The sequence below is a fragment of the Pseudomonas sp. PICF141 genome, assembly GCF_002286815.1.
Taxonomy (GTDB): domain Bacteria; phylum Pseudomonadota; class Gammaproteobacteria; order Pseudomonadales; family Pseudomonadaceae; genus Aquipseudomonas.
Window position 1 is genome coordinate 57,672 of the sequence record NZ_MUNM01000025.1, and the last position, 57,671, is coordinate 115,342.

Below are 57,671 nucleotides of genomic sequence, written 5' to 3' on the forward strand. Positions count from 1 at the left end.
TCTACGAGAGTACGGTCGATGAGCTGTGCACGTGGCAGTTGGATGGTGAGGCGATCCGGCCGAAGGTGATCGCCTCTACCGCTACCGTGCGCAAGGCGCAGCAGCAGGTCAACAACGTATTCATGCGCCAGGTCTCGGTGTTCCCGCCCCATGGCTTGGACGTCGAGGACAACTTCTTCTCGGTGCAGCGGCCCATCGGGCAGAAACCAGGGCGGCGTTATCTGGGTATCTGCTCTCCGGGCAGCTCACGGCCGGCGATGTTGATCCGTGTCTACACGGCAGCGCTGACCGCGGCTCAAGCGCTGTTCGATCGATTCGGCAAAGCCGCCGACCCTTACATGACCATGGTGGGCTACTTCAACTCGTTGCGAGAGCTGGGTGGCATGAAGCGTCTGGCCGAGGACGACGTGCAGACTCGTGCGTACCGTGTGCAAATGAGCATGGTGCAACGGCCTGGTCTGGCTCAGCGCAGCGTCATGAATATCCGCGAACTGACTTCTCGTGTTTCGAACCAGGACATCCCCAAGTATCTCGATCAGCTCGAAGTGATGTTCAAGTCCGAATGGGATCCCGAGAAAGGTAGGTACGTGACCAAGTGGGAGGAGGGCGATGCGCGTGCCATCGACATCGTGTTGGCGACCAACATGCTGTCGGTCGGTGTCGACGTCAACCGGCTGGGCATCATGGCTGTCAATGGTCAGCCGAAAGGGACAGCGGAATACATCCAGGCGACCAGCCGTGTAGGGCGTCAATTTCCTGGGCTGGTCTGTACCGTCCTGACATGGGCTCGCCCACGCGATCTATCTCATTACGAGACCTTCGAGCATTACCACGCGACTTTCTACAAGCACGTCGAGGCGCAGTCAGTCACACCGTTCTCGCCGCGCGCGATGGATCGTGGTCTGACCGGGGCGATGCTGTCGCTGATTCGTGCCAAGAGCGATGATTTCGCGCCGAACGAGGGGGCGCAGAGCCTTAAACAGCCGAATCAGGCGGAAATACTGGATGCCATGAAGGTGCTCGAAACGCGCGCCGACAACATTGCGGAAGCTCCTGCGAAGAAGCTCGCGGGCGACATGCTCAAGCAGCGTGCGGATCAGTGGGTGAATGAGGTAATGCAGGGGAACCGCATTCTGGCATATGAGAAGCGGGGGCCAGACAAGGACAGAACTGTTGCCTTGATCAAAGCGCCAGGGGCGCAGACTTGGGATAACTGGACGGTACCAATGTCGATGCGTGAGGTTGAGCCTGGGGTTCGATTGGTCATGAACTCGGCGAAGATCAAAGACGATATTCAATGGAGGCCTCGCCCTGCGGCGGCCGATAAGGACGAATGAGTATGGCAAACGAAAAGACCCCAGTTGGCTCGGTGCGGCCGAGTCAGCTGCTTTGGACCTATGGCCCAGGTGCCCTGATCGATTTGCCTAACGTGTCGGTCATAACCTCTGGAATCGACGTTTGGGACAAGGACCGCTGTCAGCCGTTGATCGAAAATCGTCTGCTCGCAGCTGTGCAGAAGGTGCTTGGCCCTCAGGTCGAATCGCTACGTATGCCGCCCTTCAATAAGGGCGATTCAGTCGAGCCTTTTTCGGCAGAAGCCAATGTTGGGGTGCCGGTTCGTCCTTTTCCCCGCTGGCTGCGTTGTGTGAAGTGTGGGCTGCTGTCTCCCTATGACAGTGGTCTGTTCGAGCTCAAGGAAAGTCGGTACCGCCCAGAGGCGACACGTTTCGTTCACCAGGGTTGTCGAGGATCTAAGGGGGATCAACCTGCGAAGGATGCCGATGCCGTTCCGGCACGTTTCCTTTTGGCTTGCAAGAATGGGCACCTGGATGACTTCCCTTGGCAGTGGTTCGTCCACAGTGGCCCCAGCGATTGCATAGGGACATTGCGCTTCTACGAAAGCGGCGCGTCTCTTCAGACAGAGAATCTTTGGGTGAAATGCGATACCTGCGGTGCCGCGCGTAACATGGCCCAAGCGTTCGGGCGGATCGGTAAGGAGAATTTGCCAGGTTGCCGGGGTCGACATCCTCATCTTGATCAGTTCGAACTGGATTGCGATGCGGAACCTCGAGCTGTGCTGTTGGGGGCTACCAACAGCTGGTTTCCGATTTCCTTGTCTGCGTTGGCGATACCTCAGGCGAAGGATGGGTTGGCGCAGTTGGTAGAAGATGGTTGGAGTTTCTTCGGCGACCTGGATGAGCCGGAAGAGGTGCCCCTGACCATCAAGCTGTTGAAGAAGACTGGTTCGTTGCCCGGAATCGATCAGTATTCCGCAGAGGCTATCTGGGCTGCCATTGAGGCGTACCGGTCCGGTGACGACGAAGGCGTCACCGAGGCTGATATCAAAGGGCCTGAATGGCGAGTGCTGATTGATCCGTCACCGGTGAATGATTATCCGCACTTCATGTCCGAAGCGGTAGGCGTTCCTAATGGTTTCCAAGGCAAGATCTCCAGGGTGTTGCTGCTGAAGCGCCTGCGCGAGGTCAACGCTTTGCTCGGCTTTACGCGAGTCGAGGCACCTGGCGACTCTGGCGGTAGCGGATCTGGACCGATCCAGGCACCGCTGTCACGCATGAAACCCGATTGGGTGCCCGCGAATCAGGTACACGGCGAAGGTATCTTCATTCAGTTCGACGAGCAGTCGATCGCCGAGTGGGAGCAGGGTGCCGAGGTTCAGGCTGCTGATGTGAGTCTGCGAGGCGGACATAAAGGTTGGCGGAACTCCCGACACCTACGTCCGCCAGAAGACGGTTACCCAGGTGCCCGCTACGTGATGCTGCATACCTTGGCGCATCTGCTGATCCGAGAGCTGGCGTTGGAGTGCGGATACAACGCAGCCAGCATTAGAGAGCGGATCTATGCTGAAGTGAGTGAAGAGGGTAATCAGTGCGGTTTCATCATCTACACGGCAGCCGCGGACTCCGATGGGACTTTGGGCGGCTTGGTCGAGCTAGGTAAGCCAGAAAACTTGGAGCGTCTACTAATCCAAGCTTTGCGGCGTGCGCGCATTTGCTCCTCCGATCCGCTGTGTGCTGAGCATGATCCGCAGAAAGACCGGAGTCTGCATGCAGCAGCTTGCCATGCATGTTCCTTCGTCGCGGAGACCTCGTGCGAGCGTGGCAACCGTTATCTGGACCGGGCGATGGTCGTACCTACTTTCGAGAATGCCACAGCGGCATTCTTTGAGGGTGCTTGAGGTGCGCGATCTACTTATCGCGATATCCGAGTTGGTTTCCATCGTCTCCTTTGACCGTATCGCCGCTTTGACGACCAAGGTCAGGGGAATTGACGCAGCCAAAGCTGGGGATCTTGGAGCTGGAGTGTTGTCTGCAAAGGCGAGCAATGCGCTCAAGGTGATGATCAATGCTTGGAAGGCGTCACCCTCCAGTGGAGAGACCCTGGCTGCAATGCTTTTGGCCGCTGCTCATGCATTTCGCCATGCGGAGAATCGGCAGAGGATTGAGCTCGTATGGACTGGGCCGACCACCGGGCTCGTTCCTGCTCGGCGAACCGAGCAGGCATTGATCCAGGTGATTGATGCTGCTCAGCAACGATTGTTCGTCACGAGTTATGTTGCTTACGACATTGAGTCGATCGCCAAGGCTCTGAAATCAGCGGCAGAGCGAGGTGTAAAGATCGAGTTCTTGATGGAGCTCTCGAGTGCGCAAGGTGGCAAGGTTAGCATCGACCCTATCGGTAATCTGCAGAAGATAGTTCCGGATGCAGTGTTCTATGTCTGGAAAGACAAAGGTGCAGCGTTCGTTAATGGCAGTGTGCACGCGAAAGTCGCAGTGGCAGATGGGGCATATTGCTTCATCACCAGTGCCAATTTGACCGGATACGCAATGGATCAGAACATGGAGGCTGGGGTCTTGGTCTCTGGCGATCTATTGCCTGAGCAGCTCCATCGACATTTGGAAGCCTTGGCGATAACGGGGGTGATTGTTCCTATTGGTGGGTGATGGACTTATTCAACTTGCGAGGCTACATCTAGTCGATACGAGGCAGGGTACATGTGAGTTCAGGTACGTCGCGAAGCGACATCATGCGGGCCGTCAAGCGTGCCCATACAAGACCGGAGATTGTCGTTCGCCAAGCACTACATGCTTTAGGGCTCAGGTTTCGTCTGCATCGCCGAGATCTCCCCGGTTCGCCGGACATAGTCCTGCCGAAATTCCGGACGGTGGTCTTCGTGCACGGGTGTTTCTGGCACCGACATCCTGACTGCCGCTACGCGACTACCCCTAAGAGTAGACAGGAGTATTGGCTACCCAAGTTCGACGCGAATGTAGAGCGTGATGCGCGGAAGGAAGCTCAGTTGCGAGAACTGGGCTGGCGTGTACTGGTGATGTGGGAGTGTGAAACGAAGAGCCTTGAGGCGCTGGAGGCCCACCTCAGGCTTGAATTCGATCTTCCGCTTGGCGAACCGCTTCATAGGCCCTGATGTGTTGCATCAGGCTTTCTCCAATCACTTCTCCCAATCGCACCGGAACTGCGTTGCCGATCATGCGGCCGACGGCTTTGAAGGTGATCCGCTCTGGCTCCATGAACACGTAGTTTCTAGGAAAGGACTGTAGGATCGCTGCTTCACGCAGTGATAGAGCGCGGGCCTGATCAGGGTGACCGAAACGTCCGTTCCCAAAACCGTAGCAGAGGGTGGTCATCGTCGGGCTGGGGCAATCTGCGCGCATACGCCCGTATACGCTCGGATACGTTTTGCCGCTCGCTTTGCGATGGCATTCGGCGACTAGCTCCGGCGGCCAATCTTTCCAGGTTCCGCCCGGCCTGGAGTGAATGATGCGTCGCATGTTGATCGGAGTGAGTGTTGCTGCCCGGTGAAGTGGATCGTTCGGGTCACATTCTCCGGCCGCTAGGCGAGGCAGTGCGCCGATGACGTCCTCGACATTGACTGGGGCGTCCAGATGCGTGGGAGGGATGATGCTTATGGGCATTCCCAGTTTGGAGGCGAGCAGAACATGGCGACGTCGCTGCTGTGGCAAACCGTATTCGACGCAAGCCACTCGCCCGTCCCAGATCTCGTAACCTTGGTCCCTTAGGCTTTGTACGAAGTCGTGGTAGACCTCGTGCTTGGTGACGTCAGGAACATTTTCCATGGTTACCAGGTGAGGCTCAGTTTCTTCGATGAGGCGGCTGAAGTGATAGAGCAGCGGCCACTTACGATCGTTGCGGGTGTCTTTGCCTTGGTTGTAGGTCGAGAACGGTTGGCAAGGCGCACAACCGGCAAGTAGTCTGTATCGGTCAGGACGATACCAGGCCAGCAACTCTTCGGCTGTCACTTCCTGTACGTCTTTTTTGACAAAAGCAGCCTGGTTGTTCTCCTGATAGGCGTATGCACATTGGCCTTCGATGTCGTACCCGGCATGCACTGTAATGCCGGTGTTGCGCATGCCAGCGGTGAGGCCACCAGCGCCACAGAAAAGGTCAACAGCATCAATCATTGGGATAGGTCCTCTTAGCAGGAGGTATTCTAGCTGGAACCTTTGTAAAGATCGAGCACGATATTTGGCACCGCTATCATATCGTGAGCTGTGTTTCGCGGACTTATGCCTTTGTTCTGATCGCCCGAACCTGTTCCATGCTCAGAAATTTGGTAAGTGGAGGGTATCGGGCTGAACATCCCGAATCCGACCACTGTGAAACGGTGGCGGCAAAAATCCGGTCCGTTCAACCTATGGTGTCCCGGCTCATGCCGATAGTCTAGGTACGCTCGCTGGACAAGCTTTAGCTGAGATACAGGCACTTCAAGCATCTGCTGCTTGCTCACCGTATCCGAGGCAAAATCAGAAGCTGTCAGAACTTGCTTCCATGAACTGTAATCCAGCAGATTGATCGCTCGCTGAACGAGCACAAGTGACTTTATTGGATTCACCTGATCAAACTCCTCGTGCTCAGTGAGACCTTTTCGGTTGAGGTATATAAATCTCGCCGCCGAAGCCAGCGACTCAAACTCTCCCAAATACCATCCGCATTGAAATGTCTCAGTTTGAAAGGGACAGTCGTGGTCAACTGACCGACCGAAAGCGCTGCTACCTACGCGGCCTTTCTTCGCGACCTGTTGTGATGATTTGGTAAATTCTTACTTGCATAAGTCACAAAAAAAGACTGAAGAGCCAACCCTGTAAATGGGCTGGTTCTTCAGTCTTTTTTTGTAGGTGATGGATCTTCTGGGTGCATGTGGGGGAGTGACGGACTTACCGTTGTTTGGCGCTGCTTGAAATGCGGGTGTCTGCTTTTCTCAGGTGGCAAGCGAAAAGACCGCATCCCAGCATGACGGCAATCAACAGAGGCGGAAAGCGCAGCATCAAGCAGATCGCCAGCGCGAAGACACTGCTGCCGGCGAGTACGCAAATGAAAATGAACAAAGTGAGAAAAAATCGAGGCACTGTCATGGACGTCTTTCCTGTAATGGGATGCTTAAAGGGCGAGTGATGGTGTGTCTTGCTGGATTGGATACTTATAGATAGCCGCGTTCAGCCAATGACACGCAGCCTTCCAAACCGACAACGATATGGTCCAGTGTCCGGGTGCCTACCAGGTTGAGTGCATCTTTCAGCGCATACGTCGGCTTGCGGTCTGCCTGGCTGGGTTCCGGGTCGCCAGAAGGATGGTTATGCACCAGGATTACCGCCGCCGCGTTGTGCGCGAGTACCAGCTTCACCACCTCCCGTGGATGGACGCTGGCTTCTTCCAGAGTGCCGCGAAACAACTGATGAAAGCCGAGCACGCGGTGTTTGCTATCGAGTAGCAGCACTGCAAAAACTTCGTGCTCATAGTTTTGCAGTAGCATTTGCAGGTGGCTGAATACCTGATCGGGAGAGGTCAGCAACCGACCTTTGGCGAGACGCTGACGGGCCAACTGATGCGCCATGCGCAGAATGTCGATTTCGGTGACGGGGGAGTCGATGAGGTAGTGGCCAGCGGTATCGCTGGCTTTGAGCTTGTGCAGTTTCATGAGTGGTTGTCCTTTGGCTCACGCCACGAGTTGCAGGGCTGCATCCAGCGCTTTCTGTTTGATCACTGCACCTTGGCCAAACCAGGCGGAATCCATTCGGTACTCCGAGCTTCTGGCACGTCGTTCGTGATCTACGTATTCCGTCATAGCGTTCAGCAAGCCCCAGGCTGTGCCGCGAGCGGAGGCCAGATCAGCGCCTCGGCCTTTTCCTTCGTACAGGCTTTGTACCTTCTCCATCGCCCGCTTGTTGGGCAGCACCTCGGGAATGGGGGCATGGGCGTTGGTGTCGCACAGCACGTTCATAAAAAAGCCAAGGGCCTCTTTCGACTGAACCTTGCGTTCGGCGAGGATGCGCATTCGATACATGAATTCGTCCCATTGCGAGACGGCAATGCCCAGTTGCTTCTTGACAGTTTGCGGGTCGAAGCGGGTGTTGTGTGGCACCTTGATTGCCCGACTGATGCCATCCAAGGCGATGGTTAGGGTGTTGTTGCAGACCACGCGCACGATGGTCGGCGTTGCCGTGGTGGCCAGGGTGCCGTCGCAGGAGGTGGCCAGCACCAGGTAGCCGTTGATCTGGTCATTATCCTTCAGCGCAGCATCTTGACCGGTCCGCGCCAGCGCCCAGAACTTGCGCCCCGCCCTTGAGCACGCCGGCCGTTTCCAGCTCATAGCCGGAGACCTCGGTGAGATCCCGGTAGAACTCCAGCACCTCGCGAGGCTGCACGGTGTGGTATCGCTGGGAAACCACCGACAGCGGAGCCTTGGTATCCGAACGGAAGAGCACCTTCTGTTCCGGAAAGGAATGGATAGCGCCCAGGTGGCCGACGGCATCCGACTTGAAGTGAACGAGGCTTTCTTGAATCTGCCAGTCCATGCCGGCTTCGCGTTGCCAGACTTCGATGGGTTGTTTCTGTGTGAGGTGATTGCCCAGGCCATGCCACGGAGTAGCGCCAGCGTAGGCCATTGTTTCGACGAGATGAGCCATGGTTGAGATTCCTTGGGGTGCATACCGGCATAAGCGCTGCGCGAGGCGCAGCACTGACTGGACGATTGAAATGAAGGGGAGTGATGCCGGAATCAGGCCGGCAGGTTGAAGTGGTGACCGCAGAGCAGGCAGAGGTTGTGGGCCAGGACGTGGCGGTCGAGCGACTCACCGAGCTGAGCGCCGAGTGCGCAGCCGCCCACTCCACCGGCCAGGCCGCCGAAGATGGCGCCCGACACGGATCCGAGGGTGATGCCGACAGGTCCGGCGAATGCGCCAATCAGCGCACCAGCCTGGCCGCCAGCCAGCGCAGCGCTGACGCCGCGCGCAGCACCGCCCACGGTGCCGATGGCCGCGCCGATCTTCATTGCGTGATGGAAAGAAGCGACTTTGGAGGAGTGACAGCGAGGGCATTGCAATGACATGGGGCGAATCTCCTTGGTGGTGATGTCATTGCTGTTATGTAGGGCTGAGATTTTTTCGAATCGAATCAACCCAATGTCGGGCGAGTGATTCAGTTTCTACAGCAGAATGCGACCCGAAACAGCCTCTCGCTCTGGCCGTACCCCTGATGGAGTAGCTTCGTGCTGCTCGCGTTGATGCCTGTCATTCATTACATTGGAGGGCTTGTAGACTGACTTTCGCTTTCGGTCGCGACGCCCGTACAAGCGTAAAGACGAGAACCGCATGAGAGAGGGAATTACATGCGCCTAGCAAATTTGAGCATTCGCAACTTCCGCAATTTTGCGGCGATCGATATTCCGCTTGCCGGCAACGTGGTGCTGCTTGGTGAGAACCGCGTTGGCAAGAGCAATCTGCTTTTCGCCATTCGGTTAGTGTTCGATCCGACTCTTCCTGATTCAGTACGGCAGTTGAAGCTTTCAGATTTCTGGGATGGCTGCGACATGACGGCGAACCCGCAGATTGAAGTGCATCTCGATTTTGCCGATTTCGATGGCGACGATGCACTGATTGCTTTGCTAACCGACTTTCGCACCGCCTGCGATCCCAAAGTCGCGCGACTGAGCTATGTCTTTCGTAAGAAGCCCGAGGTCAGCGGTGCGCCGCAGTCGGGCGAGGATTGCGAGTTCATCGTCTATGGAGGTGGTGATGAATTTCGCGCCATACCAAGTCGGGTACGTCGCAGGATCGCTCTCGACATGCTTGATGCCTTGCGCGATGCCGAAGGACAGCTCGCGTCATGGCGCTATTCTCCACTTCGGCCGTTGCTTGAAGATGCGGTTGCTTCAGTCAGCCGAGGCGACTTGGAAGGCGTCGCCGCCGATTTGGAAGCGGCAACCAAGAAGATGGAAAACTTCTCGTCGGTGAAAGAACTCGAGGACTCACTGCGCTCGGGCATTCTCAATCTGGCCGGCAGTGCGCATGACATCGGCGCACGGTTACGCTTCGCGCCGACCGATCCGCTGCGACTGTTTCGCTCAATTGCGATGTTCATAGACGAAGGAAAGCGTGGTATCGCCGAAGCTAGCCTGGGCTCCGCGAACGTCGCGCTGATTGCATTAAAGCTGGCCGAGTTTGCTTGGCGGCGCGCGAAAAACGAGCGTAACTATTCACTGCTTTGCATTGAGGAGCCAGAGGCTCATCTTCACCCCCAGCTCCAACGAGCCGTCTTCGACAAGATCTTTCAAGATGCCGATCCAGCTCAAGCACTAATCGTCACCAGCCATTCCCCGACACTCGCTGCGGTTGCACCGCTGCGATCAATCGTAACCTTGCGGTCAGTGAGGGGCACGTCCAGCGCCTATTCGCTTGCCACGCTGCCAGTGACGCCCGATGAACTCGACGATATCGAACGATATCTGACCGCTACGCGATCCGAGTTGCTTTTTGCGCGAGGTGTCATCTTTGTCGAGGGCGACGCTGAGGAAGCGCTGCTCCCTGGGTTCGCAGATGCACTGGGCAATAACCTGGACCGACTCGGCATCACCATCTGCAATGTCGCTGGCACCAATTTCACGCCCTATGTGAAACTCGCTGCCGGCCTCGGTCTGCCGTTTGCGGTCGTTACCGATTGGGACCCACTCGACGGCACCAAACCGCCGCTCGGCAAGGCGCGGACGCTGGGGATATATGACGGCTGGAGCGAGGTTACTGGTAAGCCTCCGTTGACGCCCGCGGACCGCGCCTATTGGGAAGCGGCAGATTTCCCAACCTTCAGCAAGGGTTGGGAACCACAAGGCATCTTCCTGAATGACCAGACCTTCGAGGTAGCTGTGGCGAACACGCCCAATCTGCTTGGGGCACTGCTCGACATTCTCGTCGAGCAAGGATTTGGTTCCATACGCACGGCGCGCATCGCCGCTTGGCGCTCAGGCAAGGATGTCAATCCCGACCAGTTACTTGCCATGGTTTCCGACATCGGAAAAGGCCGCATGAGCGGAAAGCTCGCGAAGAAGCTGCCCGGGCTAACACCGCCTGCCTATATCGCTTCCGCCATCCAGTTCGTGGCATCCCGTGTCTAATCGTCTCGCGCTCACACGAGCGCTTGCGGAGCTCGAACGCAACCCGGAGCAATACGATGCAGCACGCGAGCGCAGGCACTGCATCGTCCTGGCTGGTCCCGGCAGCGGTAAAACCAAGACTTTGACCACCGCCATGGCGCGCACGCTAATGGAGGACGTGGTCGAGCCGCGCGGGGTCGCCTGCATCACCTATAACAACGAGTGCGCGATCGAACTTGAAACGCGTCTCGCCAAGTTCGGCATCATGACCAGCGATCGCAGTTTCATTGGTACCGTCCACAGTTTTGCGCTCACTCAAGTCATTGCGCCCTATGCACGCTGCATTGCGGGACTTCTCCCTAACGACTTTCGCGTGGCTACACGGAGTGAGATCAGCTCCGCGGTCGAGGCAGCCTATGAGGCAGTGTTCGGCGATGCAGGCAACCCACAAGACCGCTGGCGCTTCGCCGAGGAAAAACGCCGCCGCGATGTCGATCGCAGCCTGCCCTCCTGGAGAGGGCAAAACTACGAACTTGCCGATTTCATTGAGGCCTATGAGGCCGAGTTACGACGCAATGGCTTGATCGACTTCGACGACATGCCGCTTATCGCTTTTCGCATGATCAAGGATCATCACTGGATCCGTGGCGCACTACGAGCTCGCTTCCCAGTCCTGTTCGTTGACGAATATCAGGATTTGGGCCACGCGCTCCACGAGTTGGTGTTGCTGCTCTGCTTCGAAAGCGGCATTCGTCTGTTCGCGGTAGGGGATGCCGATCAGTCCATTTACGGTTTCACGGGTGCCAATCCAGAACTGCTTCAAAGCCTAACCGAACGGGGTGATGTCAGTACGATCCGTCTGCGCTTTAACTATCGCTCAGGTGCGAAGATCATCCGCGCCTCCTTGGGGGCACTCGGCGAAGAGCGCGATTATCGCGGTGTTGAAGGCGCTCCCGATGGCGAGCTGACCTTCTGGCCTGTAAACGGGGACCACAATATACAGGCGCAACATATCGCCGAGACCATCCTGCCAATGCTGCTCGGCCGCGGCTTTCAATCCGAACAGATTGCCATCCTCTATCGCGCCGCATGGCTCGGCGACAAGGTCGCCGAAACACTTGAACGCTCTAATACGGCCTTTATACGCACCGACAGTAATGCGCTGGTTAAGCGCAGCTCCCGCCTTGCTCGCTTCATCGAAGCCTGTGCCGGTTGGATAACGGGAGGATGGCGTGTAGCAGAGCCACCCTATGACCGATTGCTCGGCCAAGCTCTTGGTCTCGTCTATGGCGGGGGAGCGAGCGAGATCGAGGAACAGGCGCTTTCACGCCAATTGATAGCGTTCCTGCGCAGCTGTATTGATGCGGGTGAGACTACACACGCTTGGTTGCGCCGCTTTTACCAAGAGCTGATCGCACCATGGCAGGCCATAACACGAAACGCCCATCAGGAATGGGAGGTTTGCTCGGAAATGATGGAGCGGACCAATCCGGAGCGGGGCCGTGACATGCCGCTCATTGCTTTCTCTGGCCGGATTGAAGGATCCGGCCGCATCACCTTGAGTACGTTACACAGCGCCAAGGGGCGCGAATTTGATGCCGTCATTCTATTCGGCATCAACAATGGCGATTTCCCCAGCAAGCGTGACAAGCAGAGTGACCGGGCGCTTCGTGAGGCGCGCCGGCTGTTCTATGTAGGTGTGACACGCCCTCGAAAAGAACTGGTGCTTGTCTATCAGAAGAATTTTCACTCGCCCTGGGTCGCTGAACTCTATCAGCGCAGTCAGCAGGGGTGAGATCTGCTTGGTTCGTTTGCGTTACTGCTGACGCCATTATCGTCTCTGAATCACTTTTGAGTTTCCGTACTTTATGGATGGAACTCCCTCTCGCATCTCCGAACTCTCAGCGTATTGAGACGACTTTTCTGTTCTGATTTTCCTTGATAGCTGACATTGAGAGGTTGCCGGTCGATGCTTCGTGGATGTGTTCGCTCCACCAGGACATCATCGGTCGTCTGCGTTCGATGTAGTCCGCCCGGTTATAAGTACTGCGAACCTCATCCTTGTCCACGTGGGCAAGCGCCACCTCGATCAGTTCAGGATCCCAACCGTGCTCGTTGAGGATGGTACTAGCCATTGAACGCATGCCATGGCTTACCAGGCGACCTTCGAAGCCCATGCGCTTTAGCGCCATGTTGGCTGTCTGGCTGTTGCAGTGGGTGCGAGGATTACGGTCTGCAGGGAACACGTACTCTCGGTGCCCGCTGTAGGGCTTGATTGCTTCCAAGAGTGCCATGGCTTGCTCCGTGAGCGGGATAATGTGCGTGCGGCGTTTCTTCATGCGTTCCGCTGGAATCGTCCAGATCCGCTTGTCGAAGTCGATATCTGCCCAGTGGGTGGTTGCTGCCTCGGCTGGCCGGGTCATGGTGTGGAGCTGCCATTCGATCAGGCAGCGTGTCGTCCTTTTTATGCTGGCGTTGGCGATTGCCACCATGAGCTCATTCAGCTCGTCGGGAGGGAGTGCCGCCATATTCTTCTTTTTCGGTTTCTTGAAGACTGAGCGGATCCCGCTAAGAGGGTTCGCGTGAATTAGTCCCGAATTGACCCCGTAAGTCATGATCTCGTTGAGTCGCTGTGTCAGGCGTTTAACGGTTTCGAGGCTGCCCTTGGTTTCAAGAGGTCTGAGCAAATTAATGACCTTAGGGGCACTGATGTCTGAGATCGGTGTGGTGCCCAGGTCCGGGAAGATGTGCAGCGTGAGAGAGCGCCAAATGTCTTCGGCATAGGCTGGGGTGACTGAATCCTTTTTGAGCTCAAACCACGCCGTCGTCACGTTTTCGAAAGTATGCTCTGTGGCCGCTTTTTTCGCTTGTCGATCCGCGTCGCGCCTCTCTTTCGGGTCCAGCCCCTGAGCAACGAGCTCCCTGGCCTCCACGGTTCGCTTGCGTGCTTGAGCCAGGCTCACCTCCGGGAAGGTGCCTAGTCCCATGTTGATCCGTTTTTTGGTTACGGGATGGATATAGTTGAAATTCCACAGCCTTGAGCCATTGATTCTCACCCGCATTTGAAGGCCGTTGCCATCAGTCAGCGTGTAGTCCTTTTCCTTAGGTTTGGCGGCTTTGACTTTGAGGTCTGAAAGGCGCGTGGCTTGGGCACCCATGGTGTACTCCAGTGCTGTTTGTGTATTCCAAAAATTACCAGCTGAGAGCTTGGAATACCACTTGGAATACACAATCCCATAGACGTTCGTGGACGTTCAGGGATCTTGTTAGCGCTGTAGGCCCCGTATTTACTGGATTTCAGGCACAAAAAAAGACGTCCATGGACGTCTTTAGATGATGAAGTGGTGGAGCCGGGGGGATTTGAACCCCCGTCCGCCAGTACTCCGCTGTCGGTACTACATGCGTAGCCGTGTCTATTAAGTTAACCCTCAGCGACCCGACGGGCAGGGTGCTTTGGGCGAGTTGTGTAAGTTTTAGCCGCTTCGTCCACAACGTACTGCACGGCGATTCTGTTCTATATGACAATCACTTTGGGTTTACAGACATCCCCTGATGATTGCTGGACCCGAAGGTACCAGAAGGGAAGAGCTAAGGCTGCTTACGCAGCGAGAGCGTATTCCCCGTAGGTTTCGTCATTGGCAACTATAGAAAGTTGCAACAGTGGATTTACGAGTTCTGTTACCAACTCGGCATGCACCTAAAGTTTCGCAACCGGCGTCGAATCCTGAACGGCCCCGAACTCATTGCTCTATACATCTGAGTGAGCAACAAGCCTGCACAGTGTACGCCATGTGGCTCAGAAGGCCAACCCGAAGGTTGGCCTGAGTACTTTTAGCCCTTACTGTCCTTGTTCGCTTTCTGGATTTCTTGAATGGTTTGAGTGGTTTCGGCGATGCATTTCTCGGTGCCTTCCTTGGTATTCATCGCCTGATAGGCCTTGGCTTGCTGGACGCTGGCCTCTACCCGGGATTGCATTTCCGGTGTCAGGATCTGTGCCTTGGCATTCGCGATGGTTTGCAGGTTGACCTGGCAGAGGTCTTCTGTGTTGCCGGCAAACGAAGGAGACGCCAGCATTGAGGCAGTAACGAACAGACCTAACAGTACAGAACGTTTCATGTGTATCTCCTTGAACTGAGGGGCCAGGCATCGCTGGCCATCAGGACGGGCTGCCAATTTTGGGGAAGGTCCCGCGCTGCGGGACTTGATCAGTGGACTGCGACGGTGCGTCAGGGTTCTATTTTTCTTCAGTTCGCCCTGGCCTGCGTTACTCGATCCACCAGATAAACCAGCCCGTGGTAGTCAATTCCGCCATGTTCTGTCAGACCGATCTCACAGGTGCGGCTGGTAGAAATCCCCTCACTGCATTGCTGTACCGCGTTCTTGAGCGTGCGTAACGAATGGGCATTCAGTTCCGGGGTGGTGAAGCCCTTGTCGCCGGCAAAACCGCAGCAGTGAATGCCTTCCGGGATGACCACATTTTTACTGCACTTGCGCGCCAGATCGATCAACGCCTGGCTCTCACCGAGATGCTGAGTGCTGCACGTGACATGCACCGCAATCGGCGCTTCCTGGGGGGTGAAATCGAGACGATCCATCAAGTGAGTGCGGATGAAGCGCACGGGGTCGTAGAGGTCCAGTCGCACGTCGCCCAGGTCCTGAACCAGCCGCAAGGTGCAGGGGCTGGTGTCGCAGTAGATCGGGTCGAGCCCGCCGCGGCTGGCGTGCAGCAGTGCGCCGATCAGTTCCTGGCGTTTGTGTTCGGCCTGTTCGGCGTAGCCCTTGGAAGCAAACGGCTGACCGCAGCAGAGGTTGTCCTGATTGTCTGGAAAGACTACCTGATAACCGGCCTTTTCCAGCAAACCGCGGGTTTTTTCATACAACGACATTTGCTCTTTATCACTCGCCGCCGGGCCCATGACCCGCGATACGCAGGCTGCCAGGTACACCACCCGAGGCCGTTCGTCCGACACCGTCGGGCTGAAGCGAATGACCCTTTCCGGCTGTGGCATGGCATTAGTCCATTGCGGGATTTGCCCCTTGGACAACCGCGTCAGCGATGCCGACAGTTTTGCCAGGCGTGGTGCTCCCAGCAGCATCCGTGCACCGTTGGCCACGTGCAGGGTGAAACGCGCGCCTTGCAACACGGTGGCGAAATTTCCTTCAATCCAGTTAGCGGTTTTCGTATGCGCTGCCTGACGGCTACGGAATTTTTTCACCAACTCGCCGGTGTTGATTCCTACAGGGCAACGTTGCGCACACAGGCCAGTGGCGGCGCAGGTGTCGATGCCCTGGTATTCGTAAGCGGCTTCGAGCTCGGTGGTGTCGACGCCTGCGCGCTTCTTCGCCTGGATATCTCGCCAGATCACGATGCGCTGGCGTGGGCTCAGCGTAAGGCCTTTCGACGGGCACACCGGCTCGCAGAAACCGCACTCGATGCACTTATCCACAATCTCATCGGCGGCCGGCAGCGGTTTCAGATGCTTGAGGTGGATCTGCGGATCGTCGCTGAGCACCACGTCCGGGTTGAGAATGCCGTTAGGGTCGAGCAGGCGCTTGAGCTGCCACATCAACTGATAAGCATCGCTGCCCCATTCCAGTTCGACGAAGGGCGCCATGTTGCGACCGGTCCCATGTTCGGCCTTCAGCGAACCGCCGAATTCAACGGCCACCAACTGCGCCACGTCGTCCATGAACGCCTGGTAGCGTGCGACTTCTTCCGCACTGTTGAAGCCTTGGGTGAAGACGAAGTGCAGATTGCCTTCCAGGGCGTGTCCGAAAAGGATCGCTTCGTCGTAATGGTGTTTGTCGAACAGCTCGATCAAGCGGTTCACGCCGCTGGCTAACTGTTCCACCGGGAACGTCACGTCTTCGATGATCACTGTGGTGCCGGTTTTACGCACCGCGCCGACGGCAGGGAAGGTGTCTTTGCGGATCGCCCAAAGCCGGGCGTTTTCCACCGGGTCTTCGGTGAAGTCGACTTGCTTCTCCACCGGGAAGCCCGTCAGCGACGCCATGATTTGCGTCAGTTGTTCCTGCAGCAAAGTGGAAGATGCGGCGCGGGATTCGATCAGCAGGGCGCAGGCATGGGTCGACAGTTGTTGTACGAAAGCCGGCATGCCGGGCTTGTCCTGCACCGAACGCAGGCTGCGGCGATCCAGCAGTTCCACCGCCGACACCGGTTGGCTTTTCAGTACAGAGACAGCGTTGCAGCAGGTTTCTACGTCAGGGAACACGATCAGCGCCGACGCCTTGTTCGGGTGGTCGATTACCGTGTCGTAGGTCACTGCGCTGATGAACCCGAGCGTGCCCTCGGAGCCCACCAGCAAGTGGCTCAAGATATCCACAGGCTCGTCGAAATCCACCAGCGCATTGAGTGACAGCCCGGTGGTATTTTTCAGACGGTATTTGTGGCGAATTTTTGCAGCCAGTTCGGCATTGGCGCGGGTCTCGCGCCCTAACGTCGCCAGACGTTCCAGCAGCTCGGCGTGGCTCTTGCGGAAGGCCGCCACACTGGCGGCGTCTTCGGTATCGAGACGACTGCCATCCGCCAGTACCAGACGAATCCCGGCCAGCGTGTGGTAGGTATTTTGAGCGGTACCGCAGCACATGCCGCTGGCATTATTGGCGACGATGCCGCCGATTTTGCAGGCGTTGATCGAGGCCGGGTCCGGACCGATTTTGCGCCCGAACGGCGCCAGCCAGGCATTGGCCTGAGCGCCAATCACGCCCGGTTGCAGACGGATTTGCGTACCCTGGCCGCGGATTTCGCGGCCGTTCCAGTTATCGCCCAGCACGATCAGTACTGAATCGCTGATGGCCTGGCCAGACAGGCTGGTGCCGGCGGCGCGGAAGGTCACCGGGACTTTATCCCGTTGCGCCAGTTTGAGCAGTGCCACCACTTCATCCTCGGACTCGACGCGGATGATCAGTTCCGGAATCAGCCGGTAGAAACTGGCGTCGGTGCCGAAGGCCAAAGTCGATAGCGGATCGTCAAAACGCCGCATTTCAGGAATCAGTTGCCGCACATCTTGCAGAAAAGCCGCCGGTAGACTCATTGGTCCTCCAGAATCAGAACGACCAGATCTTTCGGGCCGTGGGCGCCGTAAGCCAGAACTTGCTCGATGTCGGCGGTCTTCGACGGGCCAGACACCAGCAAGGCGTTGGTCGGCATGCCTTGGGCCCATTCGAACTCCTGCTGCACCTGATAGAAGTTGTCGCGGATTTCACTGGCCTTGAGCAGGGCGAAATGCACGGGCGGCACCAGGCTCATCAGGCGCGGTTCTTCCCGCGTCGGCCAGAGAATCAGGCTACCTGTCGCGGCGATTGCGCCGAGGGTGCCGGTCAGGCTGGCCGGGGTGTCGTTGAACAACTCGGCTTTCCATTCCTCGACCGGGCGGTTGTAGGCTTTGAGCGCTGGCAAGCGAGGATTTTTCGCCCAATGCGCAGTGATGCGTTGACCATGAGGTGTCGTCGGCGCAATCAACAGGCTGGGCAACTGGCGATCCTGCAGCAGTTTCGCCAGCAATTCCGGCCAGCCATCCCCGGACGTCAGATGAATCTCGGTGTGCACCGCTTCCATCAGTTTGCGCAGTTGCGGGATGCGTTGCTCAGGCGTGTAGGTGTAGGGCGCTGTCACCAGTTCGACATCGAAGTTGTCAGCTAACGGCGTAGTGCCTGTCAGACTGTTGCGCAATTTGGCGAGGATATTTTGCTTGGCGCTCATCGACGGTCTTCCTGTTTGGCCAGATGCTCCCGGGCCATGTCATGCAGTGAACGGGCCGCAGGTTTAGGTGCGCTGTGGTTCTGAGTCCACGGGCCGACGTTGCTCGGGGTCAGCGCGCGCAGGCGAGTAGCGAGGAAGCCGAACAGGCGATAGAGCGTTGGCGAGCTGTTGAGCTTCGCCCAGGCGTTCCAGATAAACCGTTCTTTGCGTGAGAACTTGCTGCCTTGGCCGCGCATGACTTGACGCGGGGTGTTCGGGGGTTTGACGTTCTCTTCCCGTAGGCGACGCAGTAATGCGGGAATCGGAATTTTTACCGGGCAGACTTCACCGCAAGCGCCGCATAATGACGAGGCACTCGGGTGATCAGGGACTTTCGCCAGGCCGACCATGTGCGGGGTGATGATTTTTCCGATAGGCCCGGGGTAAACCTCCCCATAGGCATGGCCGCCGATTCGGGTGTAGACCGGGCAATGATTCATACAGGCGCCACAGCGGATGCAGTTCAGGGTCTGGCGCAATTCGCTGTCGGCAAACGCCTGGCTGCGACCGTTGTCGAGCAATACCAGGTGCACTTCCTGCGGGCCGTCGAGTTCATGTTCCTTGCGTGGCCCGGAAATCATGTTGACGTAGGTGGTGATCGGCTGGCCAAGGGCCGAACGCGTCAGCAGCGACAATAGCGGTACAACGTCCCGCAGGTTTTCGACAACTTTTTCGATGCCCGTGACGGCGATGTGAACGGGCGGCACGGTGGTCGACATGCGCCCGTTGCCTTCGTTTTCCACCAACAGCAAAGTGCCGGTTTCGGCCACGGCGAAGTTGACGCCGGAGACACCGATGTCGGCTTCGAAGAATTTCTGTCGCAAGACTTTGCGACCGATCTGAATGAGTTGGTCTACGTCCTTGGTGTACTCCACGCCAAGTTTGTCGTGGAACAAGGACGCGACCTGACCGGCATTCTTGTGGATCGCCGGCATAATAATGTGTGAAGGCTTCTCGTGGTCGAGCTGGACGATGAATTCACCCATGTCCGACTCCAGGCATTCAATGCCTTGAGCCGCGAGGACATGGTTCATTTCCATCTCTTCGCTGACCATCGATTTGCCCTTGATCACTTGCCGCGCCTCGTGAGCGCGGATGATCGATAAAACGATGCCATTGGCCTCGTCCACCGTTTCCGCCCAGTGCACTGTCACACCGTTGCGGGTCAGGTTCTGTTCAAGCTGCTCGAGCAAATCGGGCAACCTGGATAAAGCACGGGCGCGAACAGCATTGCCCAGCACTCGCAAATGTTCTCGCTCAAAGGCATCGCTGAAAGACGCTGCCCGTTTGCTCATCAGTGAATCCATCGCGCTGCGAAAGTTGTTTCGCAGTTGCGTGTCATCCAGCGCCTTGTGAGCCCGGATGCGGAAATCTTCTTCCACGGCAACCGTAGGAATAATCGCGGAAGCGTTCATAGAACACCTCCGGTCCGCTGCCACAGGAAGCTGGCCAGGTGTTGGCCGCGCAATGCTTCCTTCTGTTTCTCCAGCGAGCCGTTGATGTTCATCAGACAGCCGCAGTCGGCACTGAGTACCTTGTGCGCACCGGATTCCTTCAACGACCGGGTCTTGTCAGCCACCATCGCGCCGGAAATATCTGGCATACGGACGCTGAAAGTCCCACCAAAGCCACAGCATTCACTTTCGTGGCTGTGGTCGACTCGCTCCACGTTGCTCAGCTGCGCCAACAACTCACGGCCATGCAGGTGGGTGTTCATTTCTCGACGTGCCGAGCACGACGTGTGCAGTGCCACTTTGACCGGTTCACCGCTGTCCTTGAGCTGCACCTTGCAGACAAACAGCAGAAACTCTGCCAGTTCATAAGTCCGTGCCGCGAGGGCCTGAACCTGCTTCAGCGTTTGCGGCTCGTCCTTGAACAAGTCGGCGTAGTGTTCGCGCAACATCCCCGCGCAAGACCCCGAGGGCACCACCACCGGATAATCACCGGCAAACAGCGCCAGTTGCGAGCGCGCCACGGTCCGGGCCTGTTCTGTGTAACCCGAAGTGTAGGCCGGTTGCCCACAGCAGCTTTGCCCTTGCGGGTATTCGACACGAATGCCTTCGCGTTCCAGCAGGTGGATCGCGTCCATCCCGGCTTCCGGGTAGAACAGATCCACTACGCAAGTCCCGAACAGGTAGACCCGTGACGGTTTCTCGCTGGGGTATTGCCGAGGCTCGGGCAGTGGCGGGGCGACGCGGGTCGCGTTCGGCACTGCGTTGTAAAAAAGCTCGCTCATCAGGCGTGTCTCCGGGTGGTCCCGGTTATCCGTCCGCTGAGGCTGCTGAATATAGTAAGGAAAGCTTTCAGCAGCCTTGCAGACCCGGTTGTGAATAGCTGACGCCGGGGGGCGTAACCCGGCGTCGGTTTTTTCCGTATCGCGTGTAGTGCTTAGTGCACCAGCATGCCGGTGAACCAGTAGGCCTGGGCCAAGGTGATCAGGCCGACGATCGCTGCAAAGAATAGGCTGTGCTTGAGTGTGAAGCGGAACAGATCCGATTCCTTGCCCACCAACCCGGTCGCGGCGCAGGCCACGGCGATCGATTGCGGCGAAATCATCTTGCCGGTCACGCCGCCGCTGGTATTCGCCGCCACCAGTAAGGTGTCGTTGACGCCGATCTGGTGCGCGGTGGTCGCTTGCAGCGAACTGAACAGCGCGTTGGACGAGGTGTCGGAACCGGTCAGGAACACACCGAGCCAGCCGAGGAATGGCGAGAAGAACGGGAATGCCGCGCCGGTGCCTGCCAGTACCAGAGCCATGGTCGATGACATGCCCGAATAGTTGGTGACGAAGGCGAAGGCCAGCACCATGCCGATGGACAAAATCGGCCAGCGCAGCTCGTAGACGGTCTCTTTAAAAGTGGTAAGACCAGTTTTCAGATTGATCTTCAGCACCAGCATCGAAATCAGCGCGGAGAAGAAAATCGCCGTGCCGGTCGCGGAAACCGGATCGAGTTTGAACACCGCCGGAATCGCCGTCGGGGCGGTCACGATCGGGGCGACCTTGATCACCATTTGATCCAGATGCGGGATCGCGAAGTTGAACACCCAGCTATACATCGAGCCGCCCGCAGCGAACATTGCTTTGAACGGTTTCAGCGTCCAGATGGTGACCAATACGGTGAGGATCAGGAACGGCGACCAGGCTTTGAAAATTTCCCCCAGGCTGTAAGGCGAAGCCACGGTGGTGCGTGGCTGGCCGAAACCACCGCTGCTGGCCACTACGGAAGCCGAGACAGCGCCGACGATGTGTTGGCCGGCGGCGCGTTTTGGCTGCCAGATTTTCAGGAATAGCGTCAGGGAAACCAGGCTGGCCAATGCCGAAGTGATGTCCGGCAATTCCGGGCCGATGAAGTTCGAGGTGAAGTATTGGGTAATGGCAAAGCTCAAGCCGGCGACCAAGGCTGCCGGCCAGGTTTCCCGAACGCCGCGCAGGCCGTCCATCATGAACACCAGCCAGAACGGCACGAACAGCGACAGCAATGGCAATTGACGGCCGGTCATGGCGCCGATCTTGAACGCGTCGATGCCGGTGACTTGCCCGGCGACGATGATCGGAATCCCCAAGGCGCCAAAGGCTACCGGCGCGGTGTTGGCGATCAGGCACAGGCCGGCGGCGTACAGCGGGTTGAAACCCAGCCCGACCAGCAGCGCGGCGGTAATCGCTACCGGGGCACCGAAACCGGCGGCACCTTCCAGGAAGGCGCCGAAGCAGAAACCGATCAGCAGTACTTGCAGGCGTTGGTCGTCAGTGATCGACAGTACCGAGCTGCGGATCACTTCGAACTGGCCACTCTTGACCGTCAGTTTGTAGAGGAACACCGCCGCCACGATGATCCACGCAATCGGCCATAAGCCGTAGGCGAAGCCGTATCCGGCAGCCGCGAAGGCCATATCGACCGGCATCTGGAACGCGAAGATGGCTACTGCAATCGATAACGCCAGGGTGATGCTGCCAGCCACGTGGCCTTTAAGGCGGAACACGGCCAAAGCGAGGAAGAAAAATACGATGGGAATGACGGCCGCGAGTGCGGACACGCCGAGACTGCCGAGCGGGCTGTAGAGCTGTTGCCAGGTTTGCATATGGGGTGGCCCCTAATTGTTGTTGGTCAGGCACTGATCAGCGTTCTTGGTTAATTGGTAATACCAATTTACAATCGCTGTTGGCTAGGGTAAAAGCCTTGTATGCGGTGTGTCAATTTGCCGCCCTAAAACTTTTGTCGAATGAGCGGTGCAGAACGCATCTGATCTGTTCGATCAAACGTCGTCTGACAGGTGCTGGTGCAGCGCCAATAGGCCAGAATAGAGAGCCCGGCGAGCCGCCGGGATCGTGGAGAATGAGTAATGGGGTTTGATCAGATTCGGCAGCGCCGTTTGTCTGACGATATTGTCGAGCAGCTCGAGCAGATGATTCTCGAGGGCACATTGAAGGCTGGCGAACGCTTGCCGGCAGAGCGTGCATTGGCCGAGCAGTTCGGCGTGTCACGCCCTTCGTTGCGCGAAGCGATTCAGAAACTGACGGCCAAAGGGCTGCTGGTCAGTCGTCAGGGCGGCGGTAACTATGTGGTGGAATCCCTGGGCTCGACGTTCAGCGATCCGCTGCTGCATTTGCTGGAAAGCAACCCCGAGGCCCAGCGCGATTTGCTGGAGTTTCGTCATACGCTGGAAGCCTCCTGTGCTTACTACGCGGCATTGCGCGCCACTGATGTGGATCGCGAGCGATTGACGGCGGCATTTGACGAGTTGCAAGACTGCTATTCGCGTCATGACGAAGTGAGTCGGCTGGAAGAAGGCGCGGCGGACGCAAGATTTCACTTGGCGATCGCCGAAGCCAGTCATAACGCGGTGTTGCTGCACACCATTCGCGGGCTGTTCGACCTGCTCAAGCGCAACGTGGTGACCAACATCGGCGGCATGTACAAACAGCGCTCCGAAACCCGCGACATGCTGATTGCGCAGCATCGGGAGTTGTACCTGGCGATTATCGAAGGCAAGGCGGAGCAGGCGCGGGAGGTTTCCAGTCGACACATTCTGTATGTGCAGGAAGTGCTGGAAGAGGTGCGTCAGGAAGTGCAGCGCGTGGCTCGGGCGGAGCGGCGCAAGGGGATGTAGTCAATGATCGTTCCCACGCAGAGCGTGGGAACGATCAGATCAGGTAGGAAAATTAATCTTCCTTGCCCTTGTTTCGCACCGCACGCTGCAATTCACGACCGGCGTCGCGCTCGCGTTCGGTATCACGCTTGTCGTATTCCTTCTTGCCCTTGCCCAGAGCGATCTCGCACTTGACCATGTGCTTGCTCCAGTACCAGGAAAGGCATACGCAGGCGTAACCTTTTTGCTGCACGGCAGCGGCCAGCTTTTCCAGCTCCCGCCGGTTGAGCAGCAATTTTCGGGTGCGGGTCGGATCTGCGATGACGTGGGTGCTGGCAGTCGTCAATGGCGTAATGTGGCTGCCGAGCAGCCAGGCTTCGCCATCTTTGAGCAGCACGTAACTGTCAACCAGTTGTAGCTTGCTAGCCCGCAAACTTTTTACTTCCCAGCCGGCCAGGACCAGACCAGCCTCGAACTTATGCTCGATGAAGTAATCGTGTCGCGCCTTTTTATTCTGCGCGATGGTCCCTGTTGGGTGTTTCTTCTGTTTAGCCATAGGGGCGGCATTATAGGGAGTTGCAAGCGAGTCGGCTACGGTGACGCTACGTGCTTGAGCAGGTTGATTGAATCCCGGACAATGCGGCCTCTTTTTTGAACGCTTGGGCGTGATAACGATGTCGACAGACAAGGTTTCTGTCCACGGCAGTTGGGCTAGCCGCTGGGTCTTCATACTCGCCGCGACCGGTTCGGCCGTGGGTTTGGGTAGTATCTGGAAATTCCCTTACATGGTCGGCGTCTACGGTGGCGGAGCCTTTGTGCTGATGTTCCTGGCCTGTATCGCGCTGATCGGTATGCCCGTCATGCTGGCCGAAACCCTGATCGGTCGCCGTGCGCGGCAGAGCCCGGCCAATGCCTTGAAGGTCCTGGCGCTGGAAGCGGGGCATTCGGCGAAATGGTCCTGGGGTGCATTTGCCGGGATGATCACGGCGCTGCTGATTCTGTCTTTCTATAGTGTGGTCGGCGGCTGGTCGCTGGATTACATCATTGACATGGGGCGTGGCGATTTCCAGGGCGCGACCCCTGATCAGGTCGGCGCCTACTTTGGCAATGTGATCGCCGATCCATGGCGCCTGACACTTTGGCACACCGCTTTCATGCTCCTCTCCGCCGTGGTAATCGCCAAAGGCGTAGTCGCCGGGCTGGAGCGCAGCCTGCGGATCATGATGCCGCTGCTGTTCGTGATGGTGATTGTCCTGCTGGGCTACAGCATGACCACTGGCCATTTCATGGAGGGCGTGCATTTCATGTTCGACTTCCATCCGGAAAAAGTACTCGACGGCTTGCTGCCGGCCATGGGTCACGCGTTTTTTTCCCTGAGCGTGGGCGTCGGTTCGATCATGATCTACGGGGCTTATATGCCCAAGAGCTCGTCGATTTCCGGCACCGTTGTCGGTGTGGCACTACTCGATACTTTCGTTTCTCTGGTCGCCGGTCTGGCATTGTTTCCGATTGTGTTCGCTGCTGGCCTGAACCCGAGCGAAGGCCCTGGCCTGATGTTCGTCAGCCTGCCATTTGCCTTTGGTAACGTAGCGTTCGGCCAGTTGATGGGCGTAGTGTTCTTTGTACTGGTGGCGATCGCGGCCTGGAGTTCGGCGATTTCCCTGCTCGAGCCGATGGTGGCTTATTTGGTTGAGCGCACGAAGATCAGCCGCGCCTGGGTCACCTTCTGGTTGGCATTTACTTGCTGGTTCGTCGGTCTGGGCACCGTGTTCTCCTTCAATATCTGGAAGCAAGCCAGGTTTTTCGTGAACGAAGGCGGGATGTTCCACCTCTACCAATGGGGAGCAGCCGGTGGTCTGGACTTCTTTGGTGTGATCGATTTCTTCACTTCGCGGATCATGTTGCCACTCGGTGGTTTGTGTTTCGTAATGTTTGCGGGCTGGGTGATGGGGCGTGAAGCGGTGCGCGACGAATTGTCGATCCGTCGTCCGCTGCTGTTCGCCCTGTCCCTGTTCTTGATGCGCTATGTGGCGCCCATCGGCATTCTTGTAGTGTTTGCCGCCCAGCTGTGGAAGTAACGCTGACATGACGACACACATTCAACGTTCGGCCCTGCTGCCGTATCCGGCGCAAGCGCTTTATGACCTGGTCAACGACGTGGCCCGCTATCCGGAATTCTTGCCATGGTGCTCGTCGGCGCAAGTCCTGGAAAGCACTCCCCAGCTTATGCGTGCCAGCGTCGGCGTGGCCAAGGGTGGCCTTAGTCAGCATTTCGTGACGCGTAATACCCTGGTGCCCGGGCGTTCTATCGAGATGAACCTCGAGGAAGGTCCGTTCAGCCAGCTGCACGGCATCTGGGTGTTCAAGCCGTTGGGTGATAAGGCCTGCAAGATCAGTCTGGATTTGTCGTTCGACTACTCGGGGCCGCTGGTGCGTGCGACGTTGGGGCCTTTGTTCAATCAGGCGGCGAATACGCTGATGGACGCGTTTTGCCAGCGTGCGAAACAGATGCATGGTTGAGGCAATGATCAAGGTCGAAGTGGTGTATGCCGTTGTTGATCGTCAGGTATTGCTGACCATAACGGTGCCAGTGGGCACAACGGTGCGAGAAGCGTTGCTCGAATCCGGCCTGAACAGCGAATTCCCTGAGCTGGATCTGGCCAGTTGTCCGGTCGGGATCTTTGGCAAAGTGATCGCTGAACCGGCCAATCGTCCGGTTCAGACAGGTGATCGCCTGGAGATTTACCGGCCGTTGCTGGCCGATCCGAAAGAAGTTCGCCGGTTGCGCGCCGCCAAGGCTGCCGAGGCTAAAGCCCGGAATCAATGACCCGGTCAAACGCCAGACAATAAAAAACCCGGACATGCCGGGTTTTTTATTGCGTCGCAAATTATTGCGGCGAGGTTTCCAGCGGTTCTGGTGTCGGGACTGGAACGGTTTCCACGTTGTCCACGTCCTTCTGGATCTGGTCCAGCAACGACCCAGGCTTGACCGGTTTTTCTGGCTTCGGCTTCTCGGCATTTTCGGCTGGCGCGGTCACGGTTGTGTCGCTGTCCTTGCCGAGAATGGCTTCGTCGCGGCTCACGCCCGGCATGAAGTCGCCAGAGAGGCTGACAAGTTGATCATTTGGGTTGAAGATAACGCTAATGCGTTCCTGCTGGCGTTCACCGCCACCCGGTTGCAGGCTGTACAGATAATCCCAGCGATCGGCATGGAACGTGTCGGTCAGCAGAGGGTTGCCCATGATAAACCGTACTTGCCGGCGGGTCATTCCCGGGCGTAACTGGTCTATCATGTCCTGCGTGACGACATTGCCCTGCTGGATGTCGATTTTGTAAACCCCGGGGAATGAACAACCGGCGAGTGCGAGCAGTCCCACAAAGGTGAAACTGGTTAGCAAGAGCTTGGTGTTTTGCATCGGTGGGCGACTTCCACTATCTTGGCTGGGACAACGTAAACGCCGATCATACCCGCATTAAGAGAAGCTGCGAAGCAGCATCGCGAGAAAGCTGACCATGGTTGAAAATAGCGAACTACGCAAAGCCGGCCTCAAAGTGACCCTTCCACGGGTCAAAATTCTGCAAATGCTCGATTCCGCCGAGCAACGCCACATGAGTGCCGAGGATGTCTACAAGGCGCTGATGGAGGCTGGTGAGGACGTCGGTCTGGCCACGGTTTACCGTGTACTGACCCAGTTCGAGGCAGCTGGCCTTGTGGTGCGGCACAACTTCGACGGAGGCCATGCGGTCTTCGAGCTGGACGACGGCAAGCATCACGACCACATGGTCAACGTCGAGACCAGTGAAGTGATCGAATTCTTCGACGAAGAAATCGAGCGGCTGCAGAAAGCAATCGTCGACAAGTATGGCTTCGAGATGGTTGATCACAATCTTGTTCTGTACGTACGCAAGAAAAAGTAAGCATGTCGCGCGAACTTCAGGTTCGCGAAACGAACGAAGGCGACCCCAGGGTCGCCTTCGTGCTGTCTGCCGTACTTAAATTTTCGCGGTCACGACCATTTTTTTGGCGTGAGCCAGTGATTCCTTGGTGATATCGATACCGCCCAGCATCCGCGCCACTTCTTCAACGCGATCGGTCTTGCTCAGTTTTGAGACGGCTGTATGGGTAGCGTCTTCGCCCCGGACCTTGTGAACAAATAGATGTTGATGCCCCTGCGCCGCCACTTGCGGCAAGTGAGTCACGGTCAGAACCTGCCCACGCTCCCCGAGGCGTCGCAGCAATTGACCGACAATTTCGGCAGTCGGGCCGCCGATACCCACGTCCACTTCGTCAAACACCAGGGTCGGTACGCGAGAGGTCTGTGCAGTGATCACCTGAATCGCCAGGCTGATACGCGAGAGTTCGCCACCCGACGCCACTTTTGCTAGGGCTTTCAATGGCTGCCCCGGGTTGGCGCTTACCAGCAACTCTACTTGTTCGAGCCCATTGGGCAGCAGTTCGTCGCTGCTGTTGGGGTGCAATTCGATGGTGAAGCGGCCGCCGGGCATACCCAGGCGCTGGATTTCCAGTTCTACGGCGCTGGCCAGGCTGTTTGAGGCTTGATGCCGCAGATCGCTCAGTTCCCGCGCCTTCTCCTGATAATGGCGGGCATAGGAGGCCAGCTCATCGCTCAGTCGTTCGATGGATTCGTCATTGGCATTCAGGGTTTCGAGTTCATCGAGTAGTTTCTGCTGCATCTCGGCGACTTCGGTCGGCTGGATACGGTGTTTGCGCGCCAGGGTGTAGATGGCATCAAGGCGCTCTTCCAGGTATTGAAGGCGCGCCGGATCGGCGTCGAAATTGTCGAGAAAGCGGTTGAGCTCGCCGACGGCTTCTTCAACCTGAATCTGTGCGCTGGTCAGCAGGCTGCTGGCTTCACCCAGGGCGCCGATCGAATTGTTCACGCTCGATAGGCGATTAAGGCTGGCGGTAAGCGCATTCAGTACATTGCCGGAATCACTTTCGCTGCACTGTTCGACCACTTGCCGGCAGATGCCCAGCAGGGTTTCGGCGTTGGTCAGGTTCTTGTGTTCCTGTTCCAGCTGTTCAAGCTCGGTTTCGCCCAGGCCGAGGTTTTCCAGTTCTTCAAGTTGATAGCTGAGCAACTGATGGCGGGCACGTTGTTCGTCGCCGGAGTTGGAAAGGCGTTCCAGTTCCTGGCGGGTCTGGCGCCAGCGTTGGGCGGCCAGTTGCACCTGACGGGCAAGGTCTGTGGCGCCGGCGTATTCGTCGAGCAGGCGGCGATGGGTATCGGTTTTGAGCAGGGACTGGTGTTCGTGCTGACTGTGGATATCGATCAGCAACTCGCCCAAGGCCTTCAAATCGCCGAGGGGGCAGGGGGTTCCGTTGATATAGCCACGCGAGCGTCCTTCAGCGGTGATCACTCGACGTAAAATGCACGGGCCGTCGTTTTCGAGATCGCGCTCCGCCAGCCAGGCACTGGCCTCTGGAATGTCGATCAGGTCGAAGGTGGCCAGGATATCGGCCTTGTCGGCGCCGGGGCGGACTACGCCGCTGTCGGCGCGATCGCCCAGGGTCAGGCCCAGGGCGTCGAGCATGATCGACTTGCCGGCACCGGTTTCCCCTGTGATCACGCTCATCCCGCGATCGAGTTCGAGATCGAGATGTTCAACGATGGCGTAGTTATGTACGGACAGGTGCACCAGCATGAAGGCCGCTCCCAGGCTTTAGGTCTGGTTATTTATACAGTGTTTTGTTTCGGGCTGACAATGCCCTCGCTTAGGTCGATTTGCTTGAGTATTGAAAATCCTTAGTGCAATGAGGAATGACTATGCGGCTGTTTTTTGTGGAGGCAAACATCAAATAGCCCTTGAAGCTGAATTTTGCGGCCCCATATACCGGGGCAGAAGCGCGAGTTGAGCTCGCGGACGATATCGGAAGGAGAAATCTATGGCTGACGAACAGACAGTGGATACGCAGAATCTAGACGCCAACCAGGGCCCCGAGGCTTCGGGTGAAGACCTGGCGGCTCGTGTACAAGTGCTCGAAGAGCAATTGGCTGGTGCGCAGGATCAGGCTTTGCGTGTAGCCGCCGATCTGCAGAACGTCCGCCGCCGTGCCGAGCAGGACGTTGAAAAAGCTCACAAATTCGCGCTGGAAAAGTTCGCTGGTGACCTGCTGCCGATCATCGACAGCCTGGAGCGCGGCCTGGAACTGTCCAACCCTGACGACGAAAACATTCGTCCAATGCGCGAAGGGATCGAGCTGACCCTGAAAATGTTCCAGGACACCCTGAAGCGCTATCACCTGGAAGCGATCGACCCTGAGGGCGAACCCTTCAATGCCTTGCATCATCAGGCAATGGCCATGCAGGAAAGCGCCGACGTCGAGCCAAACAGTGTGCTCAAAGTGTTTCAGAAGGGCTATCAGCTTCACGGCCGCCTGCTGCGCCCGGCCATGGTCGTGGTCAGCAAGGCACCTGCACCGGTTTCGCCTTCGATTGACGAGCAGGCTTGAAATTAGCCGCAAGGCCCCCATTTAGAAGTCAAGCGTTTAAGTGCTACCGCGGTCAGCCACCACTACTGCGGCATCCAAATCCAAAGTTTCGGGAGAGTGAACATGGGCAAAATTATCGGTATCGACCTGGGGACTACCAACTCCTGCGTCTCCGTGCTGGAAAACGGCAAAGCCAAAGTTATTGAAAACGCTGAAGGCGCGCGTACTACGCCGTCGATCATCGCTTACGCCAACGACGGTGAAATCCTGGTTGGCCAGTCGGCCAAGCGTCAGGCAGTGACCAATCCGCATAACACCCTGTACGCGGTGAAGCGTCTGATCGGTCGTCGTTTCGACGAAGAAGTTGTACAGAAAGACATTCAGATGGTCCCTTACAAGATCGTCAAGGCTGACAACAACGACGCCTGGGTTGAAGTAAACGGCCAGAAAATGGCGCCGCCACAAATTTCGGCTGAAATTCTGAAGAAAATGAAGAAGACCGCCGAAGACTACCTCGGCGAGCCAGTGACCGAAGCGGTGATCACCGTTCCGGCTTACTTCAACGACAGTCAGCGTCAAGCCACCAAAGATGCCGGTCGCATCGCGGGGCTGGACGTTAAACGTATCATCAACGAACCAACCGCAGCCGCACTGGCCTACGGTATGGATAAGGCGAAAGGCGATCACACCGTGATCGTTTATGACTTGGGTGGCGGTACTTTCGACGTTTCCGTGATCGAAATCGCCGAAGTCGATGGCGAGCACCAGTTCGAAGTGTTGGCCACCAACGGTGACACGTTCCTGGGCGGCGAAGACTTTGACATTCGTCTGATCGACTACCTCGTCGACGAATTCAAGAAAGAAAGCGGCATGAACCTCAAGGGTGACCCGCTGGCCATGCAGCGCCTGAAAGAAGCCGCTGAGAAAGCCAAAATCGAACTGTCCTCCAGCCAGTCGACCGACGTGAACCTGCCGTACATCACTGCAGACGCTACCGGTCCTAAGCACTTGAACGTGAAAATCTCCCGCGCCAAGCTTGAAGCGCTGGTTGAAGACCTGGTTCAGCGCACCGTGGAACCTTGCCGCATCGCTATGAAAGATGCCGGTATCGACGTCAGCAAGATCGACGACGTGATTCTGGTTGGCGGTCAGACCCGTATGCCAATGGTGCAGAAAGCGGTTTCCGACTTCTTTGGTAAAGAAGCTCGTAAAGACGTTAACCCGGACGAAGCAGTTGCCATGGGTGCTGCAATCCAGGGTGCAGTATTGGCCGGTGACGTGAAAGACGTTCTGCTGCTCGACGTCAGCCCGCTGACCCTGGGTATCGAAACCATGGGTGGCGTGATGACCGCGCTGATCGAGAAAAACACCACGATTCCTACCAAGAAATCGCAAGTGTTCTCGACTGCCGACGACAACCAGAGCGCAGTGACCATTCACGTCCTGCAAGGTGAGCGTAAGCAAGCCGCCCAGAACAAGTCCCTGGGCAAGTTCGACCTGGCCGAGATTCCGCCAGCGCCACGTGGCGTGCCACAAATCGAAGTGACCTTCGACATCGACGCCAACGGCATCCTGCACGTCGGCGCGAAAGACAAGGCTACCGGCAAGACTCAGTCGATTGTGATCAAGGCCAACTCCGGTCTGTCCGAAGAAGAAATTCAGCAGATGGTTCGCGATGCTGAAGTGAATGCTGAAGAAGACCGCAAGTTCGAAGAGCTGGCCAGTGCCCGTAACCAAGGCGATGCCCTGGTCCACTCGACGCGCAAAATGGTCGTTGATGCTGGCGATAAAGTGAGCGCTGAAGAGAAGTCTGCAATCGAAGCCGCTGTAGTTGCCCTGGAAACCGCCATCAAAGGCGATGACAAGGCTGCTATCGAAGCCAAGGTTGAAGAGCTGTCCAAGGTTTCTGCGCCAGTGGCTCAGAAAATGTATGCCGAACAGGCTCAGCCAGCTGAAGGCGCGGCACCGCAAGACGAAAAAGCCGAAAAAGCTGATGACGTCGTCGATGCTGAGTTCGAAGAGGTTAAAGACCACAAGTAAGTTGTTGGTCGCCCGGTTGACTGCCTTCAGGCGGTGACTGGTAGGATGTCGCCGCGCGGGAGCTTGCTCCCGCGTTGGCATGTCTGGAGTTAGAGAATTTTTACAGCATGCGACAACCGTTCGGGTGCTGATGGTATGGCCGGAAATGCTCCTGCTTTTCGAGCCAGAAGTACCGTATTGAATCAAAGACCAGGATCGTTGAATTGACGTGAGTTGGGTCCGGGCCTGCATTGGGGCTCAACGAGTTTGGCGAGGCTCAGGAGGGGTTTGCCGAACGTCCTTAAGAGTGCAAAGACTTATGGCAAAGCGTGACTATTACGAAGTATTGGGTGTTGAGCGTGGTTCAAGCGATGCGGACCTGAAAAAGGCCTACCGTCGTCTGGCGATGAAGCATCACCCGGACCGTAATCCCGATGACAAAGCGTCGGAAGATATGTTCAAGGAGGCCAACGAGGCCTACGAAGTGCTGTCTGATTCCAGCAAGCGCGCGGCCTATGATCAATACGGTCATGCCGGTGTCGATCCGAGCATGGGTGGCGGCGGTGCCGGTTTTGGCGGTCAGAACTTTTCCGACATCTTTGGCGATGTCTTCAGTGACTTCTTCGGTGGCGGTCGCGGCGGTGCTCGTGGCGGCGCTCAGCGCGGCAGCGATCTGCGTTACACCCTGGAGCTGAATCTGGAAGAAGCGGTGCGTGGCACGACCGTGAATATCCGCGTACCAACACTGGTCAACTGCAAGCCGTGCGATGGCTCGGGCGCCAAGAAAGGCTCCTCGCCGGTCACGTGCCCAACGTGCGGTGGTATCGGTCAGGTACGCATGCAGCAAGGCTTCTTTTCGGTGCAGCAGACCTGCCCGCGCTGCCATGGCCAGGGCAAGATCATTTCCGATCCGTGCGAATCCTGCCGCGGCGAAGGTCGAGTCGAAGAGTACAAGACCCTGTCGGTGAAAGTGCCGGCCGGTGTCGATACTGGCGACCGTATTCGCTTGTCTGGCGAAGGCGAGGCGGGTGCGCAGGGTGGGCCGACCGGCGACCTGTACGTGGTGATCAATGTGCGCGAGCACGCGATTTTCCAGCGTGACGGCAAGCACTTGTTCTGCGAAGTGCCAATCAGCTTCGTTGATGCAGCGCTGGGCGGCGAGCTGGAGATTCCGACCCTCGATGGTCGGGTCAAGCTGAGAATTCCGGAAGGGACTCAGACCGGTAAGCAGTTCCGTGTTCGCGGCAAAGGTGTCGCGCCGGTTCGTGGTGGCGGTGCTGGCGACCTGATGTGTCGCGTGGTGGTCGAAACCCCGGTCAACCTGGGTCGTCGTCAGCGCGAACTGCTGGAAGAGTTGCGCAACTCCATGGCGGGTGACAACAGTCATTCGCCAAAAACCACCGGTTGGTTTGAAGGTGTGAAGCGCTTCTTCGGCGATTTGTAAGGAGTCGACATGCGACGTATAGCTGTGATGGGCGCTGCCGGGCGCATGGGCAAGATTCTGGTCGAGGCGGTGCAGCAGCGCGCGCCGCTGACCGGCCTGACGGCCGCCATCGTGCGCCCCGGCAGCACGCTGATTGGCGTGGATGCCGGTGAGCTGGCATCGCTGGGGCGAATCGGTGTGCCGCTGTCCGGCAAGCTGGATGCGGTAGTCGATGAATTCGATGTGTTGATCGACTTCACGCTGCCGGAAGTGATGCTGAAAAATCTGGAGTTCTGCCGTCAGGCGGGCAAATCCATGGTGATCGGTACCACTGGGCTGGACGCGGCGCAGAAGCAGTTGCTGGCCGAGGCGAGCAAGGATATTGCGATTGTGTTCGCGGCCAATTTCAGTGTCGGTGTCAACCTGTCGCTGAAGCTGCTCGACATGGCGGCTCGTGTGCTGGGCGATGACGCTGACATCGAAATCATCGAGGCTCATCATCGGCACAAGATCGATGCGCCTTCAGGCACGGCTCTGCGCATGGGCGAAGTGATCGCCAATGCGCTGGATCGTGATCTGCAGAAAGTTGCGGTTTATGGTCGTGAAGGTCACACCGGTGTGCGTGAGCGTGAAACGATCGGTTTCGCGACTGTTCGCGGTGGTGATGTGGTTGGTGATCATACGGTGCTCTTCGCCTGCGAGGGTGAACGACTGGAAATCACACACAAGGCATCCAGCCGTATGACCTTCGCCAAGGGGGCGGTACGTGCCGCTTTGTGGCTGGACGGTCGTGAGCCGGGTCTTTACGACATGCAAGACGTGCTCGACCTGCGGTAAGATGTGCCCGAAATCGGGTTCAAACCAGGCGTTTGAACCCGGTTTTGTTCCGCCTGGCGACGTCCTGTCGCATTCTCCGGCCTTTAGGGCTCATTGGCGGTAGACCAAAAATGCCTTTTTCTGTAAGCTACAGCTTTAGTGTGTCCACTAAAAGCGCGCAGAATAATTCGATGAAGAAGCGGGGTGACGTGTCCATACGTCACTCCGCTTTTTTACAACCTGCGATCGCCCTTTCAGGCTTTATTTACGGGAGGTCTTCTTGACTAAGCCAGCCATACTCGCCCTTGCTGATGGCAGCATTTTTCGCGGCGAAGCCATTGGAGCCGACGGTCAAACCGTTGGTGAGGTGGTGTTCAACACCGCAATGACCGGCTATCAGGAAATCCTTACCGATCCTTCCTACGCCCAACAGATCGTTACCCTGACTTACCCGCACATCGGCAATACCGGCACCACGCCGGAAGACGCCGAGTCGAACCGTGTCTGGTCGGCCGGCCTGGTCATTCGTGACTTGCCACTGGTTGCGAGCAACTGGCGTAACACGATGTCCTTGTCCGACTACCTCAAGGCCAACAATGTGGTGGCCATCGCCGGTATCGACACCCGCCGCCTGACACGCATCCTGCGTGAGAAAGGCGCGCAGAACGGCTGCATCATGGCCGGTGACAACATTTCCGAAGAAGCCGCCATTGCCGCCGCTCAGGGTTTCCCTGGCCTCAAAGGCATGGACCTGGCGAAAGTCGTCAGCACCGAAGAAAAGTACGAGTGGCGCTCGACTGTCTGGGACTTGAAAACCGACAGCCACGCGACCATCGACGCTTCCGATCTGCCGTACCACGTGGTCGCCTACGACTACGGCGTCAAGGTCAACATCCTGCGCATGCTGGTCGAGCGCGGTTGCCGCGTGACCGTGGTACCTGCGCAAACTCCGGCCGCTGAAGCGCTGGCACTGAAACCGGATGGCGTGTTCCTGTCCAACGGCCCGGGCGACCCTGAGCCATGCGACTACGCGATTCAGGCAATCAAGGAAGTGCTGGAAACCGAGATCCCGGTATTCGGTATCTGCCTCGGTCACCAACTGCTGGCTCTGGCCTCCGGCGCCAAGACCCTGAAAATGGGCCACGGCCACCACGGTGCCAACCACCCGGTTCAGGATCTGGACAGCGGTGTGGTGATGATCACCAGCCAGAACCACGGTTTTGCGGTAGACGAAGCGACCCTGCCAGGCAACGTTCGGGCGATCCACAAATCGCTGTTCGACGGCACCCTGCAAGGCATCGAGCGTACCGACAAGAGCGCCTTCAGCTTCCAGGGTCACCCTGAAGCCAGCCCCGGCCCGAACGACGTAGCGCCACTGTTTGATCGCTTCATCAACGAAATGGCCAAGCGACGCTAATCGCTCGCCCTGATGTAGCGAAGCCTGAGGGCGGTCCCGAAAACGGTGGCCCCCTCAAGGCTTCATGGATTGAACAAGACGGCTTGCCGACTGACCTGCGGATTTGAGTGACAACCCATGCCAAAACGTACAGACATTAAAAGCATCCTGATTCTCGGCGCTGGCCCGATCGTGATCGGCCAGGCCTGCGAATTCGATTACTCCGGCGCCCAGGCCTGTAAAGCCCTGCGCGAGGAGGGTTACCGCGTCATCCTGGTCAACTCCAACCCGGCGACCATCATGACCGACCCGGCCATGGCAGACGCCACTTACATCGAGCCGATCAAGTGGCAGACCGTTGCCAAGATCATCGAGAAAGAGCGTCCGGACGCGCTGTTGCCAACCATGGGTGGCCAGACCGCCCTGAACTGCGCCCTGGACCTGGAGCGCGAAGGCGTTCTGGAGAAGTTCGGCGTAGAAATGATCGGCGCCAATGCTGACACTATCGATAAGGCCGAAGACCGTTCGCGCTTCGACAAGGCGATGAAATCCATCGGTCTGGATTGCCCGCGTTCGGGTATCGCCCACAGCATGGAAGAGGCCAACGCGGTTCTCGAGCGCCTGGGCTTTCCGTGCATCATTCGTCCGTCCTTCACCATGGGCGGCACCGGTGGCGGTATCGCTTACAACCGTGAAGAGTTCGAAGAAATCTGCGCCCGCGGTCTGGACCTGTCGCCGACCAAAGAGCTGCTGATCGACGAATCGCTGATTGGCTGGAAAGAATATGAGATGGAGGTTGTCCGCGATAAGAAGGACAACTGCATCATCGTCTGCTCCATCGAAAACTTCGACCCGATGGGCGTGCACACCGGTGACTCGATCACAGTTGCGCCAGCACAGACCCTGACCGACAAGGAATACCAGATCTTGCGTAACGCCTCCCTGGCGGTACTGCGCGAGATCGGCGTCGAGACTGGCGGTTCCAACGTTCAATTCGGTATCTGTCCGAACACCGGTCGCATGGTCGTGATCGAGATGAACCCTCGGGTGTCCCGTTCCTCGGCACTGGCTTCGAAAGCCACTGGCTTTCCGATCGCCAAGGTCGCGGCCAAGCTGGCTGTGGGTTACACCCTCGACGAGCTGTCGAACGACATCACCGGCGGCAAGACTCCGGCGTCCTTCGAGCCGTCCATCGACTACGTCGTCACCAAGCTGCCACGTTTCGCCTTCGAGAAGTTCGCCAAGGCTGACGCGCGTCTGACCACTCAGATGAAGTCGGTGGGTGAAGTCATGGCCATCGGCCGTACTTTCCAGGAATCCTTGCAGAAAGCCCTGCGCGGTCTGGAAGTGGGCGTTTGCGGTCTGGACGAGAAGGTCGACCTGGGCAACCCGGAAAGCATGAGCGTGCTCAAGCGCGAACTGACCGTGCCAGGCGCCGAGCGGATCTGGTATGTGGCGGATGCCATGCGCGCGGGCATGAGTGTTGAAGATATCTTCGGCATGACCATGATCGATCCTTGGTTCCTGGTGCAGATGGAAGATCTGATCAAGGACGAAGAGAAGGTCAAAACCCTGGGCCTGACCAGCATTGATCGCGATCTGATGTTCCGCCTCAAGCGCAAAGGCTTCTCCGACATGCGCCTGGCCAAATTGCTGGGTGTGACCGAGAAGAGCCTGCGTGCTCACCGTCACAAGCTGGAAGTCTTCCCGGTCTACAAGCGCGTCGACACCTGCGCTGCCGAATTCGCCACCGATACGGCTTACCTCTACTCGACCTACGAGGAAGAGTGCGAAGCCGCGCCGTCGGGTCGCGACAAGATCATGATCCTGGGCGGCGGTCCGAACCGTATCGGCCAGGGCATCGAGTTCGACTACTGCTGCGTACACGCGGCATTGGCCCTGCGCGATGATGGGTACGAGACCATCATGGTCAACTGCAACCCGGAAACCGTTTCCACCGACTACGACACTTCCGATCGCCTGTACTTCGAACCAGTGACTCTGGAAGACGTGCTGGAAATCGTCCGCGTCGAAAAGCCAAAAGGCGTGATCGTCCAGTACGGCGGCCAGACCCCGCTTAAACTGGCGCGTGCCCTGGAAGCTGCTGGCGTGCCGATCATCGGCACCAGCCCTGACGCCATCGACCGTGCCGAAGATCGTGAACGCTTCCAGCAGATGGTCCAGCGCCTGAACCTGCGTCAGCCGCCAAACGCCACCGTGCGCAGCGAAGACGAAGCGATTCGTGCGGCCAGCAAGATCGGTTACCCGCTGGTGGTGCGCCCGTCCTATGTACTGGGCGGCCGTGCGATGGAAATCGTCTACGAAGAAGAAGAACTCAAGCGCTATCTGCGCGAAGCGGTTCAAGTGTCCAACGACAGCCCGGTGCTGCTGGATCACTTCCTCAACTGTGCCATCGAAATGGACGTCGATGCGGTCTGCGACGGCAAAGACGTGGTGATCGGCGCGATCATGCAGCACATCGAGCAGGCCGGCGTTCACTCCGGTGACTCCGCGTGCTCCCTGCCGCCGTACTCGCTGCCTGCTCACATCCAGGACGAGATGCGCGAACAGGTCAAGAAGATGGCCCTGGAACTGGGCGTGGTCGGCCTGATGAATGTTCAGTTGGCGCTGCAAGGCGAAGACATCTACGTCATCGAAGTCAACCCGCGTGCCTCCCGTACCGTGCCGTTCGTGTCCAAGTGCATCGGTGTTTCCCTGGCGATGATCGCTGCGCGCGTGATGGCGGGTAAAACCCTGAAAGAGTTGGGTTTCACCAAGGAAATCATTCCGAACTTCTACAGCGTGAAAGAGGCGGTATTCCCATTCGCCAAATTCCCTGGTGTGGACCCGATCCTGGGCCCGGAGATGAAGTCCACCGGTGAAGTGATGGGCGTGGGCGATACCTTTGGCGAAGCCTTTGCCAAAGCCCAGATGGGTGCCAGCGAAGTGCTGCCGACTGGCGGTACCGCGTTCATCAGTGTGCGTGATGATGACAAGCCGCTGGTTGCAGGCGTGGCTCGTGATCTGATCAACTTGGGCTTTGAAGTGGTCGCCACTGCCGGTACTGCCAAGCTGATTGAAGCCGCAGGCCTGAAAGTGCGTCGCGTGAACAAAGTGACCGAGGGGCGTCCGCACGTGGTCGACATGATCAAGAATGACGAAGTCACCCTGATCATCAACACCACCGAAGGTCGCCAGTCGATCGCCGATTCCTACTCCATTCGTCGCAATGCCTTGCAGCACAAAATCTACTGCACCACTACCATTGCTGCAGGCGAAGCTATCTGTGAAGCGCTGAAGTTCGGTCCTGAGAAGACCGTACGCCGCTTGCAGGATTTACACGCAGGATTGAAGGCATGATCAAATACCCAATGACCGTCCAGGGCGCGAAAGCCCTGGAAGAAGAACACGCTCACCTGACCAAGGTCGTCCGTCCGAAGCTCAGCCAGGACATCGGTACGGCTCGCGAGTTGGGTGACTTGAAAGAAAACGCCGAATACCACGCTGCTCGCGAGCAGCAAGGTATGGTCGAGGCGCGGATTCGTGACATCGAAGGCCGGATTCAAAATCAGGTCATCATCGATGTCACGACCATTCCTCATACCGGCAAAGTGATTTTCGGCACTACCGTTGAAATCGCCAACGTCGAGACGGATGAGCGCGTCACTTACCACATCGTGGGTGAGGATGAGGCTGACTTCAAACTCGGCAAGATTTCCGTGGGTTCGCCACTGGCTCGCGCCTTGATCGCCAAGGAAGAGGGTGATGTGGTTGCCGTGAAAACGCCAGGTGGCGTTATCGAGTACGAGATTGTCGAAGTCCGCCACCTCTGAAAGAAGGCGCCCGCTACGTGCGGGCGCCATGCTTTGGCAACTGACCCAAATGTTGTGGGTTGGAGGTCTGTGGCTGTTGCACATCGGTCTGCTGCCGGTGCTGGGGCGAATAGGCCTGGCGCCGCTGCTGATCGACGAGATTGCAGGCATGCTGAATACACTGATGGTGGGATTTGCCACAGTGTGTGTGATTTTTCAGGCTTTGGTGCTGGTTCAGGCCGAGGGCCTTACCAGTCTATGGCGCGATATTCGTGGGCAACTGCTGATGATGGCGTCGTATGGGGGCGCGATGTATTTCGCGGTCCATCTCGGCTGGCCGCAGGCGGCGCAATGGCAGCTGTTCAGCTATCTTGTTCTGGGATTTTCCGGGTTGGTGCTGGTGATGCAGCCAGTGCCGGGATGGAGTGCGAGGGTGCGCGAAGCACACCCTTGACCCTTGTCATCACTTGAAGCGATGGACATTCGACAACTGCTTGTTAACGCTGAAGTTCTTGCGGTAAATCAGTGCCATCTTGCCGATGACTTGAACCAGATCGGCTTTGCCGGCCTTGCAGAGTTCTGCAATGGCTGCCAGGCGCGATTCGCGATCGAGGATGTTGAGCTTGATCTTGATCAGCTCGTGATCCGCCAAAGCACGTTCAAGTTCGGCTAACACACCTTCAGTCAAACCGTTGTCAGCCACAATTAAAACTGGTTTCAGATGGTGGCCAATGGATTTGTACTGTTTCTTCTGCTCTTGAGTGAGCGGCATAATCTGACCCTTTAGTCTGGATTCTGTAAAATGGCGGCCATTTTACCCGAGGGTTCGTGGATCCGCCCAATTAATCACGACCCTTATCATCGAGGTGCCCAATGGCGCGTTCCAAGACAAGCCTTGGTTGGCTGAAAAGACATGTCAATGATCCCTATGTGAAGCAGGCGCAGAAGGATGGTTACCGCTCGCGTGCGAGTTACAAGCTTCTGGAGGTCCAGGAGAAATACAAGCTCATCCGTCCTGGTATGAGCGTTGTCGACCTGGGTGCGGCGCCCGGCGGCTGGTCGCAGGTCACTAGTCGGCTGATCGGTGGTCAGGGGCGTCTGATCGCCTCGGACATCCTGGAAATGGACAGCATTCCGGACGTGACTTTCATTCAGGGTGACTTCACCCAGGACGAAGTGCTCGCTCAGATCCTTGAAGCCGTGGGTAATTCGCAGGTGGACCTTGTGATTTCCGATATGGCCCCCAATATGAGTGGTACGCCTGAGGTGGACATGCCAAAAGCCATGTTTCTATGTGAACTGGCTCTTGATCTGGCGGCTCGGATACTCAAGCCAGGTGGTAATTTCGTGATCAAGGTGTTTCAGGGTGAAGGGTTTGATGCTTACGTGAAGGACGCTCGTCAGAAATTCGACAAGGTCCAGATGATCAAACCGGACTCTTCCCGTGGCAGTTCCCGCGAGCAATACATGCTGGCATGGGGCTACCGCGGCCGTAGTGAGTAAATCGAGGTTTTTTTGCGGGTCGATAGGTTTTTCGTATTTCGTCCCGTGAGCATTAGCGAATATTGTGTAGAAAGTGTTTCACAAAGGGTTACAGACGGCGCCTGCCAGAGCCGTAGGTAATGTAGTAAGTTAGGCCGGTGAATATCATGCGAAGCACGCGCCATTCGCGGAGCTTGCTTCAGAGGGTAGTTAATTGAACGATATGGCAAAGAATCTGATCCTGTGGTTGATCATCGCGGCTGTCCTGGTGACGGTGATGAACAACTTCTCCAGCCCTAACGAGCCGCAGACCCTCAACTATTCCGACTTCATCCAGCAGGTCAAGGATGGCAAGGTCGAGCGCGTAGCGGTTGATGGCTACGTGATTACCGGCAAGCGCACCGATGGCGACAGTTTCAAGACCATCCGTCCGGCAATCCAGGACAATGGCCTGATCGGCGACCTCGTGGATAACCGCGTGGTAGTCGAAGGCAAGCAGCCTGAGCAGCAAAGCATCTGGACTCAACTCCTGGTCGCAAGCTTCCCGATTCTGGTGATTATCGCTGTCTTCATGTTTTTCATGCGGCAGATGCAGGGCGGTGCCGGCGGCAAAGGCGGGCCTATGAGCTTCGGCAAGAGCAAGGCGCGCCTGCTCTCGGAAGATCAGGTGAAAACCACCTTGGCTGACGTTGCCGGTTGCGACGAAGCCAAGGAAGAAGTTGGCGAACTGGTCGAGTTCCTGCGTGATCCGGGCAAGTTCCAGCGTTTGGGCGGTCGCATTCCTCGCGGCGTGCTGATGGTCGGTCCTCCCGGTACTGGTAAAACCCTGATCGCCAAGGCGATTGCCGGCGAAGCCAAAGTGCCGTTCTTCACTATTTCCGGTTCCGATTTCGTCGAAATGTTCGTCGGTGTCGGTGCCAGTCGTGTACGTGACATGTTCGAGCAGGCGAAGAAGCACGCGCCATGCATCATCTTTATCGATGAAATCGACGCCGTCGGTCGCCATCGTGGTGCCGGCATGGGCGGCGGTCACGACGAGCGCGAACAGACACTCAACCAGTTGCTGGTAGAGATGGACGGCTTCGAGATGAATGACGGCATCATCGTCATTGCAGCGACCAACCGTCCCGACGTACTGGACCCTGCATTGCTGCGTCCGGGTCGTTTCGACCGTCAGGTCGTGGTCGGTCTGCCGGATATCCGCGGTCGCGAGCAGATTCTCAAGGTCCACATGCGCAAAGTGCCAATGGGTGACGACGTTGCTCCGGCCGTGATCGCACGTGGTACGCCTGGTTTCTCCGGTGCCGACCTGGCCAACCTGGTGAACGAGGCGTCGTTGTTCGCAGCTCGTGCCGGCAAGCGTATCGTCGAGATGAAAGAGTTCGAACTGGCCAAAGACAAGATCATGATGGGTGCCGAGCGCAAATCCATGGTCATGTCCGAGAAAGAAAAGCAGAACACTGCTTATCACGAAGCCGGCCACGCTATCGTCGGCCGTGTCGTACCTGAGCATGATCCGGTATACAAAGTGTCGATCATCCCGCGCGGTCGTGCGCTGGGTGTGACCATGTTCCTGCCGGAAGAAGATCGCTACAGCCTGTCCAAGCGTGCGTTGATCAGCCAGATCTGCTCGTTGTACGGCGGTCGTATCGCTGAAGAGATGACCCTGGGCTTCGACGGTGTCACCACAGGTGCATCCAACGACATCATGCGTGCCAGCCAGATCGCACGGAACATGGTGACCAAATGGGGGCTGTCGGAAAAACTCGGTCCATTGATGTATGCCGAAGAAGAAGGCGAAGTGTTCCTTGGTCGTGGCGGCGGTGGCCAACATGCCAGCTTCTCTGGTGAGACAGCCAAACTGATCGACTCCGAAGTACGCAGCATCATTGACCAGTGCTATGGCACGGCCAAGCAGATCCTTACGGATAACCGTGACAAGCTTGATGCCATGGCGGATGCCTTGATGAAATACGAGACGATCGATGCCGATCAGATCGATGACATCATGGCGGGTCGTGCGCCTCGCGAACCTCGCGACTGGTCTGGCGGCAGCGATACTCCTGGCACGCCTCCGGCGGTGCAGGATGGGCGTCCGGAAACGCCAATCGGTGGCCCGGCTGCTGACGTATAAGGCTTGAAATGACTTCTGTTCAGTCCTCGACCCGGTTGCCTTGCGGCAACCGGGTTCTTGATTTGGCCCAGACGCATGTCATGGGCATTCTCAATGTCACTCCCGACTCCTTTTCCGATGGTGGTCGATACAGTCAGCTGGATGCGGCGCTGCGTCATGCCGAGGCAATGATGGTGGCTGGTGCGACGCTGATTGACATTGGTGGCGAATCGACCCGGCCCGGTGCCAGGGCGGTTTCACCGCTTGAGGAGCTGGAGCGTGTAGCGCCCATCGTCGAGTGCATTCATCGTGAACTCGATGTGATTATCTCGGTCGATACTTCCACGCCGGCGGTCATGCGAGAAACCGCAAGGCTGGGGGCGGGGTTGATCAATGATGTGCGTTCGTTGCGTCGGGATGGTGCCCTGGATGCCGCAGCGGCCACCGGTTTGCCGGTGTGTCTGATGCATATGCTTGGTGAGCCAGGTGACATGCAGGACAATCCGCAGTATCAGAATGTGACGAAAGAGGTCGGCGAGTTTCTCGCTGAACGCATGGTCCAGTGCGCGTCAGTGGGTATTCCCGCTGAACGGATCATTCTCGATCCGGGCTTCGGCTTCGCGAAAACCTTGCAACACAATTTGAGCCTGTTTAAGCATATGGAGGCCTTGCATGCCTTGGGGCGGCCCCTGTTGGTGGGGGTTTCGCGAAAGAGCATGATCGGGCAAGCCTTGAATCGGCCGGTGGGGGAGCGTCTGCATGGCGGTTTGGCGCTTGCGGCACTGGCTTCGATCAAGGGGGCGCGTATATTGCGCGTCCATGATGTAGCCGAAACCGTTGATGTGGTGCGGATGATCGCCGCCGTAGAATCAGCCGAATAAGAATGATGGAGTACTTATGAGCAAGAAATACTTTGGCACCGACGGCATTCGTGGTCGGGTCGGTGAATACCCGATTACTCCTGATTTCATGCTCAAGCTTGGCTGGGCGGCAGGCATGGCATTTCGCAGCATGGGTGCCTGCAAGGTGCTCGTGGGCAAGGACACCCGGATCTCCGGTTATATGTTTGAGTCGGCACTTGAGGCCGGGCTGACCTCGGCCGGTGCTGATGTGATGCTCTTGGGGCCGATGCCGACGCCGGCCATCGCCTATCTGACGCGTACTTTTCATGCTGAAGCGGGTATCGTGATCAGTGCTTCGCATAACCCTCATGACGACAACGGCATCAAATTTTTCTCCGGGAAGGGCACCAAACTTCCGGATGAAGTCGAGTTGATGATCGAAGAGTTGCTCGACACACCGATGACTGTGGTTGAGTCGAGCAAGATCGGCAAGGTGTCGCGAATCAACGATGCCTCGGGCCGTTACATCGAATTTTGCAAGAGCAGCGTTCCGACCGGCACCAGTTTTGCCGGGCTGAAGATCGTGATCGACTGTGCCCATGGTGCGACCTATAAAGTGGCGCCTAGTGTTTTCCGTGAGCTGGGGGCCGACGTTGTTGTGCTTTCTGCTCATCCTAATGGCCTGAACATCAATGAGAATTGCGGTTCAACCCATATGGAGCCGTTGCAAGCAGCCGTGCTGGCCGAGCACGCCGATTTGGGTATTGCCTTTGACGGTGATGGTGATCGGGTGCAGATGGTCGATCACACCGGCGCTGTCGTCGACGGTGACGAGTTGTTGTTTATCATTGCTCGCGATCTGCAGGAGCGCGGCAAGTTGCAGGGCGGCGTGGTCGGTACGCTGATGAGTAACCTGGGGCTGGAATTGGCCTTGGCTGATCTGGCCATTCCTTTTGTGCGTGCCAACGTTGGCGACCGCTACGTGATCTCCGAGTTGCTGGAGCGCGATTGGCAGGTGGGTGGGGAGAACTCGGGGCACATCGTTTGCTTCAGTCATACCACCACCGGTGATGCAATTATTGCCGCGTTGCAGGTGTTGATGGCGCTGAAGAGGCGCGTAGAAAGCCTGGCTCAGTGCCGTCAGGCGCTGCGCAAGTGTCCTCAGGTGCTGATCAATGTCCGCTTTGGTGGTGGTGCAAATCCGCTCGAGCATTCGACCGTCAAGGCGGCCAGTGACCGAGTTACTCAAGCAATGGCAGGTCGTGGGCGTGTGCTATTGCGCAAGTCCGGGACAGAGCCGCTGGTGCGGGTCATGGTCGAGGGTGAGGACGAAACGCAGGTTCGCGGTTACGCCGAAGAGCTCGCAAAACTGGTAACTGAAGTTTCTGTCTGATTTCGGCTTGCCAGCCATGATTGTGTTGGGTAACATCTGCGCCCACTTTGACCGACGAGGTACAGCATGCGTCGCCCTATGGTAGCTGGTAACTGGAAGATGCACGGTACCCGCGCCAGCGTCGCTGAGCTGATCGACGGCCTTCGTCATCTGGCCTTGCCGAGCGGTGTTGATGTCGCGGTATTCCCGCCTTGCTTGTATATCAATCAAGTGATTGATGGCTTGAAAGGCAAGTCGATTTCGGTCGGCGCGCAGAATTCTGCAGTGGAATCCAGGCAAGGTGCGTTGACTGGTGAAATTGCGCCGAGTCAATTGGTGGATGCAGGTTGTTCCCTGGTGCTTGTCGGGCACTCCGAGCGCCGCCAGATAATGGGCGAGCAGGATGGAATGCTGATTCGCAAGTTTGCAGCGGCACAGGCAAGTGGCTTGATTCCGGTGTTGTGCGTAGGGGAAACCCTCGAAGAGCGCGAAGCTGGAAAAACTCTTGAGATTGTCGGGCGTCAGCTTGTCAGTATCATCGAGGAGCTGGGTGTAGGTGTCTTTGCAAGAGCAGTAATCGCTTATGAGCCGGTCTGGGCCATTGGCACCGGGCTGACTGCTTCGCCGCAACAGGCGCAGGATGTGCATGCAGCTATCCGTGCTCAGTTGGCGGCAGAGAATTCTGAAATCGCGCAAGGTGTGCGGCTTCTATACGGCGGCAGCGTGAAGGCGGCCAATGCGGCCGAACTGTTCGGCATGCCGGATATCGATGGGGGGCTCATTGGTGGGGCCTCCCTGAATGCAGATGAGTTCGGTGCGATTTGTCGCGCCGCGGGAAACTGAAAAAATGCTGGAAACAGTCGTAGTCGTTTTTCATCTGCTGGGTGCATTGGGCGTAGTTGCTCTGGTTTTGCTGCAGCAGGGTAAAGGTGCGGACGCTGGCGCGTCTTTCGGAGCAGGTGCTTCAAATACTGTGTTCGGAAGCCAAGGTTCCTCTACCTTTCTTAGTAAGTTTACTGCTATACTTGCCGCCGGTTTCTTCATAACCAGCTTGGGGTTAGGTTACTTTGCTAAAGAGAAGGCTCAAGAGCTGACTCAAGCAGGTTTGCCAAACCCGGCAGTGTTGGAAGTTCCAAAGCAACAACCGGCTTCTGATGATGTCCCGGTGCTTCAAGAGCAAAAGTCGGCTACTCCAGCGACTGACGTGCCTCCAGCTCAAGAGCAAAAGTAAGAAGGGTTTCAAAACGTAGTATTGCCGAGGTGGTGGAATTGGTAGACACGCAACCTTGAGGTGGTTGTGCCCATAGGGTGTAGGGGTTCGAGTCCCCTTCTCGGTACCAATTGTCAGGAGAGCCCGCTGTTGCGGGCTTTCTTGTAGGTGGAAGGTTACATTGACCCTGTCAGGGATCGGTCGTATACTTCCGCCCCAGCTTTGTCGCGGGGTGGAGCAGTCTGGTAGCTCGTCGGGCTCATAACCCGAAGGTCGTCGGTTCAAATCCGGCCCCCGCAACCAGTTTAAGGAGCCCCTTTTAAGGGGCTTTTTGTTAGCTGGACACTTTCAACGCCGCTGTTCAACGGCGTTTCAAGGATGGGCGTTTCGCCCATTTTTTTATTTTGCACAGCATGCACATACATGCACGAGGGGGTTCAGGTGTCGAGCAAGCTAGAAGAGTTGCAGGCCTTGCTGGCCCCGGTGGTCGTGGCCCTAGGCTATGAATGCTGGGGTATTGAGTTTTCGGCTCAAGGTCGTCACTCAATGTTGCGCGTTTATATCGATAAAGAGGGCGGCGTGCTGGTGGACGATTGTGCCATCGTCAGCCGTCAGATCAGCGGTGTACTGGATGTTGAAGATCCTATCTCCGTTGAATACACCCTTGAAGTTTCCTCGCCTGGCATGGAACGCCCACTGTTCACTATTGAGCAGTTTGCAAAATTTGCCGGTGAACAAGTGAAGATCAAGCTGCGTTCGCCTTTTGAAGGTCGGCGCAACTTTCAGGGCCTTCTGCGCGGTGTAGAAGAGCAGGACGTCGTGGTGCAGGTTGAAGACCATGAGTTCCTGTTGCCGATCGATATGATCGACAAGGCCAACATTATTCCCAGTTTTGACTGAGACGCGGATCCCGCGGATCCAATGGCTTGCGAAAGGCGAGGCGTACGATGAGCAAAGAAGTACTGCTGGTTGTTGAGTCGGTATCCAATGAAAAAGGCGTACCGGCAAACGTAATTTTTGAAGCGCTGGAGCTGGCTCTGGCCACTGCTACCAAAAAGCGTTTCGAGGACGAAGTCGATCTGCGTGTGGAAATCAATCGCCACACCGGTGCTTACGAGACATTCCGTCGCTGGACGGTCGTCGAGGAAGCAGATCTGGACGATCCGGCCATCGAAACCTGGCCGAGCAAGGTTGCCGAAACGCATCCTGGCGCCAAGGTCGGTGACGTGGTCGAAGAAAAGATCGAGTCCATCGAGTTCGGCCGCATTGCTGCACAGACTGCCAAGCAAGTCATCGTGCAGAAGGTTCGCGAAGCCGAGCGTGCTCAAGTCGTCGATGCCTACCGCGAGCGCCTGGGAGAAATCATCTCCGGCACCGTGAAGAAAGTCACCCGCGACAACGTGATCGTCGATCTGGGCAATAACGCTGAAGCGTTGCTGGCACGTGAAGACATCATTTCTCGCGAAACCTTCCGGGTTGGCGTGCGTCTGCGTGCGCTGCTCAAGGAAATCCGCACCGAGAACCGCGGCCCTCAGCTGATCCTGTCGCGTACCGCGCCGGAAATGCTGATCGAGTTGTTCCGCATCGAAGTGCCGGAAATCGCTGAAGGCCTGATTGAAGTAATGGCTGCGTCCCGCGACCCGGGTTCGCGCGCCAAGATCGCGGTCCGCTCCAAGGACAAACGCATTGATCCACAAGGCGCTTGCATCGGTATGCGCGGTTCGCGCGTCCAGGCAGTATCGGGCGAATTGGGCGGCGAGCGTGTGGACATCGTCCTGTGGGACGATAATCCGGCGCAGTTCGTGATCAATGCAATGTCGCCGGCTGAAGTGGCGGCAATTATCGTTGACGAAGATGCCCATGCAATGGACATCGCCGTTGGCGCAGACAATCTGGCTCAGGCCATTGGTCGCGGTGGTCAGAACGTGCGTCTGGCTAGCCAGTTGACTGGCTGGACCCTGAACGTGATGACCGAATCGGACATCCAGGCTAAGCAACAAGCAGAAACCGGCGACATCCTGCGCAACTTCATCGAAGAGCTTGAAGTCGATGAAGAACTGGCTCAGGTGCTGGTAGATGAAGGTTTCACCAGCCTGGAAGAGATTGCCTACGTACCGTTGGAAGAAATGCTCAACATCGACGGCTTTGACGAAGATATCGTCAACGAGCTTCGCGCTCGTGCCAAGGATCGTTTGTTGACCAAAGCCATCGCTACTGAGGAAAAGCTGGCAGACGCCCATCCGGCCGAAGACCTGCTCTCGCTTGAGGGTATGGACAAGGATTTGGCGATGGAACTGGCGGTGCGCGGCGTAATTACCCGCGAAGACCTGGCCGAGCAGTCTATTGACGACCTGCTCGACATCGACGGCATTGACGATGATCGTGCCGGCAAGTTGATCATGGCCGCCCGAGCCCATTGGTTCGAGTAATTAGGCGCGGCCTGAGGAGAGAAGTGCATGACGCAAGTCACGGTGAAACAACTGGCCGATGAGGTCAAAACACCGGTAGAGCGCCTGTTGCAGCAGATGCGTGAGGCAGGTCTGCCGCACACCGCCGCCGATGAAGGTGTGAGCGATAGTGAGAAGCAGTCTCTGCTGACTCACTTGAAGAGCAGCCACAAGGCGAAAGTGGAAGAACCGCGCAAGATTACATTGCAGCGCAAAACCACCAGCACCCTGCGTGTTGCTGGTAGCAAGAGCATCAGCGTTGAAGTACGCAAGAAGAAAGTCTTCGTACAGCGCAGCCCGGAAGAAATCGAAGCCGAGCGCAAACGCGAACTGGAAGAACGCCGCGCAGTAGAAAATGCTGCTCGTCAGAAGGCTGAAGAAGAAGCCAAGCGTCGCGCCGAAGAAGAAGCGCGTCGCCAGCCTGCTGCTGCGCAAACCGCTATTAAAGACGCCGTTGCAGCGCCTGCTGCGGTTGCCGAGCCAGTGCGTGAAAGCGCGCCGGTTGTTGCAGCTGCACCAGCACCTGCGGCCGACACTCGCAAGCGCGACGAACAGCGTCGTCCGGACAAACCACGTGCCGACGATACCAATCGTCGTGGCAGTGGCGATGGCGAGCGCAAAAACGCTCCGCATCGTGCTTCGGTCAAGGAAAAAGCGCCTGCTCCACGAGTTGCGCCACGTACTACCGACGAAGAAAGCGATGGCTTCCGTCGTGGTGGTCGCGGCAAGGCCAAGCTGAAGAAACGCAACGCTCACGGTTTCCAGAGCCCAACCGGCCCTGTTGTGCGCGAAGTGAAGATCGGCGAGACCATCACTGTTGGCGATCTCGCTCAGCAGATGTCGGTCAAGGCTGCTGAAATCATCAAGTTCATGTTCAAACTGGGTACTCCAGCGACCATCAACCAGGTACTGGATCAGGAAACTGCCCAACTGGTTGCCGAAGAGCTGGGCCACAAAGTGACCCTGGTCAGCGACACCGCCCTGGAAGATTCCCTGGCTGAGTCGCTGAAGTTTGAAGGTGAGGCTGTTTCCCGTGCGCCGGTCGTGACCGTAATGGGTCACGTTGACCACGGTAAAACTTCCCTGCTCGACTACATCCGTCGTGCCAAGGTTGCTGCTGGCGAAGCCGGCGGTATTACCCAGCATATCGGGGCATACCACGTTGAAACCGACCGTGGCATGGTGACGTTCCTCGATACCCCGGGTCACGCTGCGTTTACCGCAATGCGTGCCCGTGGTGCCAAGGCGACCGACATCGTGATCCTGGTGGTTGCGGCGGACGACGGCGTTATGCCGCAGACCATCGAAGCTGTTCAACACGCTCAAGCCGCCGGTGTTCCACTGGTTGTAGCGGTGAACAAGATCGACAAGCCGGGCGCCGATCTCGATCGCATCCGTAGCGAACTGTCGGTCCACGGCGTGACGTCGGAGGAGTGGGGTGGTGACACTCCATTCGTACCGGTCTCGGCGAAGATGGGTACTGGCGTCGATGAGCTGCTCGAAGCTGTCCTGTTGCAAGCCGAAGTGCTGGAACTGACCGCTACCCCGTCGGCTCCTGGCCGTGGTGTCGTGGTTGAATCGCGTCTCGACAAAGGTCGCGGCCCGGTTGCAACCGTTCTGGTTCAAGACGGTACCCTTCGCCAAGGCGACATGGTGCTGGTCGGTTCGAACTATGGTCGCGTTCGTGCCATGCTCGACGAGAACGGCAAGCCAATCAAGGAAGCCGGTCCGGCCATCCCTGTCGAGATTCTCGGCCTGGACGGTACCCCGGACGCTGGCGACGAGATGAGCGTGGTTGCCGACGAGAAGAAAGCCCGTGAAGTGGCTCTGTTCCGTCAAGGCAAGTTCCGCGAAGTCAAACTGGCTCGCGCTCACGCCGGCAAGCTGGAAAACATCTTCGAGAACATGGGTCAGGAAGAGAAGAAGACGCTCAACATCGTCCTCAAATCCGACGTCCGTGGTTCGCTGGAAGCGTTGAACGGCGCCTTGAATGGCCTGGGTAACGACGAAGTGCAAGTGCGTGTGGTCGGTGGCGGTGTCGGTGGTATCACCGAGTCCGACGCGAACCTGGCACTGGCCTCCAACGCTGTACTGTTCGGCTTCAACGTGCGTGCCGATGCTGGCGCTCGCAAGATCGTCGAGCAGGAAGGTCTGGATATGCGTTACTACAACGTGATCTACGACATTATCGAAGACGTCAAGAAAGCCCTGACCGGTATGCTCGGCAGCGATGTTCGCGAGAATATCCTGGGTGTCGCCGAAGTGCGTGACGTGTTCCGTTCGCCGAAGTTCGGCGCGATCGCCGGTTGCATGGTTATCGAAGGTGTTGTTCACCGTAACCGTCCAATCCGTGTACTGCGTGAAGACATCGTTATCTTCGAAGGCGAGCTGGAATCCCTGCGCCGCTTCAAGGATGACGCTTCCGAAGTACGTGCCGGCATGGAATGCGGTATCGGCGTGAAGAGCTATAACGACGTTAAGGTCGGCGACAAGATCGAAGTCTTCGAGAAGGTTCAGGTTGCTCGCAGCCTCTAACTCGCGCACTTCAAGGGCCACGATGAGCCGCCGCATGCAGATGCGCGGCGCAACGTCCGGACTCTAAACGCAACGCCCGGTCTGGCTTTTGTCAGGCCGGGCGTTTGCCGCTTTCAGACCCCTCGGGTTTCCCGAGGGGCAGTAACAGGTAACAAGACATGGCAAAAGAATACAGCCGTACCCAACGTATCGGCGATCAGATGCAGCGTGAGCTGGCACAGCTGATCCGTCGTGAAGTCAAAGACCCGCGCGTCGGCCTGGTCACCATTACCGCAGTTGAAGTCAGCCGTGACGTCGGTCATGCCAAGATCTTCATCACTGTGATGGGGCAGGACAGCGCTGAAGACATCGCGCAGAGCATCAAGGTGCTCAACGCAGCCGGCGGTTTCCTGCGCATGCAGTTGGCTCGCGAAATGAAATTGCGCAGCGTTCCGCAGTTGCACTTCCATTACGACGAAAGCGTCGTGCGTGGCGCGCACCTGTCGGCCCTGATCGAACGTGCGGTGGCTGAAGACAATCAGCACCCGGTAGCGGCTGAACCCGAAGACGCCAAGGAGTAATCGGTGGCTCAGGTCAAACGTATCCGTCGTAACGTCAGCGGCATCATCCTGCTCGACAAGCCGCTGGGGTTCACTTCCAACGCGGCATTGCAGAAGGTTCGCTGGTTGCTCAATGCCGAGAAGGCCGGACACACCGGCAGTCTCGATCCGCTGGCCACCGGCGTGCTGCCGTTGTGCTTTGGCGAGGCCACCAAGTTCTCGCAATACCTGCTCGATTCCGACAAGGCTTATGAAACCCTGGCGCAACTGGGCAAGACCACCACCACGGCCGATGCCGAAGGTGAAGTTTTGCTGGAGCGCCCGGTGACCGTTGGTCGCGCCGATATCGAAGCTGTGCTACCGAAATTTCGTGGGCAAATCAGTCAGATACCGCCGATGTACTCGGCGCTCAAGCGTGATGGGCAGCCGCTGTACAAGCTGGCCCGTGCAGGCGAAGTAGTGGAGCGCGAACCGCGTTCTGTTACTATTGCGCGCTTGGAATTACTGGCCTTTGAGGGTGATACTGCGAGGCTTGCGGTGGATTGCAGCAAAGGCACCTATATCCGCACCCTGGTGGAGGATATCGGTGAGCAACTTGGTTGTGGCGCTTACGTGGCTGAATTGCGACGTACCCAGGCCGGGCCTTTCACGCTTGCACAGTCCGTCACTCTGGAAGAGCTGGAAGCGGTACATGCCGAAGGCGGCAACGAAGCGGTCGACCGCTTCCTGATGCCATCGGACAGCGGCCTGCTGGACTGGCCACTGTTGCATTTCTCGGAGCACAGCGCGTTCTACTGGCTTAACGGCCAACCGGTACGTGCCCCGGATGCACCGAAGTTCGGCATGGTACGGGTACAGGATCACAACGGTCGTTTCATCGGTATCGGTGAAGTGAGCGAAGACGGGCGCATCGCGCCACGTCGACTGATTCGGTCAGAATGACCGGAACCGGCCTGTGTAACAGCAGGTCGGCGAGTGTGGCTGTTAACAGGCACGGTCACTACTCATTTATAGATACAGGGATTTGTCCCTGGCCTGTTGAAGCTGTTTCCTTGAAACAGTTTCCTGATAAAAGGATTGCCTCATGGCTCTCGACGTTCAAGAAAAAGCTCAAATCGTAGCTGACTACCAGCAAGCTGTTGGTGACACTGGTTCGCCAGAAGTGCAAGTTGCACTGCTGACCCACAACATCAACAAGCTGCAAGGTCACTTCAAGGCCAACGGTAAAGATCACCACTCCCGTCGTGGTCTGATCCGCATGGTAAACCAGCGCCGTAAGCTGCTGGACTACCTGAAAGGCAAGGATCTGGGCCGTTACCAGGCTCTGATCGGTCGCCTGGGTCTGCGTCGCTAATAAGCGATTGCGCTAGAGGTTGGTTGTTTGCTGTGTGCCAGCGGGTTTCCCGTCGGTACATGGCAGGCTCCCAGCCTCAAGTTTTATCTGGATATACGTTTTACCCTGGACAGGCGTTGGGCCGATTCCCGACATTGCCCAAGAATTTCGCAAGAAGACAAGTTCCCCAAGAGCCACAAAAGAAGGTAAGACACCGTGAACCCGGTAATCAAAAAATTCCAGTTCGGTCAGTCGACCGTTACCCTCGAGACTGGCCGTATCGCCCGTCAGGCCTCCGGCGCAGTATTGGTCACCGTTGACGATGACGTCAGCGTATTGGTGACTGTAGTCGGTGCCAAACAAGCCGATCCAGGCAAGGGCTTCTTCCCTCTGTCCGTTCACTACCAGGAAAAGACTTACGCTGCCGGTAAGATCCCTGGCGGTTTCTTCAAGCGTGAAGGCCGTCCTTCCGAGAAAGAAACCCTGACTTCCCGACTGATCGACCGTCCGATCCGTCCGCTGTTCCCGGAAGGTTTCATGAACGAAGTGCAGGTTGTCTGCACCGTCGTTTCCACCAGCAAGAAGACCGATCCGGACATCGCTGCGATGATCGGTACCTCGGCTGCGCTGGCCATCTCCGGCATTCCTTTCGATGGCCCGATCGGCGCTGCTCGCGTTGCGTTCCACGAAAGCACCGGCTACCTGCTGAACCCGACTTACGAACAGCTGAAAGCGTCGAGCCTGGACATGGTCGTCGCCGGTACTTCGGAAGCGGTGTTGATGGTTGAATCGGAAGCCAAAGAGCTGACCGAAGACCAGATGCTGGGCGCAGTACTGTTTGCTCACGACGAGTTCCAGGTGGTGATCAACGCCGTCAAGGAACTGGCCGCTGAAGCCGCCAAACCGACCTGGACCTGGGCTCCACAGCCAGAAGCCACCGCACTGCTGGGTGCTATCCGTGCCGAGTTCGGCGACGCGATCTCCCAGGCTTACACCATCACCATCAAGGCCGACCGTTACGCTCGCCTGGGCGAACTGAAAGACCAGGTGGTTGCCAAGCTGTCCGGTGAAGAAGGCCAGCCGACTTCCGCTGAAGTCAAAGCGGCTTTCGGTGAAATCGAATACCGCACCGTTCGCGAAAACATCGTTAACGGCAAGCCACGTATCGACGGTCGCGACACCAAGACCGTACGTCCGCTGAACATCGAAGTCGGTGTTCTGCCGAAGACCCACGGTTCGGCACTGTTCACCCGTGGCGAAACACAGGCCCTGGTAGTCGCGACACTGGGTACTGCCCGTGACGCACAGCTGCTGGACACCCTGGAAGGCGAGAAAAAAGACCCGTTCATGCTGCACTACAACTTCCCTCCGTTCTCGGTCGGTGAGTGTGGTCGCATGGGTGGCGCTGGTCGTCGCGAAATCGGTCACGGCCGTCTGGCCCGTCGTTCGGTTCAGGCCATGCTGCCTGCTGCCGACGTGTTCCCGTACACCATTCGTGTGGTGTCGGAAATCACCGAGTCCAACGGTTCGAGCTCCATGGCTTCGGTCTGCGGTGCTTCCCTGGCTCTGATGGATGCCGGCGTTCCGATGAAGGCACCGGTTGCCGGTATCGCCATGGGTCTGGTTAAAGAAGGCGAGAAATTTGCCGTCCTGACCGACATCCTGGGCGACGAAGATCACCTCGGCGACATGGACTTCAAAGTAGCGGGTACCGCCAAAGGTGTTACCGCGCTGCAGATGGACATCAAGATCAAGGGCATCACCGAAGAAATCATGGAAATCGCTCTGGGCCAAGCCCTGGAAGCGCGCCTGAACATCCTCGGTCAGATGAACCAGATCATTGGCCAGTCGCGTACCGAACTGTCGGAAAACGCTCCGACCATGATCGCGATGAAAATCGACACCGACAAAATCCGTGATGTCATCGGTAAAGGCGGCGCGACCATCCGTGCGATCTGTGAAGAAACCAAGGCTTCGATCGACATCGAAGACGACGGTTCGATCAAGATCTTCGGCGAAACCAAGGAAGCTGCGGAAGCTGCGCGTCAGCGCGTTCTGGGCATCACTGCAGAAGCCGAGATTGGCAAGATCTATGTCGGTAAGGTTGAGCGCATTGTCGACTTCGGCGCATTCGTCAACATCCTGCCGGGCAAGGACGGTCTGGTTCACATCTCGATGCTGAGCGATGCTCGCGTCGAGAAAGTGACCGACATCCTGAAAGAAGGCCAGGAAGTGGAAGTATTGGTACTGGACGTGGACAACCGCGGCCGTATCAAGCTGTCCATCAAAGACGTAGCAGCAGCCAAGGCTTCGGGCGTTTAATCACCCCTTCGCCTGACCGCTTCAACGTTATAAAAAATGCCCCGCCGTGAAAACGGTGGGGCATTTTTTTGTGCAGAAAAATCAAAAGATCGCAGCCTGCGGCAGCTCCTACCCGAGATTGTGTTCAACCACGATATGTGCGGCATCCATCGATCTGCAGGCGCTGCCGAAGGTTGCGTTCTTTTTGCGGTGCGTGAAGTTGCCTGACCCCGAAGCCGGTGCTAGGTTTAGCCCACAGCCCGTGTAGCTCAGCCGGTAGAGCAGCGCACTCGTAACGCGAAGGTCGCAGGTTCGATTCCTGTCTCGGGCACCACTTCTTGCTATTTCACCTTTCTGCTCAGCTCCTCAACAGTGCGCTTGAGCTGATCTATCGCGCGCTCCTGATCACTGATTTCCCGTTTCAGGCCAGAGATTTCGTTGGTGTTCGAGCTTGAGCTGGAACCGCTGTTGCGCTTTAGCTCTTCGATCTGACGGGCCTGCTCGCTGAGGGTGCGCTTCTGGCTTTCCAGTTCGGTGGCATTGGCCTTCACGGTTTTTTGCAGGCTTTCAAGATCATCGATACTGACGCTGGTTCTGACAAGTGTGTCCTTACCGAACGAATTGTGGAGGGCGCAGATTTTGTCGGAGTACAACGCAGGGTCAGAGGTGACTTCGACAGCCGCTTGAGCAGCGTTGGCCATGCCGAACAGCAGCGTAGCGGTGGCAAATCGGGTAGACAAAACCTTCGAAAAACTACGCATCACTGGGTTCCTTGTGCCGTGCCGAAATGGCACATCGCTATGACTTGGGGTTTCGATTTATGTTCCCAAAGATCCCCAACACCTGATGCACGCGGCTTTTTGCACAATAGATGTAAAAGCCCGTGTAAATCATCGGCAAAACGTCCTATATTCGTTGCCTGCATGAGCATCGCCCAGCAGTTTTCAGATGATCCCGAATGGTTCTGAAGGCCAGACAAACCGGGCTTTAAACGGTTTTTTGCGTCAGAGAGATCCTTGATGATCCAGATCCATCTTCCATTCCCCAGATCAGCGAGAACGCCATGTCCGTTAAAGAATTGACCCAAGAAGCCAGACACGAAGAAGCCCTGAAAAAGTATGTGCTGGACGCGCCCCAGTTGCTGGAAGAGATCAAGGACTTGCCCGCCGACGATCAGAAAGACCAGATCCAGTGGGCGTTCGAGGATGAGGCGGAAGCTCAGGGCTTGCAGCCGTGGGAGCTGACGCTCAAGTACACCTCAACCCCGGAAGAGTTCGAGGCTGCGCGCCTGGCGCTGCACAAGGAGGCGGCCGAGGTTTTGGGCGTCGAGTGGGAAGAGTACTGCGAGATGAATAATCTAGTCGTTTGACAAGCTTCAGGCTTCAAGCCGCAAGCTACAGGCAAAGCGAAACCGCTTGTAGCTTGTAGCTTATGGCTTGCAGCTCCTCAAAGACTGAGGCGCATCGACAGGTCCACAGCCTTCACATCCTTGGTCATCGCACCAATCGAAATATAGTCCACCCCGGTTTCGGCGATTGGCAGCAACGTGCTTTCGTTGATACCACCGCTGGCCTCCAGTTTTGCCTTGCCGGCGTTCAGGCGAACCGCTTCGCGCATGTCATCCAGACTCAGTTCATCGAGCATGATGATGTCGGCACCCGCCGCCAGTGCTTCCTTCAGTTCCGCCAGGCTTTCCACTTCGATCTCCACCGGTTTGCCCGGGGCGATTTTGTGCGCGGCTGCGATAGCCTCAGGAATGCCACCGCAGGCGGCGATATGATTTTCCTTGATCAGGAAGGCGTCATACAGGCCGATGCGGTGGTTGTGGCAACCGCCGCAGGTCACGGCGTATTTCTGGGCCAGGCGCAGACCTGGCAGGGTTTTGCGGGTGTCGAGCAACTTCACTTGAGTATCGGCGACGAAATCGGCCAGGTACTGCGCGCGAGTGGCCACGCCGGACAGCAGTTGCAAAAAATTCAGTGCGCTGCGTTCGCCCGTCAGCAGCGAGCGCGCCGGCCCTTCGAGGTGAAATAGCACCTGATTGGGGGTCACCCGTTCACCATCGGCTACCTGCCAGTGCACCGCAACCCGCGGATCCAGCTGCCGAAACACGGCATCGACCCACGCCGTGCCGCTGATGACGGCGGCATCGCGGGTGATGATGGTGGCTTTGGCCAGGCGTTCAGCCGGGATCAATTGTGCGGTGATGTCGCCGCTGCCGATGTCCTCGAGCAACGCACGGCGCACGTTGGCTTCGATTTCGGCGGTCAAATCGGCGAGACGTAGATTCGGCATAACGGGCTCCAC

Annotated in this window: 50 protein-coding genes, 3 tRNA genes, 1 other RNA gene and 1 pseudogene (1 of these 55 only partly in view); 37 read left to right on the top strand and 18 right to left on the bottom strand. The window is 57.4% G+C overall.

Annotation, left to right across the window (positions count from 1 at the left end):
- The 4 genes in view from drmA to BZL43_RS04480 are tightly spaced (at most 53 nt apart) and all read left to right on the top strand, a layout consistent with a single transcriptional unit that may run on beyond the window.
- Positions 1-1,337: the 3' portion of a DISARM system helicase DrmA gene (drmA, locus tag BZL43_RS04465; protein WP_095631194.1), read on the top strand. 2,698 nt of this gene lie to the left of the window's left edge; only the last 1,337 of its 4,035 coding nucleotides appear in the window; its start codon lies beyond the left edge, outside the window; it ends in the stop codon at positions 1,335-1,337.
- A 2-nt stretch (positions 1,338-1,339) separates the two neighbouring features.
- Positions 1,340-3,196 carry a DUF1998 domain-containing protein gene (drmB, locus tag BZL43_RS04470; protein WP_095631195.1) on the top strand — a complete coding sequence of 619 codons (1,857 nt, stop codon included), beginning with the start codon at positions 1,340-1,342 and terminating at the stop codon, positions 3,194-3,196.
- A gap of 1 nt (position 3,197) precedes the next feature.
- Positions 3,198-3,962: a DISARM system phospholipase D-like protein DrmC gene (gene drmC / locus BZL43_RS04475; RefSeq protein ID WP_095631196.1), complete on the top strand. Its 765-nt coding sequence runs from the start codon at positions 3,198-3,200 to the stop codon at positions 3,960-3,962.
- A gap of 53 nt (positions 3,963-4,015) precedes the next feature.
- The gene (locus tag BZL43_RS04480) at positions 4,016-4,444 is read left to right on the top strand and encodes a very short patch repair endonuclease (protein WP_256582803.1); all 429 of its coding nucleotides are present in this window, start codon (positions 4,016-4,018) and stop codon (positions 4,442-4,444) included.
- Here the strand turns inward: BZL43_RS04480 and BZL43_RS04485 are convergent.
- The 4 genes and pseudogenes from BZL43_RS04485 to BZL43_RS04510 all read right to left on the bottom strand — a co-directional run bounded on the left by BZL43_RS04485 (position 4,395) and on the right by BZL43_RS04510 (position 8,383).
- A complete protein-coding gene (locus BZL43_RS04485; protein ID WP_095631198.1) occupies positions 4,395-5,465 on the bottom strand; it encodes a DNA cytosine methyltransferase in 1,071 nt (356 codons plus the stop codon). The two genes, BZL43_RS04480 and BZL43_RS04485, sit on opposite strands and share 50 nt — an antisense overlap.
- Before the next feature lie 1,010 nt (positions 5,466-6,475).
- Positions 6,476-6,973, bottom strand: coding sequence for a DNA repair protein RadC (radC, locus tag BZL43_RS04500; protein WP_095631201.1), 498 nt, complete (start codon positions 6,971-6,973; stop codon positions 6,476-6,478).
- 18 nt (positions 6,974-6,991) lie between these two features.
- A pseudogene (locus BZL43_RS04505) lies at positions 6,992-7,961 on the bottom strand (DUF932 domain-containing protein).
- 92 nt (positions 7,962-8,053) lie between these two features.
- A complete protein-coding gene (locus tag BZL43_RS04510) occupies positions 8,054-8,383 on the bottom strand; it encodes a hypothetical protein (RefSeq protein WP_095631202.1) in 330 nt (109 codons plus the stop codon).
- A gap of 279 nt (positions 8,384-8,662) precedes the next feature.
- Between BZL43_RS04510 and BZL43_RS04515 the strand changes: the two genes are divergently transcribed.
- Both BZL43_RS04515 and BZL43_RS04520 read left to right on the top strand, forming a co-directional pair.
- Positions 8,663-10,441 (top strand): ATP-dependent endonuclease, encoded by a 1,779-nt coding sequence (locus BZL43_RS04515; RefSeq protein ID WP_095631203.1) that lies wholly within the window; start codon positions 8,663-8,665, stop codon positions 10,439-10,441.
- Positions 10,434-12,215: an ATP-dependent helicase gene (locus BZL43_RS04520; RefSeq protein ID WP_095631204.1), complete on the top strand. Its 1,782-nt coding sequence runs from the start codon at positions 10,434-10,436 to the stop codon at positions 12,213-12,215. Before BZL43_RS04515 ends, BZL43_RS04520 begins: the two co-directional genes overlap by 8 nt.
- A 106-nt stretch (positions 12,216-12,321) precedes the next feature.
- Here BZL43_RS04520 and BZL43_RS04525 read toward each other — a convergent pair whose 3' ends face one another.
- The 8 genes from BZL43_RS04525 to BZL43_RS04560 form a co-directional block, all read right to left on the bottom strand.
- Positions 12,322-13,578 (bottom strand): integrase domain-containing protein, encoded by a 1,257-nt coding sequence (locus tag BZL43_RS04525; RefSeq protein ID WP_095631205.1) that lies wholly within the window; start codon positions 13,576-13,578, stop codon positions 12,322-12,324.
- 184 nt (positions 13,579-13,762) lie between these two features.
- Positions 13,763-14,156, bottom strand: a transfer-messenger RNA (tmRNA) gene (gene ssrA / locus BZL43_RS04530).
- A 95-nt stretch (positions 14,157-14,251) separates the two neighbouring features.
- Positions 14,252-14,536, bottom strand: coding sequence for a hypothetical protein (locus BZL43_RS04535; RefSeq protein ID WP_095631206.1), 285 nt, complete (start codon positions 14,534-14,536; stop codon positions 14,252-14,254).
- Positions 14,537-14,664: 128 nt separating this feature from the next.
- Positions 14,665-17,475 (bottom strand): FAD-binding and (Fe-S)-binding domain-containing protein, encoded by a 2,811-nt coding sequence (locus tag BZL43_RS04540; protein WP_095631207.1) that lies wholly within the window; start codon positions 17,473-17,475, stop codon positions 14,665-14,667.
- Entirely contained in the window at positions 17,472-18,143 is a 672-nt protein-coding gene (locus tag BZL43_RS04545) for a lactate utilization protein (protein WP_095631208.1), read from the bottom strand. Before BZL43_RS04545 ends, BZL43_RS04540 begins: the two co-directional genes overlap by 4 nt.
- Positions 18,140-19,597, bottom strand: a complete 1,458-nt coding sequence (locus tag BZL43_RS04550) for a LutB/LldF family L-lactate oxidation iron-sulfur protein (RefSeq protein ID WP_095631209.1) — start codon at positions 19,595-19,597, stop codon at positions 18,140-18,142. Before BZL43_RS04550 ends, BZL43_RS04545 begins: the two co-directional genes overlap by 4 nt.
- On the bottom strand, positions 19,594-20,418 hold the full coding sequence (locus BZL43_RS04555) for a (Fe-S)-binding protein (RefSeq protein WP_095631210.1): 825 nt from the start codon (positions 20,416-20,418) through the stop codon (positions 19,594-19,596). The genes BZL43_RS04550 and BZL43_RS04555 overlap by 4 nt, the downstream gene beginning before the upstream one ends.
- A gap of 152 nt (positions 20,419-20,570) precedes the next feature.
- A complete protein-coding gene (locus BZL43_RS04560; RefSeq protein WP_095631211.1) occupies positions 20,571-22,262 on the bottom strand; it encodes a lactate permease LctP family transporter in 1,692 nt (563 codons plus the stop codon).
- 261 nt (positions 22,263-22,523) lie between these two features.
- On the opposite strand from BZL43_RS04560, the gene BZL43_RS04565 reads away from it, so the two are divergent.
- Positions 22,524-23,291: a GntR family transcriptional regulator gene (locus BZL43_RS04565; protein WP_095631212.1), complete on the top strand. Its 768-nt coding sequence runs from the start codon at positions 22,524-22,526 to the stop codon at positions 23,289-23,291.
- A gap of 52 nt (positions 23,292-23,343) precedes the next feature.
- Here the strand turns inward: BZL43_RS04565 and smpB are convergent, their stop codons facing one another.
- Positions 23,344-23,826 carry an SsrA-binding protein SmpB gene (gene smpB / locus BZL43_RS04570; RefSeq protein ID WP_095055592.1) on the bottom strand — a complete coding sequence of 161 codons (483 nt, stop codon included), beginning with the start codon at positions 23,824-23,826 and terminating at the stop codon, positions 23,344-23,346.
- A 118-nt stretch (positions 23,827-23,944) separates the two neighbouring features.
- Here smpB and BZL43_RS04575 point away from each other — a divergent pair, with 118 nt between their 5' ends.
- The 3 genes from BZL43_RS04575 to BZL43_RS04585 are packed head-to-tail and all read left to right on the top strand — an operon-like array spanning position 23,945 to position 26,097.
- The gene (locus BZL43_RS04575; protein WP_095631213.1) at positions 23,945-25,348 is read left to right on the top strand and encodes a sodium-dependent transporter; all 1,404 of its coding nucleotides are present in this window, start codon (positions 23,945-23,947) and stop codon (positions 25,346-25,348) included.
- Between the two features lie 7 nt (positions 25,349-25,355).
- Entirely contained in the window at positions 25,356-25,790 is a 435-nt protein-coding gene (locus tag BZL43_RS04580) for a type II toxin-antitoxin system RatA family toxin (protein WP_095631214.1), read from the top strand.
- The gene (locus tag BZL43_RS04585) at positions 25,783-26,097 is read left to right on the top strand and encodes an RnfH family protein (RefSeq protein WP_095631215.1); all 315 of its coding nucleotides are present in this window, start codon (positions 25,783-25,785) and stop codon (positions 26,095-26,097) included. The genes BZL43_RS04580 and BZL43_RS04585 overlap by 8 nt, the downstream gene beginning before the upstream one ends.
- Positions 26,098-26,158: 61 nt before the next feature.
- Here BZL43_RS04585 and BZL43_RS04590 read toward each other — a convergent pair whose 3' ends face one another.
- Positions 26,159-26,686: an outer membrane protein assembly factor BamE gene (locus BZL43_RS04590; protein ID WP_007900538.1), complete on the bottom strand. Its 528-nt coding sequence runs from the start codon at positions 26,684-26,686 to the stop codon at positions 26,159-26,161.
- A gap of 97 nt (positions 26,687-26,783) precedes the next feature.
- Here BZL43_RS04590 and fur point away from each other — a divergent pair, with 97 nt between their 5' ends.
- Positions 26,784-27,188 (top strand): ferric iron uptake transcriptional regulator, encoded by a 405-nt coding sequence (fur, locus tag BZL43_RS04595; RefSeq protein ID WP_003197684.1) that lies wholly within the window; start codon positions 26,784-26,786, stop codon positions 27,186-27,188.
- A gap of 75 nt (positions 27,189-27,263) precedes the next feature.
- Here fur and recN read toward each other — a convergent pair whose 3' ends face one another.
- A complete protein-coding gene (gene recN, locus BZL43_RS04600; protein WP_095631216.1) occupies positions 27,264-28,937 on the bottom strand; it encodes a DNA repair protein RecN in 1,674 nt (557 codons plus the stop codon).
- A 241-nt stretch (positions 28,938-29,178) separates the two neighbouring features.
- Between recN and grpE the strand changes: the two genes are divergently transcribed.
- The 8 genes from grpE (at position 29,179) to BZL43_RS04640 (ending at position 39,644) form a co-directional block, all read left to right on the top strand.
- A complete protein-coding gene (grpE, locus tag BZL43_RS04605; RefSeq protein ID WP_095631217.1) occupies positions 29,179-29,745 on the top strand; it encodes a nucleotide exchange factor GrpE in 567 nt (188 codons plus the stop codon).
- Between the two features lie 102 nt (positions 29,746-29,847).
- Positions 29,848-31,764, top strand: a complete 1,917-nt coding sequence (dnaK, locus tag BZL43_RS04610; protein WP_095631218.1) for a molecular chaperone DnaK — start codon at positions 29,848-29,850, stop codon at positions 31,762-31,764.
- 298 nt (positions 31,765-32,062) lie between these two features.
- Positions 32,063-33,187: a molecular chaperone DnaJ gene (gene dnaJ / locus BZL43_RS04615; protein WP_095631219.1), complete on the top strand. Its 1,125-nt coding sequence runs from the start codon at positions 32,063-32,065 to the stop codon at positions 33,185-33,187.
- 9 nt (positions 33,188-33,196) lie between these two features.
- On the top strand, positions 33,197-34,003 hold the full coding sequence (gene dapB, locus BZL43_RS04620; RefSeq protein ID WP_095631220.1) for a 4-hydroxy-tetrahydrodipicolinate reductase: 807 nt from the start codon (positions 33,197-33,199) through the stop codon (positions 34,001-34,003).
- Between the two features lie 259 nt (positions 34,004-34,262).
- Positions 34,263-35,399 carry a glutamine-hydrolyzing carbamoyl-phosphate synthase small subunit gene (gene carA / locus BZL43_RS04625; RefSeq protein ID WP_095631221.1) on the top strand — a complete coding sequence of 379 codons (1,137 nt, stop codon included), beginning with the start codon at positions 34,263-34,265 and terminating at the stop codon, positions 35,397-35,399.
- Positions 35,400-35,516: 117 nt separating this feature from the next.
- Positions 35,517-38,738, top strand: coding sequence for a carbamoyl-phosphate synthase large subunit (gene carB / locus BZL43_RS04630; RefSeq protein ID WP_095631222.1), 3,222 nt, complete (start codon positions 35,517-35,519; stop codon positions 38,736-38,738).
- A complete protein-coding gene (gene greA / locus BZL43_RS04635; protein ID WP_007942892.1) occupies positions 38,735-39,211 on the top strand; it encodes a transcription elongation factor GreA in 477 nt (158 codons plus the stop codon). The genes carB and greA overlap by 4 nt, the downstream gene beginning before the upstream one ends.
- Positions 39,212-39,239: 28 nt before the next feature.
- Positions 39,240-39,644, top strand: a complete 405-nt coding sequence (locus BZL43_RS04640) for an MFS transporter (RefSeq protein ID WP_095631223.1) — start codon at positions 39,240-39,242, stop codon at positions 39,642-39,644.
- Between the two features lie 9 nt (positions 39,645-39,653).
- On the opposite strand, the gene BZL43_RS04645 is transcribed toward BZL43_RS04640, so the two are convergent.
- Entirely contained in the window at positions 39,654-39,962 is a 309-nt protein-coding gene (locus BZL43_RS04645; protein ID WP_007900503.1) for a YhbY family RNA-binding protein, read from the bottom strand.
- 101 nt (positions 39,963-40,063) lie between these two features.
- Here BZL43_RS04645 and rlmE point away from each other — a divergent pair, with 101 nt between their 5' ends.
- The 17 genes from rlmE to BZL43_RS04725 all read left to right on the top strand — a co-directional run bounded on the left by rlmE (position 40,064) and on the right by BZL43_RS04725 (position 55,698).
- Positions 40,064-40,693, top strand: coding sequence for a 23S rRNA (uridine(2552)-2'-O)-methyltransferase RlmE (gene rlmE, locus BZL43_RS04650; protein ID WP_007900501.1), 630 nt, complete (start codon positions 40,064-40,066; stop codon positions 40,691-40,693).
- 202 nt (positions 40,694-40,895) lie between these two features.
- Positions 40,896-42,806, top strand: a complete 1,911-nt coding sequence (gene ftsH, locus BZL43_RS04655) for an ATP-dependent zinc metalloprotease FtsH (protein WP_095631224.1) — start codon at positions 40,896-40,898, stop codon at positions 42,804-42,806.
- A gap of 8 nt (positions 42,807-42,814) precedes the next feature.
- A complete protein-coding gene (folP, locus tag BZL43_RS04660) occupies positions 42,815-43,666 on the top strand; it encodes a dihydropteroate synthase (RefSeq protein ID WP_095631225.1) in 852 nt (283 codons plus the stop codon).
- A 16-nt stretch (positions 43,667-43,682) separates the two neighbouring features.
- The gene (gene glmM, locus BZL43_RS04665) at positions 43,683-45,020 is read left to right on the top strand and encodes a phosphoglucosamine mutase (protein ID WP_095631226.1); all 1,338 of its coding nucleotides are present in this window, start codon (positions 43,683-43,685) and stop codon (positions 45,018-45,020) included.
- A gap of 66 nt (positions 45,021-45,086) precedes the next feature.
- The gene (tpiA, locus tag BZL43_RS04670; protein WP_095631227.1) at positions 45,087-45,842 is read left to right on the top strand and encodes a triose-phosphate isomerase; all 756 of its coding nucleotides are present in this window, start codon (positions 45,087-45,089) and stop codon (positions 45,840-45,842) included.
- 4 nt (positions 45,843-45,846) lie between these two features.
- Positions 45,847-46,230 carry a preprotein translocase subunit SecG gene (gene secG, locus BZL43_RS04675; protein ID WP_095631228.1) on the top strand — a complete coding sequence of 128 codons (384 nt, stop codon included), beginning with the start codon at positions 45,847-45,849 and terminating at the stop codon, positions 46,228-46,230.
- A 23-nt stretch (positions 46,231-46,253) separates the two neighbouring features.
- Positions 46,254-46,339 (top strand) — tRNA-Leu (locus BZL43_RS04680).
- Between the two features lie 96 nt (positions 46,340-46,435).
- Positions 46,436-46,512 (top strand) — tRNA-Met (locus BZL43_RS04685).
- 138 nt (positions 46,513-46,650) lie between these two features.
- Entirely contained in the window at positions 46,651-47,109 is a 459-nt protein-coding gene (rimP, locus tag BZL43_RS04690) for a ribosome maturation factor RimP (RefSeq protein ID WP_038843818.1), read from the top strand.
- A gap of 47 nt (positions 47,110-47,156) precedes the next feature.
- Positions 47,157-48,638 carry a transcription termination factor NusA gene (nusA, locus tag BZL43_RS04695; protein ID WP_056854968.1) on the top strand — a complete coding sequence of 494 codons (1,482 nt, stop codon included), beginning with the start codon at positions 47,157-47,159 and terminating at the stop codon, positions 48,636-48,638.
- Between the two features lie 27 nt (positions 48,639-48,665).
- Positions 48,666-51,191 (top strand): translation initiation factor IF-2, encoded by a 2,526-nt coding sequence (gene infB, locus BZL43_RS04700; protein WP_095631229.1) that lies wholly within the window; start codon positions 48,666-48,668, stop codon positions 51,189-51,191.
- A gap of 158 nt (positions 51,192-51,349) precedes the next feature.
- The gene (gene rbfA, locus BZL43_RS04705) at positions 51,350-51,751 is read left to right on the top strand and encodes a 30S ribosome-binding factor RbfA (protein WP_095631230.1); all 402 of its coding nucleotides are present in this window, start codon (positions 51,350-51,352) and stop codon (positions 51,749-51,751) included.
- 3 nt (positions 51,752-51,754) lie between these two features.
- Positions 51,755-52,672 carry a tRNA pseudouridine(55) synthase TruB gene (gene truB, locus BZL43_RS04710; protein ID WP_095631231.1) on the top strand — a complete coding sequence of 306 codons (918 nt, stop codon included), beginning with the start codon at positions 51,755-51,757 and terminating at the stop codon, positions 52,670-52,672.
- Between the two features lie 142 nt (positions 52,673-52,814).
- Positions 52,815-53,084, top strand: a complete 270-nt coding sequence (rpsO, locus tag BZL43_RS04715; protein WP_003176135.1) for a 30S ribosomal protein S15 — start codon at positions 52,815-52,817, stop codon at positions 53,082-53,084.
- Between the two features lie 195 nt (positions 53,085-53,279).
- On the top strand, positions 53,280-55,385 hold the full coding sequence (gene pnp, locus BZL43_RS04720; protein ID WP_008005453.1) for a polyribonucleotide nucleotidyltransferase: 2,106 nt from the start codon (positions 53,280-53,282) through the stop codon (positions 55,383-55,385).
- Between the two features lie 36 nt (positions 55,386-55,421).
- Positions 55,422-55,592, top strand: a complete 171-nt coding sequence (locus tag BZL43_RS28235) for a hypothetical protein (protein WP_168185065.1) — start codon at positions 55,422-55,424, stop codon at positions 55,590-55,592.
- Positions 55,593-55,622: 30 nt separating this feature from the next.
- Positions 55,623-55,698: transfer RNA gene (locus BZL43_RS04725), tRNA-Thr, on the top strand.
- A 7-nt stretch (positions 55,699-55,705) separates the two neighbouring features.
- Here BZL43_RS04725 and BZL43_RS04730 read toward each other — a convergent pair.
- A complete protein-coding gene (locus tag BZL43_RS04730; protein ID WP_095631232.1) occupies positions 55,706-56,125 on the bottom strand; it encodes a hypothetical protein in 420 nt (139 codons plus the stop codon).
- Positions 56,126-56,427: 302 nt separating this feature from the next.
- On the opposite strand from BZL43_RS04730, the gene BZL43_RS04735 reads away from it, so the two are divergent.
- The gene (locus BZL43_RS04735) at positions 56,428-56,733 is read left to right on the top strand and encodes a DUF6388 family protein (RefSeq protein WP_095631233.1); all 306 of its coding nucleotides are present in this window, start codon (positions 56,428-56,430) and stop codon (positions 56,731-56,733) included.
- A gap of 77 nt (positions 56,734-56,810) precedes the next feature.
- Here BZL43_RS04735 and nadC read toward each other — a convergent pair whose 3' ends face one another.
- A complete protein-coding gene (gene nadC, locus BZL43_RS04740) occupies positions 56,811-57,659 on the bottom strand; it encodes a carboxylating nicotinate-nucleotide diphosphorylase (protein ID WP_095631234.1) in 849 nt (282 codons plus the stop codon).
- Positions 57,660-57,671: the final 12 nt, after the last annotated feature.

Bases quoted from the DNA above. Each gene is read 5' to 3' on its own strand.
- infB (WP_095631229.1), top strand. From the start codon at position 48,666: ATGACGCAAGTCACGGTGAAACAACTGGCCGATGAGGTCAAAACACCG.
- BZL43_RS04585 (WP_095631215.1), top strand. From the start codon at position 25,783: ATGGTTGAGGCAATGATCAAGGTCGAAGTGGTGTATGCCGTTGTTGAT.
- BZL43_RS04640 (WP_095631223.1), top strand. From the start codon at position 39,240: ATGCTTTGGCAACTGACCCAAATGTTGTGGGTTGGAGGTCTGTGGCTG.
- dnaJ (WP_095631219.1), top strand. From the start codon at position 32,063: ATGGCAAAGCGTGACTATTACGAAGTATTGGGTGTTGAGCGTGGTTCA.
- BZL43_RS04590 (WP_007900538.1), bottom strand. From the start codon at position 26,686: ATGCAAAACACCAAGCTCTTGCTAACCAGTTTCACCTTTGTGGGACTG.
- recN (WP_095631216.1), bottom strand. From the start codon at position 28,937: ATGCTGGTGCACCTGTCCGTACATAACTACGCCATCGTTGAACATCTC.
- nadC (WP_095631234.1), bottom strand. From the start codon at position 57,659: ATGCCGAATCTACGTCTCGCCGATTTGACCGCCGAAATCGAAGCCAAC.
- BZL43_RS04540 (WP_095631207.1), bottom strand. From the start codon at position 17,475: ATGAGTCTACCGGCGGCTTTTCTGCAAGATGTGCGGCAACTGATTCCT.
- BZL43_RS04550 (WP_095631209.1), bottom strand. From the start codon at position 19,597: ATGAACGCTTCCGCGATTATTCCTACGGTTGCCGTGGAAGAAGATTTC.
- BZL43_RS04560 (WP_095631211.1), bottom strand. From the start codon at position 22,262: ATGCAAACCTGGCAACAGCTCTACAGCCCGCTCGGCAGTCTCGGCGTG.
- folP (WP_095631225.1), top strand. From the start codon at position 42,815: ATGACTTCTGTTCAGTCCTCGACCCGGTTGCCTTGCGGCAACCGGGTT.
- secG (WP_095631228.1), top strand. From the start codon at position 45,847: ATGCTGGAAACAGTCGTAGTCGTTTTTCATCTGCTGGGTGCATTGGGC.
- BZL43_RS04735 (WP_095631233.1), top strand. From the start codon at position 56,428: ATGTCCGTTAAAGAATTGACCCAAGAAGCCAGACACGAAGAAGCCCTG.
- BZL43_RS04555 (WP_095631210.1), bottom strand. From the start codon at position 20,418: ATGAGCGAGCTTTTTTACAACGCAGTGCCGAACGCGACCCGCGTCGCC.
- glmM (WP_095631226.1), top strand. From the start codon at position 43,683: ATGAGCAAGAAATACTTTGGCACCGACGGCATTCGTGGTCGGGTCGGT.
- BZL43_RS04575 (WP_095631213.1), top strand. From the start codon at position 23,945: ATGTCGACAGACAAGGTTTCTGTCCACGGCAGTTGGGCTAGCCGCTGG.
- ftsH (WP_095631224.1), top strand. From the start codon at position 40,896: ATGGCAAAGAATCTGATCCTGTGGTTGATCATCGCGGCTGTCCTGGTG.
- rlmE (WP_007900501.1), top strand. From the start codon at position 40,064: ATGGCGCGTTCCAAGACAAGCCTTGGTTGGCTGAAAAGACATGTCAAT.
- carB (WP_095631222.1), top strand. From the start codon at position 35,517: ATGCCAAAACGTACAGACATTAAAAGCATCCTGATTCTCGGCGCTGGC.
- tpiA (WP_095631227.1), top strand. From the start codon at position 45,087: ATGCGTCGCCCTATGGTAGCTGGTAACTGGAAGATGCACGGTACCCGC.
- fur (WP_003197684.1), top strand. From the start codon at position 26,784: ATGGTTGAAAATAGCGAACTACGCAAAGCCGGCCTCAAAGTGACCCTT.
- grpE (WP_095631217.1), top strand. From the start codon at position 29,179: ATGGCTGACGAACAGACAGTGGATACGCAGAATCTAGACGCCAACCAG.
- BZL43_RS04535 (WP_095631206.1), bottom strand. From the start codon at position 14,536: ATGAAACGTTCTGTACTGTTAGGTCTGTTCGTTACTGCCTCAATGCTG.
- radC (WP_095631201.1), bottom strand. From the start codon at position 6,973: ATGAAACTGCACAAGCTCAAAGCCAGCGATACCGCTGGCCACTACCTC.
- drmB (WP_095631195.1), top strand. From the start codon at position 1,340: ATGGCAAACGAAAAGACCCCAGTTGGCTCGGTGCGGCCGAGTCAGCTG.
- BZL43_RS04545 (WP_095631208.1), bottom strand. From the start codon at position 18,143: ATGAGCGCCAAGCAAAATATCCTCGCCAAATTGCGCAACAGTCTGACA.
- rpsO (WP_003176135.1), top strand. From the start codon at position 52,815: ATGGCTCTCGACGTTCAAGAAAAAGCTCAAATCGTAGCTGACTACCAG.
- BZL43_RS04515 (WP_095631203.1), top strand. From the start codon at position 8,663: ATGCGCCTAGCAAATTTGAGCATTCGCAACTTCCGCAATTTTGCGGCG.
- BZL43_RS04510 (WP_095631202.1), bottom strand. From the start codon at position 8,383: ATGTCATTGCAATGCCCTCGCTGTCACTCCTCCAAAGTCGCTTCTTTC.
- BZL43_RS04565 (WP_095631212.1), top strand. From the start codon at position 22,524: ATGGGGTTTGATCAGATTCGGCAGCGCCGTTTGTCTGACGATATTGTC.
- greA (WP_007942892.1), top strand. From the start codon at position 38,735: ATGATCAAATACCCAATGACCGTCCAGGGCGCGAAAGCCCTGGAAGAA.
- BZL43_RS04730 (WP_095631232.1), bottom strand. From the start codon at position 56,125: ATGCGTAGTTTTTCGAAGGTTTTGTCTACCCGATTTGCCACCGCTACG.
- BZL43_RS04580 (WP_095631214.1), top strand. From the start codon at position 25,356: ATGACGACACACATTCAACGTTCGGCCCTGCTGCCGTATCCGGCGCAA.
- BZL43_RS28235 (WP_168185065.1), top strand. From the start codon at position 55,422: ATGCCCCGCCGTGAAAACGGTGGGGCATTTTTTTGTGCAGAAAAATCA.
- BZL43_RS04525 (WP_095631205.1), bottom strand. From the start codon at position 13,578: ATGGGTGCCCAAGCCACGCGCCTTTCAGACCTCAAAGTCAAAGCCGCC.
- BZL43_RS04645 (WP_007900503.1), bottom strand. From the start codon at position 39,962: ATGCCGCTCACTCAAGAGCAGAAGAAACAGTACAAATCCATTGGCCAC.
- smpB (WP_095055592.1), bottom strand. From the start codon at position 23,826: ATGGCTAAACAGAAGAAACACCCAACAGGGACCATCGCGCAGAATAAA.
- nusA (WP_056854968.1), top strand. From the start codon at position 47,157: ATGAGCAAAGAAGTACTGCTGGTTGTTGAGTCGGTATCCAATGAAAAA.
- dnaK (WP_095631218.1), top strand. From the start codon at position 29,848: ATGGGCAAAATTATCGGTATCGACCTGGGGACTACCAACTCCTGCGTC.
- rbfA (WP_095631230.1), top strand. From the start codon at position 51,350: ATGGCAAAAGAATACAGCCGTACCCAACGTATCGGCGATCAGATGCAG.
- dapB (WP_095631220.1), top strand. From the start codon at position 33,197: ATGCGACGTATAGCTGTGATGGGCGCTGCCGGGCGCATGGGCAAGATT.